This window comes from Calditrichota bacterium (genome assembly GCA_013152715.1).
Classification (GTDB): Bacteria; Zhuqueibacterota; Zhuqueibacteria; order Thermofontimicrobiales; family Thermofontimicrobiaceae; genus 4484-87.
On record JAADFU010000180.1, the window covers coordinates 1,594 to 59,264 of the forward strand.

General features: G+C 44.7%; 48 protein-coding genes (1 of these 48 running past the window's edge). 28 read left to right on the top strand and 20 right to left on the bottom strand.

The window, feature by feature from the left end:
• The coding region (locus GXO74_13435) for a VCBS repeat-containing protein (protein NOZ62668.1) at positions 1 to 1,332 on the top strand (1,332 nt) is incomplete at its 5' end.
• A 52-nt stretch (positions 1,333 to 1,384) separates the two neighbouring features.
• Here GXO74_13435 and GXO74_13440 read toward each other — a convergent pair.
• Positions 1,385 to 2,806 (bottom strand): acetyl-CoA hydrolase/transferase family protein, encoded by a 1,422-nt coding sequence (locus GXO74_13440; protein NOZ62669.1) that lies wholly within the window; start codon positions 2,804 to 2,806, stop codon positions 1,385 to 1,387.
• A 304-nt stretch (positions 2,807 to 3,110) separates the two neighbouring features.
• Here GXO74_13440 and GXO74_13445 point away from each other — a divergent pair, with 304 nt between their 5' ends.
• On the top strand, positions 3,111 to 4,934 hold the full coding sequence (locus GXO74_13445; GenBank protein NOZ62670.1) for a hypothetical protein: 1,824 nt from the start codon (positions 3,111 to 3,113) through the stop codon (positions 4,932 to 4,934).
• A 301-nt stretch (positions 4,935 to 5,235) separates the two neighbouring features.
• Here the strand turns inward: GXO74_13445 and GXO74_13450 are convergent, their stop codons facing one another.
• The 3 genes from GXO74_13450 to GXO74_13460 are packed head-to-tail and all read right to left on the bottom strand — an operon-like array spanning position 5,236 to position 7,926.
• Positions 5,236 to 6,360 (bottom strand): Tat pathway signal protein, encoded by a 1,125-nt coding sequence (locus GXO74_13450; protein NOZ62671.1) that lies wholly within the window; start codon positions 6,358 to 6,360, stop codon positions 5,236 to 5,238.
• A 4-nt stretch (positions 6,361 to 6,364) separates the two neighbouring features.
• Entirely contained in the window at positions 6,365 to 6,778 is a 414-nt protein-coding gene (locus tag GXO74_13455) for an acyl-CoA thioesterase (GenBank protein NOZ62672.1), read from the bottom strand.
• Between the two features lie 29 nt (positions 6,779 to 6,807).
• Positions 6,808 to 7,926, bottom strand: a complete 1,119-nt coding sequence (locus tag GXO74_13460; GenBank protein NOZ62673.1) for an exonuclease SbcCD subunit D — start codon at positions 7,924 to 7,926, stop codon at positions 6,808 to 6,810.
• A 384-nt stretch (positions 7,927 to 8,310) separates the two neighbouring features.
• Here GXO74_13460 and GXO74_13465 point away from each other — a divergent pair, with 384 nt between their 5' ends.
• From GXO74_13465 to GXO74_13500, 8 genes are all read left to right on the top strand, one after another.
• Complete coding sequence (locus tag GXO74_13465; protein NOZ62674.1) at positions 8,311 to 9,429, top strand: isocitrate/isopropylmalate dehydrogenase family protein; 1,119 nt, start codon at positions 8,311 to 8,313, stop codon at positions 9,427 to 9,429.
• Between the two features lie 251 nt (positions 9,430 to 9,680).
• Complete coding sequence (locus GXO74_13470) at positions 9,681 to 11,846, top strand: DUF1926 domain-containing protein (GenBank protein NOZ62675.1); 2,166 nt, start codon at positions 9,681 to 9,683, stop codon at positions 11,844 to 11,846.
• Between the two features lie 19 nt (positions 11,847 to 11,865).
• Positions 11,866 to 13,455, top strand: coding sequence for a S41 family peptidase (locus tag GXO74_13475; GenBank protein ID NOZ62676.1), 1,590 nt, complete (start codon positions 11,866 to 11,868; stop codon positions 13,453 to 13,455).
• A gap of 190 nt (positions 13,456 to 13,645) precedes the next feature.
• Positions 13,646 to 14,260, top strand: coding sequence for a MotA/TolQ/ExbB proton channel family protein (locus tag GXO74_13480; protein NOZ62677.1), 615 nt, complete (start codon positions 13,646 to 13,648; stop codon positions 14,258 to 14,260).
• 41 nt (positions 14,261 to 14,301) lie between these two features.
• Positions 14,302 to 14,703: a biopolymer transporter ExbD gene (locus GXO74_13485; GenBank protein ID NOZ62678.1), complete on the top strand. Its 402-nt coding sequence runs from the start codon at positions 14,302 to 14,304 to the stop codon at positions 14,701 to 14,703.
• Positions 14,704 to 14,760: 57 nt separating this feature from the next.
• A complete protein-coding gene (locus GXO74_13490) occupies positions 14,761 to 15,183 on the top strand; it encodes a biopolymer transporter ExbD (protein NOZ62679.1) in 423 nt (140 codons plus the stop codon).
• Between the two features lie 15 nt (positions 15,184 to 15,198).
• Positions 15,199 to 15,843 carry an energy transducer TonB gene (locus GXO74_13495; GenBank protein NOZ62680.1) on the top strand — a complete coding sequence of 215 codons (645 nt, stop codon included), beginning with the start codon at positions 15,199 to 15,201 and terminating at the stop codon, positions 15,841 to 15,843.
• A 75-nt stretch (positions 15,844 to 15,918) separates the two neighbouring features.
• On the top strand, positions 15,919 to 16,440 hold the full coding sequence (locus tag GXO74_13500; protein ID NOZ62681.1) for a hypothetical protein: 522 nt from the start codon (positions 15,919 to 15,921) through the stop codon (positions 16,438 to 16,440).
• A 253-nt stretch (positions 16,441 to 16,693) separates the two neighbouring features.
• Here the strand turns inward: GXO74_13500 and GXO74_13505 are convergent, their stop codons facing one another.
• From GXO74_13505 to GXO74_13540, 8 genes are all read right to left on the bottom strand, one after another.
• Positions 16,694 to 18,001 carry an energy transducer TonB gene (locus tag GXO74_13505; protein NOZ62682.1) on the bottom strand — a complete coding sequence of 436 codons (1,308 nt, stop codon included), beginning with the start codon at positions 17,999 to 18,001 and terminating at the stop codon, positions 16,694 to 16,696.
• A 117-nt stretch (positions 18,002 to 18,118) separates the two neighbouring features.
• The gene (locus tag GXO74_13510) at positions 18,119 to 18,643 is read right to left on the bottom strand and encodes a hypothetical protein (GenBank protein ID NOZ62683.1); all 525 of its coding nucleotides are present in this window, start codon (positions 18,641 to 18,643) and stop codon (positions 18,119 to 18,121) included.
• A 26-nt stretch (positions 18,644 to 18,669) separates the two neighbouring features.
• Positions 18,670 to 19,128, bottom strand: coding sequence for a hypothetical protein (locus tag GXO74_13515; GenBank protein NOZ62684.1), 459 nt, complete (start codon positions 19,126 to 19,128; stop codon positions 18,670 to 18,672).
• 2 nt (positions 19,129 to 19,130) lie between these two features.
• Entirely contained in the window at positions 19,131 to 19,769 is a 639-nt protein-coding gene (locus tag GXO74_13520) for a MotA/TolQ/ExbB proton channel family protein (protein NOZ62685.1), read from the bottom strand.
• A 59-nt stretch (positions 19,770 to 19,828) separates the two neighbouring features.
• Positions 19,829 to 20,230: a hypothetical protein gene (locus tag GXO74_13525; protein NOZ62686.1), complete on the bottom strand. Its 402-nt coding sequence runs from the start codon at positions 20,228 to 20,230 to the stop codon at positions 19,829 to 19,831.
• Positions 20,227 to 23,190 carry a tetratricopeptide repeat protein gene (locus tag GXO74_13530; GenBank protein ID NOZ62687.1) on the bottom strand — a complete coding sequence of 988 codons (2,964 nt, stop codon included), beginning with the start codon at positions 23,188 to 23,190 and terminating at the stop codon, positions 20,227 to 20,229. Before GXO74_13530 ends, GXO74_13525 begins: the two co-directional genes overlap by 4 nt.
• Positions 23,191 to 23,208: 18 nt before the next feature.
• A complete protein-coding gene (locus GXO74_13535; GenBank protein ID NOZ62688.1) occupies positions 23,209 to 24,600 on the bottom strand; it encodes a tetratricopeptide repeat protein in 1,392 nt (463 codons plus the stop codon).
• A gap of 18 nt (positions 24,601 to 24,618) precedes the next feature.
• On the bottom strand, positions 24,619 to 25,638 hold the full coding sequence (locus GXO74_13540; protein ID NOZ62689.1) for a hypothetical protein: 1,020 nt from the start codon (positions 25,636 to 25,638) through the stop codon (positions 24,619 to 24,621).
• Positions 25,639 to 26,360: 722 nt separating this feature from the next.
• Between GXO74_13540 and GXO74_13545 the strand changes: the two genes are divergently transcribed.
• The 4 genes from GXO74_13545 (at position 26,361) to GXO74_13560 (ending at position 30,333) form a co-directional block, all read left to right on the top strand.
• Positions 26,361 to 26,933 carry a sigma-70 family RNA polymerase sigma factor gene (locus tag GXO74_13545; GenBank protein ID NOZ62690.1) on the top strand — a complete coding sequence of 191 codons (573 nt, stop codon included), beginning with the start codon at positions 26,361 to 26,363 and terminating at the stop codon, positions 26,931 to 26,933.
• Between the two features lie 12 nt (positions 26,934 to 26,945).
• Positions 26,946 to 27,911: a hypothetical protein gene (locus GXO74_13550; protein NOZ62691.1), complete on the top strand. Its 966-nt coding sequence runs from the start codon at positions 26,946 to 26,948 to the stop codon at positions 27,909 to 27,911.
• Positions 27,912 to 27,919: 8 nt separating this feature from the next.
• Positions 27,920 to 29,233, top strand: coding sequence for a DUF4097 family beta strand repeat protein (locus GXO74_13555; protein ID NOZ62692.1), 1,314 nt, complete (start codon positions 27,920 to 27,922; stop codon positions 29,231 to 29,233).
• 173 nt (positions 29,234 to 29,406) lie between these two features.
• Complete coding sequence (locus GXO74_13560; GenBank protein NOZ62693.1) at positions 29,407 to 30,333, top strand: TIGR01777 family protein; 927 nt, start codon at positions 29,407 to 29,409, stop codon at positions 30,331 to 30,333.
• 267 nt (positions 30,334 to 30,600) lie between these two features.
• Here the strand turns inward: GXO74_13560 and GXO74_13565 are convergent, their stop codons facing one another.
• Entirely contained in the window at positions 30,601 to 31,638 is a 1,038-nt protein-coding gene (locus GXO74_13565) for a hypothetical protein (GenBank protein NOZ62694.1), read from the bottom strand.
• 148 nt (positions 31,639 to 31,786) lie between these two features.
• Positions 31,787 to 33,451 (bottom strand): asparagine synthase B, encoded by a 1,665-nt coding sequence (gene asnB / locus GXO74_13570; protein ID NOZ62695.1) that lies wholly within the window; start codon positions 33,449 to 33,451, stop codon positions 31,787 to 31,789.
• Between the two features lie 172 nt (positions 33,452 to 33,623).
• Between asnB and GXO74_13575 the strand changes: the two genes are divergently transcribed.
• From GXO74_13575 to GXO74_13585, 3 genes are all read left to right on the top strand, one after another.
• Positions 33,624 to 34,502, top strand: a complete 879-nt coding sequence (locus GXO74_13575) for a DUF1861 family protein (GenBank protein NOZ62696.1) — start codon at positions 33,624 to 33,626, stop codon at positions 34,500 to 34,502.
• Between the two features lie 76 nt (positions 34,503 to 34,578).
• Positions 34,579 to 36,759, top strand: a complete 2,181-nt coding sequence (locus GXO74_13580) for a carbohydrate binding family 9 domain-containing protein (GenBank protein ID NOZ62697.1) — start codon at positions 34,579 to 34,581, stop codon at positions 36,757 to 36,759.
• A gap of 219 nt (positions 36,760 to 36,978) precedes the next feature.
• Complete coding sequence (locus GXO74_13585) at positions 36,979 to 37,407, top strand: Hsp20/alpha crystallin family protein (GenBank protein NOZ62698.1); 429 nt, start codon at positions 36,979 to 36,981, stop codon at positions 37,405 to 37,407.
• Positions 37,408 to 37,494: 87 nt separating this feature from the next.
• Here the strand turns inward: GXO74_13585 and GXO74_13590 are convergent, their stop codons facing one another.
• From GXO74_13590 to GXO74_13615, 6 genes are all read right to left on the bottom strand, one after another.
• Positions 37,495 to 38,706 (bottom strand): PDZ domain-containing protein, encoded by a 1,212-nt coding sequence (locus GXO74_13590; protein NOZ62699.1) that lies wholly within the window; start codon positions 38,704 to 38,706, stop codon positions 37,495 to 37,497.
• Positions 38,707 to 38,788: 82 nt separating this feature from the next.
• Positions 38,789 to 39,388, bottom strand: a complete 600-nt coding sequence (locus GXO74_13595; GenBank protein NOZ62700.1) for a zf-HC2 domain-containing protein — start codon at positions 39,386 to 39,388, stop codon at positions 38,789 to 38,791.
• A gap of 84 nt (positions 39,389 to 39,472) precedes the next feature.
• Entirely contained in the window at positions 39,473 to 40,060 is a 588-nt protein-coding gene (locus GXO74_13600) for a sigma-70 family RNA polymerase sigma factor (protein NOZ62701.1), read from the bottom strand.
• Positions 40,061 to 40,174: 114 nt separating this feature from the next.
• Complete coding sequence (gene holA / locus GXO74_13605; protein ID NOZ62702.1) at positions 40,175 to 41,224, bottom strand: DNA polymerase III subunit delta; 1,050 nt, start codon at positions 41,222 to 41,224, stop codon at positions 40,175 to 40,177.
• A gap of 105 nt (positions 41,225 to 41,329) precedes the next feature.
• Positions 41,330 to 41,452 (bottom strand): methionine/alanine import family NSS transporter small subunit, encoded by a 123-nt coding sequence (locus tag GXO74_13610; protein ID NOZ62703.1) that lies wholly within the window; start codon positions 41,450 to 41,452, stop codon positions 41,330 to 41,332.
• A 3-nt stretch (positions 41,453 to 41,455) separates the two neighbouring features.
• Entirely contained in the window at positions 41,456 to 42,919 is a 1,464-nt protein-coding gene (locus GXO74_13615) for a sodium-dependent transporter (protein NOZ62704.1), read from the bottom strand.
• Positions 42,920 to 43,169: 250 nt separating this feature from the next.
• Here GXO74_13615 and uvrB point away from each other — a divergent pair, with 250 nt between their 5' ends.
• The 11 genes from uvrB to GXO74_13670 form a co-directional block, all read left to right on the top strand.
• Positions 43,170 to 45,176 (top strand): excinuclease ABC subunit UvrB, encoded by a 2,007-nt coding sequence (uvrB, locus tag GXO74_13620; GenBank protein ID NOZ62705.1) that lies wholly within the window; start codon positions 43,170 to 43,172, stop codon positions 45,174 to 45,176.
• 291 nt (positions 45,177 to 45,467) lie between these two features.
• Positions 45,468 to 46,163, top strand: a complete 696-nt coding sequence (locus GXO74_13625; protein NOZ62706.1) for a phosphodiester glycosidase family protein — start codon at positions 45,468 to 45,470, stop codon at positions 46,161 to 46,163.
• A gap of 138 nt (positions 46,164 to 46,301) precedes the next feature.
• Complete coding sequence (gene purD / locus GXO74_13630) at positions 46,302 to 47,564, top strand: phosphoribosylamine--glycine ligase (GenBank protein ID NOZ62707.1); 1,263 nt, start codon at positions 46,302 to 46,304, stop codon at positions 47,562 to 47,564.
• A 52-nt stretch (positions 47,565 to 47,616) separates the two neighbouring features.
• Entirely contained in the window at positions 47,617 to 48,543 is a 927-nt protein-coding gene (locus tag GXO74_13635; GenBank protein ID NOZ62708.1) for an NAD-dependent epimerase/dehydratase family protein, read from the top strand.
• Positions 48,544 to 48,613: 70 nt separating this feature from the next.
• Positions 48,614 to 49,807, top strand: a complete 1,194-nt coding sequence (locus GXO74_13640) for a sigma-54-dependent Fis family transcriptional regulator (protein ID NOZ62709.1) — start codon at positions 48,614 to 48,616, stop codon at positions 49,805 to 49,807.
• 69 nt (positions 49,808 to 49,876) lie between these two features.
• Positions 49,877 to 50,395, top strand: coding sequence for an LptE family protein (locus GXO74_13645; protein NOZ62710.1), 519 nt, complete (start codon positions 49,877 to 49,879; stop codon positions 50,393 to 50,395).
• Positions 50,396 to 50,944: 549 nt separating this feature from the next.
• On the top strand, positions 50,945 to 52,174 hold the full coding sequence (locus GXO74_13650) for a tetratricopeptide repeat protein (GenBank protein ID NOZ62711.1): 1,230 nt from the start codon (positions 50,945 to 50,947) through the stop codon (positions 52,172 to 52,174).
• 42 nt (positions 52,175 to 52,216) lie between these two features.
• Positions 52,217 to 52,678, top strand: a complete 462-nt coding sequence (locus GXO74_13655; protein ID NOZ62712.1) for a type II toxin-antitoxin system VapC family toxin — start codon at positions 52,217 to 52,219, stop codon at positions 52,676 to 52,678.
• The gene (locus GXO74_13660; GenBank protein ID NOZ62713.1) at positions 52,668 to 52,838 is read left to right on the top strand and encodes a hypothetical protein; all 171 of its coding nucleotides are present in this window, start codon (positions 52,668 to 52,670) and stop codon (positions 52,836 to 52,838) included. Before GXO74_13655 ends, GXO74_13660 begins: the two co-directional genes overlap by 11 nt.
• A 184-nt stretch (positions 52,839 to 53,022) precedes the next feature.
• On the top strand, positions 53,023 to 53,898 hold the full coding sequence (locus GXO74_13665) for a glycosyltransferase family 2 protein (GenBank protein NOZ62714.1): 876 nt from the start codon (positions 53,023 to 53,025) through the stop codon (positions 53,896 to 53,898).
• Positions 53,895 to 57,671: part of a S8 family serine peptidase coding region (locus GXO74_13670; GenBank protein NOZ62715.1), annotated on the top strand (this coding region is incomplete at its 3' end). 378 nt of the annotated region lie beyond the right edge of the window; the window shows 3,777 of its 4,155 annotated nt. The genes GXO74_13665 and GXO74_13670, both read left to right, overlap by 4 nt.

Sequence of the window (57,671 nt, forward strand, 5' to 3'; positions counted from 1 at the left end):
AGACAGGCTCCGCCGAGAATTCATATTTTGTGGCAAACTGCGGATGGCTTTTCCGATGAAAATGTGCAAACTTTTTTCCCGGACAAGAGAGCCATTCTGTGCGATTTCGGCGACATCGCCGGAGACAGCAAATTGGAATTTATCATGTTGACGCCGAGAGGCATCATTTATTACGCGCAAAATGATAGCAGATTTGAAATTCACCCCATAGAAGCGCTGAAAGTGACTTCCATTTTTCGCGTTAATGAAAAAAGCAAATTGCCCTACTGGGATTTCGTCAAAAATATCACTCCCGGCGGCAGAGACGAAATCATTATTCCGCAATTCAATCGCACGCTCATTTTCAGTCAGTCGGACAGCAGCAATTGGGAAAAGATCGGGACTCTGAATCTCTCCGCAAAAGCAAACATCAGTGCATTCAAAAGATTGGACATCAGTTATAAAACGAACAAAATTTACATTTCCGACTGCAATCGGGACGGTTTGCCGGATGTGCTGGCACAGGATAAAGATATTTTTTATCTCTTCTATCAAACTGAAAAAAATACTTTTCCCGCACAACCGAATCTCACCATCGACATGAAATTTACTCCGGATGAGCCCAAGCCGGGAGAAGAAACCAGCATCACCGCCATCAAAGACATCAACGGCGATGGCGTGCTGGATTTGCTGGCGAACAAACTCGCAGCCCGGGAGAGCATCCTCAATCCGCAGAGCCAGTTGCAAATTTATCTCGGCAAAAACGGGGCGCAGCGACTGTGGTCATTGACACCGGATCAAATCATCGTCTCCACCGGCGTGCAATTTGACGAACAAATGGTCGATCTGAACGGCGATGATAAACTCGACCTCGCCATTCCATCGGTGAAATTAGGCCTGATGCGCATCATCAAAATGCTGCTCACTAAAAGCGTGACCGTGGGCATGAGGATTTTTCAAATGAACGAAAACGGAAAATATCCCGAGCAGCCCAATGTAGTGAAAAATTTCACCATTAAATTCAATTTCAACATCGGCAACAATTCCGCAGGCGGAGGAGGCACATTGCCCGTGTTCGACGTCAAAGGAGACTTCAATGGCGACGATCTTCGCGATCTGGTGACGACCACAGACCAGCGCCATTTACAATTCTATTTTGGCAAAAAAAAATCAATTTTTTCCTCATCATCAAGCGCCAGCCTTCCTGTGCTACTACCTAAAAACGGCAATCGCCTGCAAATTTTTGAACTGAATCAGGACAAAAAATCGGATATTGTGATCACCTACCAGAAGCAGGATGATAAGTCGGGGGAGATGATGAAATTGGTGCGGGTGTTGGTGAACAAAAATTAAAGAAATTGTTTTCAAAGTGTACTCCATCTGCCAGGTGGAGCACACTTTTGCATTAATCGTCCTCTAATTTTACATCCCCGTCATAATAGGTCACGCTGCGATGCGGTTTCCCGACCTGATAGCCCTTGGGCTTGGTGAAATAGGGATCATCGACAATTTCTTTCATGAAATCATCGCGGAATTTCGGGTGGGCAATACTGGCGATCCCCAGCGCTTTCTCGCCGGCAGTAAGTCCGCGCAAGTCAGCGATGCCGAATTCGTTCACAATGACGACGCCGTCGTAAGCGGAGGCCGTTAAACTCACTCCCGGCGGATGGGTGCGCACGATTTTGGATTCGCCGTGGCGGGTGACGCTTTTGATGGCGATGATGGGCACGCCGTAAATCGGATCGTTCAAGGCGCGAATGAAATCCGGCTGCCCCCCGACGCCGCTGTAATAGTGGCGCGCGTCGATGAAATCGGCCCAGACATTGCCGTAAAAATCCACGCCGATGGCCGTATTCACAGAGATGAACGGCGAATTCTGCCGAATCGTCTCCGCCGCATTGGTGAAACCGCAAGGCCGCATTTGCACGCCGGCGCGCATGTGAACGTACTCGTAAAGTTCTTTGGAGCCCATGATGAGACTGGTGGTGCTGTAGCCTTTGTTGACTTTTTTCAGGCGATTGGTGACGATTTCCGCTTTTTGCAATTTCATCAAGCCGTCGCCGTACAGCTCGGTCTGAATACCAAGGTCTTTGAACTGCGCGTCGCAAATTGTGGCAATAACGGCGTCGGGAATTTTCCCGATGCCCACCTGAATCGTAGCGCCGTCGCGAATGAAATGTTTCGTGATCAATTCACCGATGCGGCGCTCCGCCGGAGACAAATTTTCAAAATCAGGAGACGGAATTTCGTAAATCGGCTTCACGCGTTCATCGACAATGAGGTAATCAATCGAAGTGGCGTCCACGATGCTCTGGCCCTGAGTGAACGGCATGGACGGATCAAGCTCGGCAATCACTAAATCCGCGTGGTCGATGGCTGTGTGCATTGCTTCCACAGAGAGACCCAGACTAAATTCTCCGGTTAAATCATGCTGCCGCACTTTGAACAGCGCCACGTCTGGCTCGTACTCCCGATATTTTCCGATCAGAGAATCAATATTTGCCAGAGTACAGGGAACATAAAAAGCTCGGCCCTCGTTCGCCGCTTTTCTCACTTCACCGCCGGAAAAAATGGAATAAGTCATCACTCTGTCCTGCAATCCTTCTTCGATGTAAGGGATCGGCCCCTGCATTAAAATATGCACCATATTCAAAAACGGAAGTTTCGGAGAATTTGTTTTGATAGCATCGGTAATAAATTCCAAAGAGGCAGTCGGAGAGGCTGCATTGGAACCGATGTAACAAGTAATCTGCTCTTTCCCTTTAAATTTCTCGGCGATCACATCTGCCACCTGATCCAAACGAATTTTCTGAGGCCCTGTTCTCATGGTCAATCCTCCGTTTGTTTTTCACATACGTTTTCAAGTCTAGCAATCATTCATCATTTGTGTCGAGAATATACTAATTTTGTCGGTTCAAATCAAGCACTATTCAAAGCTGGCGCTGAAATGCAGCGCGCGCCCATATTCTACTAAATGAACCCAATTCGATTCGGAACATAATCTCATTTTACCAGTTAACACAATAAAATTTCTTGCTTTTTTTCATTGTAATTACTATATTAGCAGTCATTTCAATTTGCTAAATTATCAATTTTTAATTTAAATTAATCACGGGATTGAGGGTTAGGTTATGGCAATCATGAACAAAATGCGTGAAAACACGCATATCATTTTATTCATCTTATTGGTGCTTTTCTTGTTGAGTATGACCATCGGCGGTCTGGTTGGCGGCGCTGATATTACGAGTATCATTTCCGGGCACAAACCGAATACTGTGGTTGCAGTGAATGGAGAGAATATTCCCTACGAGCAATATAATAATATTCGCCAGCAACAATTTGACGCTTACCGCAAAAAGAACGGGAAAGAGCCTACCGGATTCGAGTTGCAGCAGTTGGAAGATCAGATTTTCGAGTCGGTCGTGCGCGATGTGCTGATCAAACAGTTGACCGAAAAAATGAATATTCAGATCACGAAAAAGGAAATCGCTTTCAATATTTTTGAAAATCCGCCGCAATTTTTGCGCACCAATCCCACGTTTGCGGACAGCAATGGGAATTTCGACATGAACAAGTACAAAGCAGCGCTGGCGGACGAGAGAAATCTGCAATATTGGAGTGTGGTGCAAAATTACCTCGCCGGAACGCTTCCGTTTGAAAAAGTGCAGCAAGAAGTTTTGTCCACAGCGTTTGTCACTGACGATGAAGTGAAAGAAGATTTTATCAAACGGAATCAGAAAGTCAAGGTGAAATACATCTTTTTCAATCCCAATCTTCATCCGGTGAAAGCCGAAGACATCCCCAAGCCGGAAGTGGAAAAATACTACAAAGAGCACAAAGACGATTTCACCGACGAAGAACAGCGCCGTATCCGCTACGTGCTGTTTGAGCTGAAACCTACCGCCGACGACACAGCAGAGATCAAGTCGTTCGCGCTTTCATTGTTGGACAGCCTGAAGCAGGGCGCGGAATTTGCTGAATTGGCGAAAAATTACTCGGAAGACCCGGGGTCGGCGGTTAACGGCGGCGAATTAGGTTATTTTAGCAAAGGAATGATGGTGAAACCTTTCGAGGCTGCGGCTTTTTCCGCAAAGCCAGGCCAGGTTGTCGGCCCTATTCTTTCGCAACACGGTTTTCACATCATCAAAGTGGAAGACAAAAAAGTCGTGGACGGCAAAGAACAGGTCAAAGCCCGACACATTTTGCTGCGAATCACCGCCTCGCGCCGGACTTCGGAGTCCGTCAAAGACGACGCGGATTACTTTGCTGAACAGGCTGCGGACCAGGGCTTCGAAAAAGCGGTGCAAGCGGAAAACGTAAAAGTCGATACTACCGATTATTTCAACGAAAGCGGGTTCATTCCCGGATTGGGCGTGCAAAAGCGAATGGCGCAGAAAATTTTCAACAGCAAGATCGGCAAGCCGAGTCGGTTGCGCTACCTCGAAGATAAGGGCTATCTGATTTACGAATTAATCGACGTCAAAAAGGCGCGTTTGCAGCCGCTGGAAGAAGTAGAAAAAATCATTCGCAATACGCTGCGTCAGGATAAGCAGAAGGAATTAGCCGGAGAGGCGTGCCGAAAATTCAGAGAGAGAATCCAATCGCCGGAAGATTTCGAAAAATTAGCGGCAGAAGATTCGCTCGTCGTCAAAGAGACGGTATTTTTCCCCATGAGTGGTTTCGTCCGCGGCGTGGGCAAAGATCCCAATTTCATCGGCACGGCATTCGGACTGGAAATTGGCGAAATCTCCGGCCCTGTGAAGGGCTTGCGCGGATACTACCTGCTCAAAATGCTCGAAAAACAGGACTTCAACGAGTCGCTGTACAGTTTGCAGAAGAATAATCTGAAATACGATATGGCGCAAAACGAGCAACGCGCGATTTACAACGAGTGGTACAAACAATTGAAATCCAAAGCCAAAATCGAAGATTATCGGTACAAATTTTATAATTGATTTTGCTTTGAAAATTAGAAATTTTTATGAAAAAGTGAGCGGAGAGTTTTTCGCTCACTTTTTTCTTTTTCAACGTGGCGTCATTTTCCTGCGCTTATTTCGCACAAACGCGAGAACTTTTTGCAAGTTGGCACATTTAAATCCGCTTTTAATTGTCTCACGCCCTCCACAATTAATAAGCGGGAAACATTCCTAAAATTGTCTGTTTTAGGCTATTTTTTGGCGCCACTGGTAAGGACACAACGGTGATAATGCCGGGAAAATGTTGTCAAATTTCATTAAAAATTTTGAAGTGAGAAGATCACTGGCGGGAGCTTTCAGAAAGAATTTCCCAGTGGGATTCAGACATTGAAAATCCCGTAAATAACGAGATTCCGCGTGCGCCATTATTCAGTGAGATTTGCAGCGCTTGTTTCAATGCATCAGGTTTCAATGATTTTGCAAATAGTCCGCTGAACAATTTTTGTCCTGATTTCAGAAAAGACATTTCTTTTTCGATCTGCTCGCCGATCCAAAAAATATCTTCATTGTAAAATTTATGATAAAGCATGGGGAAAAAATAATCCAGATTCCAGCGGCGCCACTCCTGTCTTACGTTCCGCCAGTTGGGGAACACCGCCGCTGATGTCTTTTTCCCAAATTTTTTGGCGATGGGGACGACGATTTCGTTCACAATGTGGGAGATGCTGTCGTAACGGAACTGATTCCATTTCGCGTGATTTGCCGGGTCTTCGATTTCCAGCGGGTCGATTCCGGCTTGTTGTTTGAATTTTCTGCGGCAGGTCTCGCAGTAGCAGTAATCGAATTGCGGGAATTCTTTGTCTTGAATAATATCATATTTGGACTGCAAGGCAATCGGCAAAATGACGTCGGGATAGCGAATATAATCGAGGTGAATGCCGTCCAAAAGCTCGATTTGTGCGAGTTCCGTAACTATTTTTTGAATGTGTTCCTGGGTCTCCGGGCGATTGGGGCAGAGGAATTTGTAATATTTGACGTAAGCCGGCTTTGTCCGCGCTGATTCGCCGAGACGATTGACGACGAAAGCTTCGGGAAATCTGGTTGCGAATTGTTCGTCGTTGTTGGGCATTGTCCACATCCAACCGTGTACTTCAAACTCGAATTCTTTGGCAAGAGGAAGGATCTGTTCCAGCGCGGCTTTTTGGACGTTCAAATATTTGCTACGGTAAAATGCTTTCTTGCTGTTGTAAATATTTGGCAGAAGCCCGGAAACGGAGTGATCGCGCCAGAACTGAAAAGTCTTTTCCCATTCATTCAGTGTCTTTTTTTTGCTTAAATTAAACCAAACCCAATTCATCATTTTCCTCTTTTTGTCGGAACGGAAAATCCCCGGCGGGCGGAAAAAAGGGAAAAAGTTCGCCGTGCTGGAATAAGTAACTAATTTCAAAAACTCTCTTCGTTTCATCTCATCAATTATCTGCTGTCTTGCCGATTAAAAGCTGGCGAAATTTTTCATCCATGGGAATGGGCCTGCCCTGTTTGTTGATGAAAACGCCGCGCATTGTTGCGGAGAAAACTTTTTTCCCGGAAGCGGTGTTGAAAATTTCCTGTTTCAGCGTCATACTGGAGCGCTTCAGTTCGACTGTTTCCAGCGTCACATCCAATTCGTCACCCAAAAATGCCGGTGAAATGTATTTGGCGTGCACTTCGGCGATGACGATATATTTCCCCTGATTCATAAAATAGCTGAATGGTAAATTGGCTTGTTCCATAAATTCCACGCGGCAATATTCGCAGTAATTCAAATAAACGGCGTAATTGACATGTCCCTGGGAATCCAATTCGTAGGATCGTACTTTTAACCTGAGTGAAAATTTCTGCATCAATCTGTCTCCTTCAGCTTCAACATTTATCAGAATTCATCGATTTTCAAATATGACACGCCCAGTTCTCTGAGTCGATTTTTGTCCAATTCGTGAACATCAGCATTGTCGATGTAACGTTCAAACTCCGCCGGCAAAGAGCCCATGGTGATAGTGTTTGATTTGTCTGATGTTGATGTTATCAGTTGCGTGATGGTTTTAGGGAGCGAAAAAACTTGTGGAAAAATGTTGTCAATTTCCCGGATGTCCAATTGAATCAGCGTTTCTTTCCTCAAATTGAGCAAGCTGATGGAAACCAGCGCTTGTCCCAGTTTGTCGTTGGAAATTTTCTCCAGCTCCGCATAAATTTCAGCAAGCGTCAGATCTTCGCAGTGAATCGGCGCTAATTTCAGCATGTTTCTGGTTTTGATTTCGCGGTAGTCGGTCTCATTTTTTTCGAGATCGACAACGACGAAGCCGGTGGGATTGCCTGCTTCGTTGAAAGAAGTTCTTTCGGTGGAGCCGGAATAGAGCACGTGAGGTTTAATTTCCAAATATTTGTGATAGTGTCCCAGGGCGATGTAGTCGAACTTTTTTTTCAGCGCCTTTTCGGGATCGGGAATGTGTTGCTCATTGAATTCGCCCATGGAAAAAGATTTGTCCCCTGCCCAGGCGCCGTGGCTGACGAGAATATTGAATTTGGTTTTCGGGCTAAACTTAATCTCGCTAAAAGCCCGTTCCAATTCTTCTGTCAAAGAACAATGGGGAACGCAGTGAATGAGACAATCGCCGATGTGGAATTGTTCATAGTGACTTTGAAAGGCGGCGTAAACATTGGGCATGAGCGAGAGCGATTCAAAAATAGAACCTGTCGCACGGATTTTCGGCGTGGAATGATTCCCGGAAATTGCCACGAACGGAATGCCGCTGTCGGTGATTTTTTGAATGCCTTCCATGGCGACGGCAATGGCGCGGTTGGTGGGACGGCTGGTGTGAAATAAATCCCCGGCGTGAATGACAAAATCCGGTTTGATTTGCAAAATTTCAGTGACGACCTGATTCCAGGCGTTGTAAAAATCCTGCTCCCGCTGGTTAATTCCGGTCTGTGGATCGATTTTGTAATAATCGGAATAGCCGAGATGGGTGTCAGAAAAATGGACAAATTTCATTTTTTCTCCTGAAATGTGAAATTTGCGGGCAGCGTCAGCCAAATAATTTATTTTCCGAAATATGAATTTAAGAAATGAAAATGAATTTAACAACAAAAAAATATTTTGATCTCTTTCTGTCGGCGAGGATTTGCCAGCGACTCGGTTCAGTACCGCGGGATAATTTTCAATTTTGAAATGACAAAAAATTATTAACTTATCAAAAAATTAGAGCAGTTTTTTCTTGATTATTAGGCGAGAAAAGTTTATATTTACAGTTTATTAAAAATGATGATTGAATTTCAAGCTTCGGGTTCTTTGTTTGTTTAAAAAACCGCTTTTGGATTTTCATTTTTCAGGAGAAGCTCGAAACAATGCACTGCAAACCATAGAAGGAGAGACTGCATGGCTCAATATCGAATCGCGTGGCTGCCCGGCGACGGCGTTGGAAAAGATGTGATGGAAGCGGCGAAAATTGTGTTGGACGCTTTTAAATTTGACGCTGAATATGTGCACGGCGACATTGGCTGGGAATTTTGGCGTGCGGAAGGCGATCCGCTGCCCAAACGGACGATTAAGATGTTGAAAACTACGGATTGCGCGCTTTTCGGTGCGATTACTTCCAAACCCAAAGAGGAAGCGGCGAAAGAATTGGCGCCGGAATTGCAGGGAAAGGGCTATGTCTATTCCAGTCCGATCGTGCGTTTGCGGCAGGAATTCGATTTGCGGACGAATTTACGCCCTTGCAGGGCTTATCCGGGCAATCCGTTGAATTACCGCGACGATATTGACATTACTGTTTTTCGTGAAAATACAGAAGATTTGTATTCGGGCGTGGAATTTCACCCTGTGCCTCGGGAAGTTATGGACGTGCTGAATTCTCACCATCCGAAAATGAAGCGTTTCGCAGAGCAGTCTCTCGACGACGTGGCAATTTCTCTGCGAATCATTACCCGGCGCGCGGCACAAAACATCATTCGCGATGCGTTTGAGTTCGCTAAACAACACGGTAAAAAAAATGTAACCATTGTGGAAAAGCCGAACGTGATCCGTGAGACCAGCGGCTTGATGGTGCGCGAGGCGAGGAAAATCGCGCGGGAATACCCGGGAATTGAATTGTGGGAGACGAACATTGACGCGCAGTGCATGTGGCTGATTAAAAATCCGCAAATTTACGATGTGCTGGTTACGTCCAACATGTTCGGTGACATCATTTCCGATTTGTCCGCACAATTGGTCGGCGGACTCGGTTTTGCGTGCAGCGGAAATATCGGCGATGATTATGCCGTTTTTGAGCCCACGCACGGATCTGCTCCCAAATATGCGGGCCAGTACAAAGTGAATCCCATCGCCATGCTGCTGTCCGTGCGGCTGATGTTTGACTATTTGGGCAAAGCAGAATATCGCGACAAATTGGAAAGCGCCATCGCCAAAGTAATTCGCGAAGGCAAGGTTCGCACCTATGACATGGGCGGAAATTCCAGCACCCTGGAAATGGCAGAGGAAGTTGCGAGGAATCTTTGATTCGCCGCAGAGGCACAAAGGACACAGAGAAAGATTTTGAATATCAAATAATTTTTTTTCGTAAGCTTTGGCGCCATAAAAAGCTGCATAGATTTCGTCCGTCCGGCATCTAAAATTAAAGGTTTAAAGCTGCGATCCGGTTTTTTTTACTATTCAATCGCAGCAATTTTTTAGCAATTAATGAGGATGAAAGATTCGAAACAAGCAACTCGAAACTCGAAATACATAACTTGAAACTCTCAGGAAAAGCATTGAAAAAAATAAAGCTTGCATTAGGTATCCATAATCATCAACCAGTCGGAAATTTTGATTTTGTTTTTGAAGATGCGTATCAACGGGCATATTCGCCTTTTTTGCAAATTTTAGAAAAACACCCAAAGATCAAATTGGCGCAACACTACACCGGCGTTTTGTTCGAATGGCTGCTCAATCGCGACGCGGATTTCGGAAAAATGCTGCGTCAGATGGTGGCGCGTGGTCAGATTGAAATGATGAGCGGCGGATTTTACGAGCCGATTTTGGTGAATATTCCGGATGAAGACAAGCTCGGACAAATCGACAAACTCAACCGCTTCGTCAAAGAGCACACGGGTTATGATGCGAAAGGTCTGTGGCTGGCGGAGAGAATCTGGGAGCCGCAGTTGCCAAAAATTTTGGCGCAGACCGGCGCCCGCTACGTGGTGATTGATGATTCCCATTTCAAAACCGCGGGTCTGGAGGAAAAAGATCTGTACGGTTATTATTTGACCGAAGAAACGGGGTCTGTGATCAATATTTTTCCCATCAGCGAGCGGCTACGGTACACAATTCCTTTTGCGGATCCGCAAGAGACGATTGATTTTTTGGCGTCAATCGCAACCGAGGAAGGCGACAAATTAGTGGTTTTTGCCGATGACGGGGAAAAGTTTGGCATTTGGCCGAATACCTACAAGCATTGTTACGAGGACGGCTGGCTGGAAAAGTTTTTCATGGCGCTGGAAGAAAATAGCGAGTGGATCGAATTGGTTCATTTTTCCGAGGCACTGGAAACGTTACTCCCGCTGGGACGCGTTTATTTGCCTACGGCTTCTTACCGCGAGATGATGGAATGGGCGCTGCCGTCGCAAGCAATTTTGCGCTACGGGGAATTTGAGCAGCAACTGAAAGAAGCTGGCATTTTTGATAAATACAAAATGTTCGTGCGCGGTGGGTTCTGGCGTAATTTTTTGGCGAAATATCCGGAGTCCAACAATTTGCACAAGAAATCTCTGCGTGTCAGCCGGAAGATTCAAGCGGCGAAGCAGATGAAAAAAATCGATTCACAATTGCTGGAAAAAGCGCAGGATCATTTGTGGGCGGGTCAGACTAATTGTCCGTATTGGCACGGCATTTTCGGCGGTCTTTATTTGAACAATTTGCGCTATGCTGTTTACAAAAATATGATTCAGGCGGAAGGAATTTTGGATCGGCTGACTCATTCTGACGCTGATTTTCGCAAAGGTTGGGTGTCTGTCGAGAATTGCGACATTGATGCTGACGGCCGTGATGAAATCCTCGTCGAATCAAAAATTTACAATTTGTATTTTTCGCCGCATTCCGGCGGGACGTTGTTTGAGATGGATTTTAAGCCGAAAGCTGTCAATCTGCTGGATACAATGACGCGCCGGTACGAGGCTTATCATCAACGACTGTTGGATTTGGCGAAACAGAAAAAGAATGGAAATGGCAGCGCGACAAAAAGTATTCATGAAATTGTAACAGTCAAAGAGCCCGGGCTGGAAAAAAGACTCAAATATGATTGGTATCGCCGGACAAGCTTCATCGATCATTTTCTCGGAGAAGATTCACAGCTTACCGACGTTGCCAATTGTGAATATGATGAAGTTGGCGATTTCGTCGCCGGTGAGTACGCGGCAAAAGTACAACAAAAAAGCGGCAGTGTCCGCGTTTCGCTCGCCCGTTCCGGGCAGGTGCGGAAAAATGGGCAGTTTTTTCCCGTCCGTATTGCCAAGCATATTGACATCCCGGCGGGCGAATCAGAATTGAGAATTTTGTATGAGCTTACAAATCAAACAACGGAATGGCTGGAGTTGTGGTTTGCGGTGGAAATGAATTTCGCTTTATTGGCGGGGAATGCACCTGATCGATACTATTATTTTGATCAGAAAATTGACGGCGACACTCATTTAGCGAGTCAGGGAATTGTGCCGCGGGTGCGAAAAATGGGGCTGAAAGACGAATGGATGAAAATCGACGCGCAAATAAAATTTGATTCCGCGACTGACGTGTGGCGGTTTCCGATAGAGACCATTTCGCAATCCGAAGGCGGATTCGAGCGCGTGTATCAGAGTTCGGTTGTTTTGCCCAACTGGAAAATAAAATTGGCAGAAAATAAAAAATGGCAGATTGCCATGACAATAAAAATTGTAACATTATAAAAAGGATGGGTTTTTCGAAATGCGAGGTATTAGACGTTCGACATTTGTGCTCGGAGTTTTTGTTTTAATCAGCATCGGCTTGATTATCAGCGTGACTCAAGGCTATCTTTTTTCTGCGGACAACACCTACAAACAGCTTTCCCGATTCATGGACGTGCTGAAAATTATCCGTTCCTATTACGTGGAAGATGTGAGTACGGAAAAGCTAATCACCGGCGCTATCGAGGGGATGTTAGAGAAATTAGATCCGCATTCCATTTACATCGAGCCGAAGAAACTGAAGGAGATCACCGAGCAATTTCAGGGGAGCTATCAAGGGATCGGAATTGAGTTTATCATTCAGAACAAAGTGCTGACGGTTGTCGCGCCGATTGCCGGTTCGCCTTCCGAAGCTCTGGGAATCAGGCCAGGCGATCAAATTGTCAAAATTGAAGGGGAGAGTGCCTACGGCATTACCGAAGCCGAAGTGCAGAGAAAGCTCAAAGGCCCCAAAGGAACAAAAGTGACCGTAACGATTCGTCGTCCCGGCATGGAAGATCCGTTCAACCTGACAATTACCCGCGACCGAATTCCCATTTACAGCGTGATGGCGCATTTTATGGTGGACGACAAAATCGGCTATATTTATGTCGGCCGATTTGCCCAGACGACCGTGGACGAGTTTGACAAAGCGTATCGCGATTTGCAGGCGCAAGGCATGAGCGCGTTGCTACTGGATCTGCGCGGTAACACTGGCGGTTATCTGGATCAAGCGTTTAAGATGGCGGATCGATTTATTGACGGCGGGAAGAAAATAGTTTTCACCAAAGGGCGGATTCCCGAATCGAATACGGAATTTTTGTCCACGGATCGCGCGACGATTCCCAAAATCCCGTTGATCATTTTAATTGACAAAGGTTCCGCCAGCGCCTCTGAGATCGTTTCCGGTGCAATTCAGGACTGGGATCGCGGTTTGATCGTTGGCGAGACCAGTTTTGGCAAGGGGCTTGTTCAGACGCAAATTCCGCTGAGCGACGGTTCGGCGGTACGTATCACCACGGCGCGCTATTACACGCCGAGCGGACGACTCATTCAGCGATCTTATGAACATGGATTGATGGATTATTACACGTCGGGATACGATGAGACAGTCAAAAATGAAAACAACAAAAATAATCATCGCCCCGTATTTTACACCCATGCCGGACGCAAAGTCTACGGCGGCGGCGGCATTACTCCGGACGTGAAAATAAAGAATAAAACGATTACAAAATTTACAACGGAGCTGATTTTCAAGAGATTATTTTTTGAATTTGGTTCCAAGTATGCGGCAAAACATCAGCGATTGAAAGCAGATTTTCCGCAGTTCAAGAAGAATTTTGTCATAGATAAGACGCTGTTGACGGAATTTAGGGCATTTGTTGAAAGAAAAGGCCTGAAATTTAAAGAAGATGATTTTAAGCAAGATTTGCAGTACATAAAATTGATGATCAAATCTGATATTGCGCGCAATTTGTGGGGATCAAAGCAATATTATGAAATTCGCATACTGGGAGACGATCAAGTACAGGAAGCGCTAAACCATTTTCCGGAAGCGGCTCGCATCGCAAAAATTAGCGGTTGGAACTAATCGACCGGCATAAAAAATATGAATTACAACGGTTAATCGTACGATTACATCAATTTTTGCATTATCACTTTTCGGCAATTAAAAAAAGTATTGACTTTTACTAAAAAATTAATTATAATATTCTTTAAGTTTAATATCTAAATTCGAATATCAATTCAATTCAATGAACTAATCAAGGAGGTTTAAGAGGATGATTGAGCTTTTTGTCAAAGGCGGATTAATGATGTGGCCGATTTTGTTCTTCTTTGTGTTAGGTTTGGTCATTAGCCTGGAGCGATTCTGGTCATTAACGCGCGCATCGGTGAATACGCGCAAGTTTATGACGAAAATTCAAACCGCGCTGTCAGAAGGCGGTGTGGAAGCAGCGAAAGAAGTCTGTGAAAACACGCGCGGGCCTCTGGCGTCAATTTTTCATGCGGGACTTTCCCGGGCAGATCAAGGTATTGAACAAGTGGAAAAGGCGATTATGAATGCCGGCTCCATTGAAATGGCTTTTCTGGAAAAAGGTCTCATTTGGTTGTCCACGGTAGTGAGCGTCGCCCCGATGTTAGGATTCACCGGAACGGTTTGGGGAATGATTATGGCCTTTAACGACATCGCAAAGGCAAATGATATTTCTCCGACAATCGTTGCGACTGGTATTTCTGTCGCGTTGTTGACAACGCTGTTCGGATTGATTGTGGCGATCATCATTCAATTTTTTCACAACTATTTCGTTTCGCGCATCGACAAATTAATTATTGATATGGAAGAGGGATCCGTGGAATTGGTTGACACATTGGTAAATTTAAACAAAGCGAAATAAGCTGAAGGATTTCCCCCCTCTATATCAAGGAGAATGTAACAATGATGGTAGAAAAGAGAAAGAAGAAACCCACAGAGATTCCTTCTTCATCGTTGGCGGATATAGCATTTCTTTTGCTAATTTTCTTCCTGGTGACCACCACCATCGATGTGGACAAAGGGATTGGTCTGGTTCTGCCGCCGAAAGGAGAAACAAAAGAGGTAAGCAAGAAAAACATCATCAGCCTGCTGGTGAATGCCGAGGGAAAAGTTATGCTCGGCGATCAGGTTGTGGATATTCCCATGATCAAAAGCATTATTCGGCGAAAACTGGCGGAGAATGATAAGTTGATCGTTTCGGTGAAAACGGACGCGAACACTAAATATCGCTATTACATCCAAGTACTGGATCAATTAAAACAGGCAAACGCAACGCGTATCTCAATAGCGGAACCAGAGCAGTAAGTTTCTGGTTTAATAATTGAAGGAAGCTTTCAAAAAGCAATATTAGGAGATAAGGCCTTGAAGTTCAATAAAAAAAGTAAAGCGGAAGCTGGGATACCAACAGCCTCAATGCCTGATATTATCTTTATGCTCCTCATCTTTTTCATGGTAACCACGGTATTCAAAGAGTTTCGTGGAATACCGGTTCGCTTGCCGGCGGCGCGGAAAATAGAAAAGCTGCCTGGCAAACGAAATGTCGCTTACATCTATGCAGACGATCGCGATCGGGTATCTATTGATGACAAATTTGTAGAAATTAGAGAAATTTCGCGCTTGATGTACGACAAGATGAGGGATGAGATTGCCCCTCTTCGTGTTGTTTCCATGAAAATTGATGAGCGTGCGAATATGGGGTTTGTAACAAAAATCCAAGAGGAGCTAAGGAAGGCAGGCGGCACCGCTCTTAATGTAAATTATTCAACAAAAACAGCAAGTAAGTAAAAGAGGTGAATTGTCATGGCGTTTCATAAAAATCCCGCAGTGGATCTTAAGTTAAAATACAAAAGAACCATTGAATTCACCACGGTAATTTCCCTGCTGCTGTGCATTTTGATTTTTCAAGCGTTCAAAAAGTTTGAGCAGAAAAAGGTCATCAAAAATATCGAAATTCAGAAAATCGAAGTTGACCAGATTCCTCAGACAAAGCAGGAAAAATTGCCACCGCCGCCGTCACGTCCAGCGATTCCGATTGAGAGTGAGAGCGAGGATATTCCGGATGATGCAACCATCGACCAAACCGATATCAATTTTGACGAAGTTCCTCCGCCTCCGCCCGCGCCTCCGACAGATGATGATCAAATCGTCTTTGTTCCCTATGACGAAGCGCCGTCGCCAATTGGAGGGTTCGGGGCAATTCAGCGCAATCTGGAGTATCCTGAGATTGCCCGAAAAGCTGGAATTGAAGGCACGGTTATCGTTTACGCGCAAATTGACAGAACCGGCAAGGTAATCAGAACAAAAGTGGTCAAACCGCTGGGAAATAGCGGCTGTAACGAAGCTGCTGTAAAGGCGATTAAAGCAGTGAAATGGAAACCCGCTAAACAGCGCGACAAAGCGGTAACTGTCTGGGTGAGTGTACCGGTGAAATTCAAATTGAAATAAGAAGTATTTCTTGTTGGTAAAGTTTTGGGAGCGGTATATTTTCGAATGTACCGCTCTTTTCATTTGTGGCTTGCTATGAAAAAAATAAGCATTTACATTTTGTCGCTCGGTATTTTGTCTTTGTTGATGGGCTTTTGCGTCAATCCCTTTGCCCCCAAATTGGAAAAATCCGACCAGCAAGGCTTAATCATTACAGAGCAAAAAACGCCCGACGAAGTCCTGCAAAATTTCAAATACGCCTACGTTTTCAAAGATTCGGTGCTTTACGCGGATTTGCTGGATAGCTCTTTTGTTTTCATCTTTTTTGACCCTGAAGAACAATCCTCCGGCAGTTTCATGAGTTGGGGCAGAGATGTGGATTTGACGACAACAGGCCGTTTGTTCCGCAATTTCGATGTCATTGATTTAATCTGGAACTCCACAGTTTATTCCATCCTCGAAGAAGACAGGGCGGAAATGTCCAAGAGCTTTCACCTCACGCTGAGCAAGGATAACGAATCAATCTCCGTCAGCGGCGACGCCATTTTCCTATTTGCCAAAAACCAATTCGACGGGAAATGGCGCATTTTGCAGTGGAAAGACGAGTCAGATCTCTAATTTTTTCGCTTTACCATCGTTTGCCTGGCGGCAGCGTAAGGCACAAAAAGCACACAACAAATAAAAAAATATTTTAGCCTCATCTGTGCGAAATTTCGTTTTATTCAATCCTTTGTATTTGCCTCATATTTTTGCTAATTTTACTTTGAGCCTCGGGGATTGAAAAAAGCCGACAAAAAAAGGCCAGCCAAAAATTTTCCGGCTGACCTTTTTTAGAATGTCCTTCCGGACAAATATGAAAACCACATTCCCCTTAATTCAACTTCGCAAACTGAAACGGAAAAACAAAAGTCACATTTCCCGAGGCAATGGGTTTGAATTTGAGGCGTTTTACCAGAGAAAGAATCTCGCGCTCCATGGGCGCATAGTTCAGTGTCGATTCGATCACGCGGGCGGATATCACATGTCCGTTCGCGGCGATGGTGAATTCGATGGAGACTTTGCCGCGCAGCGTCGGTTTGATTTTCAAATATTTGTTGTAAATGTAAGTAATTTGCCCCTGCCGCGCATTGACGGTCTGGAACACGGATTCTTCAGAACGGTAGCCGAGTGCTTCGGCGCTTCCCTTCGTGGCGGTGGGCTTAACCAGATCGACGACAGTTCTCTTTTTCAATTTTAGATTGGGCATGGCCACCGTCTCGTCCATGGAGGACAGAATGTCATCGATGCCGCCAGTGCCGCCGGTACCGATTAATTGATCTAATGGGTCTTCAGCATCTTTGGTGTTGTTTTTGCCCACTTTCAAATTTGTGCCGCCGCCAAGTATGTTATTCAAATCAGCTACCAGACCCTTGTCGACTAAGGCGTCGATGATAGAACTCGATTTGCTTGCCGCGCCGGAACTGGTACTTCCGATGACTCCCAGCAAGCCTTTGGATGCCACGCGATTCCCGCGGCCTGAAGATCGTCTGTTTGATTTCCGTCCGCTTGCTTTGTTAGATTTATCGGATTTGCTGTCCTTGGATTTATCCTTGCTCTCAGAAGCCCCGGCGCCGGAGGCGCTATTGGCTGTTCCCTGATTTAAAATTTCTTCCGGCGGTTTAGGAATGAAGCGCGCCAGGCGTTCCGGTACTTTTTCAATGTCGATTTCTTTTTTGGGCGCCACCTGGTAATCTTTCAAAGCGTACATGACAAGAATGTTCAGCGTTAATAAAAATAAAAATATCGACTTAAATAAAAGGTCGGAACCCAGAGTATTGAGCGTCGCGCGCGTCCACGAGAAAACGGGCGATTTGAGCGGCATTGTTTGTCTTGGCTGGACATATTGAAAAGAAAATTCAATTTTAGTGTCGCCAACCGTCACGTAGCCCTGCTTTTGCGGCGTTAATTTGATCAAATAGGAATCGCCGTGACGCGGCAAAATATCGTGGCGAATTAACTCGGTAATGTTCAACGAGGAGCTATTCAGCGAAATTTCGCCTTTGACGAACGGTTTGACGTTCAAAATGTAATAGCCGTTTTGCTGGTCAAACAATACATGTTGTTTAGGATATTCAGTGCCGTAGAGAATCAAATTGTTAGCGCCGCTCTGACCGACAGAGAATTGTTTACCTTTGGACAAGACATATTGCCTGGTCTGGTTGGAACGACTTATGTTTAAAACGAGATATTTATTTTTTCCTGCCATTGAGTTCGAGTATTCGTTTTGAGTTTGATTGTTGTCTGCCTTTTGATCGTGTCACTCCGGCTTATTAACCGCTAGCATGATGTCATTGAAGCCGATTCTGCCGCACGTGTACATGATTTTTTTAATAATCAAATACGGCAATTCCTTATCGGCCTGAATGGAGATTTTTCCGGTGAAGCCGATATCCGTGTGTATTTCGCCAATTTTCTCGCTGATGTGTCGTTTCATTTTCAGGTCATTGAGCAAAGCGGGAATGAGCAATTGATTCGATCGCATCACATCAGCCACTTTAGCAATGGACCGTCCGTCTAATAAAATCATTTCATTGGTGACAACAATGATGGACGTTGTTTCCGGCGTTTTCTGCGCAGTGGAATTGGGCAGTTTCAAGTCCGGAGCGACAGACATGATCTGGCCTTCCGCAGAATAGCTTTTCAGTAGGAAAACCAGCAGAATGGTGAACATGTCGATCATCGACGTCAATTTTAAAGCAAAACTTGTTTGCCGTTTTTTGCGACGGCTGCTCACGACGTGAAATGTAAAATCGTTTGGCGTTTGTGGGAAACTTTTCATCATTTTTTATGACCATTCAAAATATTATTTTAACCTGAAAGAGAGACGTTCGGGAAGCCGGATTCGCGACAGCGATCCATGACCTGAACGATAATATCATATTTTACTCGCGCCGCCGGCGCAATGATGATGTCTTCGGCGTAAGAATATTTACTTTTGATTTGTTTGAGTTGTTGAACCAATGGGGCATAATTATATTTATTTCCCACCCGGTTCACCGGATCAAATTTAAACCCCGGGCTTTTCAATTGAAAACCGGTTTCCTTGATCGCTAAAATAACAAGCACTAATTTTTTATTCTGCTGTACCTGTATTGTACGGTTCTTGCTCAGTGTCGGCAAAGAGAGCTCGATGACCGCAATCCTCACAAATGCCGCCGTCAACAACAAGAAAGGAATCAATAGCAAAAAAATATTCATCACCGGGATAATGTTGACGTCTGAGTCTTCAGCGGTTCGATCTCTCCCCAGGGATCTTTTCAGATTCATGTTTATTTGCCTTTGCTATTATTTTTCAGTAAAATCAACTTGCTGTAAACGCGCGCCACGTTTTGATTGATTTCGTCGATCAGTTCGTTTGTTTTTTCCTGAATGACCGAATAGGCAATCATGCACGGGATGGCTGAAATTAACCCGAAAGCGGTGGTATTCATTGCCTGGGAGATACCGCCGGACAACAGAGTCGCTTTCATGGAAGCGTCTGCGGTTGCCACGGCTTCGAACGAGGTGATGAGACCGAAAATTGTACCTAACAATCCCAATAGCGTGGAGACGTTAGCGATTGTCGCCAAGTACGGCGTGCGTTTTTCCAGCTTGGGAATTTCCGCCAGCGCTGCTAATTCCAGCGCATTTTGAATTTCCGCGGGACTTTTTCCGGCTTCCTCAAGTCCGGCGCGGAGTACTTTGGGCAGCGCCGCGTTGGAAATACTGCAAAATTCCACGGCGCTTCTGATGTTTTTTTGATGAATGAAATCGAGCAAGCGGTGCATGAATGCCGCCGTATCGATGCGATTTCTTCCCAGAATAAAAATGGTGCGTTCAACCATAATGGCGATACCCGTAATCAATACCAGCAGAATAACGTACATGAACGGGCCACCGGATCTGAAGGAACTAATGATGAAATCCAATTCCGAAACCTCCTGTTAGAAATTTACCAACTCCTGTTACGACTCAGATGGAAGTCTTTTTACCACTGAATGTAATCTTTATTTTTAAGCGCTGATTTTTTTCGCTGCTTCAGATTAGCCTTTTCCACATTGCGAAAAATCAAATCAAAAAACTGGCGGTCGATTTTTAATCCGTCGACTTTAGGGTCGCTACCAGGTACGATGAAGACAGCTTGTGGCTTGGCAATTGAGCCGTAAATAGTGAGCTGCTTCTGGATGAATTTTTTTACCTGCGTGCTGGTGATGGTGTTGCTGCCTTTTTTGTGATCCTGATTTTGCGTTTGAGGGTTGTGAGCAGCAAACTTTGCGCCAGATTTCGGTTTGCTCTTTGCCAATGTTGACGTGAAAATCCCTGAAAAGATGATGGCAATTACAATTGCGAAACAAAATGCTCTGAGAATAATCCGCTTTTGCATTTTCATTGATCATTCCTCTTGATCTGGTTCGTTGGCACGATTCTTTTTTGGTTCGACTGTTGTGAAAGCGCGGAACTTTTGGCCATGCCTAAAACGAGCGAAAGCTGCTCTATTCGCTGTTTGGTCTTTTTGACCCACTCGTTTTGAATGTTGTTTCTCGATGCGTTTGTCAAATTCGCTTTGTAAATATCCAGCGCCTTTTGTCTCGCGGCGGCGACTTGCTTATTGATGGCCTGGAGATAGACTTCCTTTTCCTGATCCCGGTACTCTTCGGGGACAGGGGCGCTCTCAATTGCCTGGGCTAATTCCTCAAAAGTCATGCCGGTTTTGAACAGGGACGCCGTGGTCCATTCAGCGATTTGATATTTGCCGGCGTCCACATAATTTTTTAATACGGTTTGCAAAAGTGCGGTTTTGCGTTTCATGGTGATGTCGAGCGGCGGCGCAATTTTTATTTGTTTATATTTCCCAAAATTAATTTCACCGATTAAAAATTGTGCCTTTGCTGGTAAATAATCTTCCACGCTTTTCCGCCGTCGTTTGAATTCCTGAAATTTTTCGATGGTTGCCTGAAATTCGTTCAATGCGTTTGAGAAATCATTTTGATTGTATGAAATTTCACCAATCTTGTACAACGCTTCTATTATTTGATCCGGATTGGCATCGGGAAAACGACTGACAAATTGCCGATACGTATTTTTGGCCTTGAACCATAATTCCAATTGTTCATAGCAATTAGCTGCGGCTAACAGGGCGCGAGACGCAAATTGCGAAGTCGGACATTCGTCCACAACGCGCATGTATTTGTCCGCAGCGTGGACCCAATCCTGCTTTTTTTCGTAGAGCAGCGCCGCTTTCATCAGCAGTTCGTCTTTGAAACTCACGTTTGGCTGTTCTTCAAGCATGCGCTCATAGGCGCGAACTGCTTTTTGTATGTCTTCCGCTTGTTCAAATTGACCGCCGGCTTCAAAAATTGCAGCTTTGGCAATTTGCTCGTCTTTTTCGCTGAACGCTAATCTCAAAAATTCAACCGCAGCCCTGGTCGGCTTTCCTTGTTTTTTTAGATTCTCCGCGTGTTTGAATTTGGCTGACGCTACCAATTTTTTGGATTTTTTCACAAAATTTGCAGAGTCCGGAAACGCGTCGGCCAGATTGTTGAACCATTTCTCAGATTTTTTATAGTCTCCCATTTTTAGGTAGCATTGAGCGACCATCTTGATGCATTGCCCATAATAAGGAGAAGAACGATATTTGGGATCGACTGTTTTTTTGTACAGCTTGACTGCCAAATCCCAGCGATCTAAATTGTATAGCGTCTCTGCAAATTTGATCAGTACGTCCAGCAAGTGTTCGCTTTGCGGTTGTTGCCGCACAAAATCGTTGCAGGCGCGAATCAGGTTAAATTGCGTCTCGGAGGCGACCTTAATGGGAATAATTGACTCCGTGCCGCCGCCGACAAAATCTTCAATGTACAATGTGATGCTATCCGAACTGGCGGTTTGACGACTCAAAATTTCGTAATAGGCCAAAATCCGGTTAAAAGCGGCAGTTTCGCGAAATTCATTTTCGCCGTAAATTGTCATTACTTTGTAATATTCATCCGCGGCTTTGTCAAATTCCTGGATCGCGTAATAACATTCCGCCAGATAAAAATTTACGCGTGACGCGCGTTTGTTCGTGCGGAATTTTTTCAGGTACTCCTCGTATTTGTCAATGGCTTTGCGGTATTCGCTGGCTTGATTTTTTTTCTGCGCTTTTGACTGAAACTCCGCGCCGAGAGAGTACAACATCTCCTCGGACATGTTTACGGCGTTTTCTCTGACTTTAGTCCCTTGATGTTTTTTGAGCCACTCGCTGTCGGGACCATATTTTTCGACAAAGACATTTTTTGCCTCTGTCGCCTGATCTTCGTTCAAGTCGGCTTCGTAGCATTGGATGATCTCATTTTGAATGCTCGGCGCGTCCGGATAGAATGGGTACAAATTGAGCAATGTCTGATAAACGTGGATAGCGTCCTGATAAAAATTTCGCTGTTTGTAAATTTCTCCCATTTTGAGCAACACGTCCACGGCGTAGCTTTGTGTGTCATCTCTACTCAAAATTTCTTCCAACGATTGTGGGCCGCGGTATTCTGTGAGAGAATGTGCGATGTACTCGATAGCTTCATTGCGAACGTCGGCTTTGGTTTTGCCCAACAGTTTCGTGTTTAACTTTTCCAGCAGCGAAATATCGCTGATGAGATAGACGAACGAGCTGATGGCGCTGGTGAAATCATTAATATTGTAGTATGACCAACCTAATTTGTACAAAGAATAGTTAAAATATGGATCGTCCCACCGATCCAAAAGGCGTTTGTATTCGTCGATTGCTTTTCGAAATTGTCTTTTGCTGAAATAATATTCGCCGAGACGGAAATGCGCCTCTGAAATGCGCGGGCTTTCCGGCGTTTCAAACACCAATTTTTGCAAATAATCTTTGGCTTTTTCCTGATTCCCCTCGTCGAGGTGGGAAATTGCCAATCTGTACAGTATTTTGTCTTTGTAAGGCAGATTGGGGTATTTTTCTAATAATTGATAACACAGGTCAATCGTTTTTTGCAAATTAACGCGCGGCAATATGGGCTCGGCAAAAATTTTCCCCTTTTCAAATTTCACAATGTCTTCGTCATATTTTTTCATTTTTAGCCTGAAATCGTACTGAGCTTTGCTGGCGTACAATTCGGCCAATTCAAACATCAGATAGGGGATAAACGGCTGATTCGGATATTTGGCAATCATTTGTTCGTGGTGCAAAATTGTCGCCTTAACACTATTGATATCAATGCTGTTCGTGGTGTCCGAGGCCACATATTTTATCGGGAGCTGATCAATATTGTCCGGGTTAAATTTGCTCTGCGCAATAGCAAAATGCGAAATGAAAACGGTTGCTATGGCTAAAAATGTGATGATATATAATTTGCCCTTCATGGCTATTTCCCGCTTGTGTTATTTTCCTCTGCTTGTCCCTAATTCCTTTAAAAACAAAGCCCGTGAGACCCCGTATTCTGCATATCCCCGCCAGTCTTTTCTTCTTTCACGGCGCTCCACGATTTTACTCATGTCAGCAATTTGCTCTTGCATGTAAACGAGCTGATCTTTTTCCGCTCGCAAATTTTCGATCATTTTTTCGCGCACTTCCTTTAAGCGCTTTTTTTCAGCGAGCAGATAGTCCGGGATTTTCTGCCCACGGCCGTTCAAAGGAATAGCGTCAAGCAACTTTGTTTCTTCAATGAGTATTTTTACTTTTAAATCCTCGATGTGCCCCTGCTGATTTTTTAAATGATAGTTGACCTTTTGTACGAGAACCGGTAGGTCTTGACGCTCCGGAAAAATTTCAAAGATGCGCCTGTAAGAAGCAATAGCTTCATCGTACCGGCCGAGTGCGATGTAAGATTGACCTAATAGGAAATAGGATTCTTCCGCATTCTCGCTGTCGGGGTATTTTTTGATTAACTTATTCAAAATATGAATCACTTTCTCGTATTCATTCAATTTTAAATAGGCCCAGCCAAGTCCTAATAACGCATCCTGATAATTTTCATGGTCCTCTGCGACTGCCGACAGTTGACCCGTCGCCGCGTCGTATGCCTGCAGTTCGTAGTAAATGAGACCGAGGGTCAATCTGGCGTTATCCACAATTTCGCGGCGCTCCGGGCTGATTATCGGCAGTGATGTGATCTTGCGAAAATAATCCACCGAAGTAGCGACGTTCGATTTTTTCAAATAACACAACGCGGCAGTATAGAGCGCGCTGGCGTAATATTCGCTGCGGCCATCTATTTTTTTGAGCACGCCGATGGCCATGTTGTAATTTTTAAGATAGTAATGGCATTGCCCCGCGAGATAGCTGGCTTCATTTAAAATTTTTCGATCGCGGGTTTTTTTAATCAACGCGTAATATACCCGCAACGCTTGTTTGTATTTACTTTGAGAATAATAATTATTTTCCAATCCCAACAGCGCTTCGGCGATCATCGGACTTCGGGGATACTTTTTAATCAGATAGCCGTACAGTCTGGTCGATCCGGCGAATAATTCTTCCTGAAACAAGCATTTGCCCAGATAAGTTATCACGCGATCCAGCTTGTTGAATTGCGGGTAAAAATCCATGATGATGACCAATTCCTGCGCGGCTCTCCAATATTCGCCTTGCTTGTACAGTTTGACGCCGTTGCGGAAAGTTTTATTCGCGGCGCGTTCCATTTCTTTGTCGTTGCCGTTTTGTGGAAAAGAGCTCTGGGCAGCGTTTCCCTCAGCGAGAATAGCCGGCGAACGGGTCACAGCAAAGATGACCGAGCTAAAAATAATGAGCAATAGTATTTTTGAAGGCTGTTTCATAAGCTAAAATTGATCGGTTTACTTTTTCTTTTTCTTGGCGCCGCCCTTTTCTTCGAGCGATTTTTTCATTCTTTCCAGGTCTTGTTTGACTTTCTGGCGTTTCTTCTTAATCGCTTCAAGCTTTCGCCGTTCTTCTTCCTCTTTCATGCGTTGAAACTTTGCGGATTTGTCAAAATATTTATAAACGGAAAAGCGATGAGTAATTCCCACGCGCACTTTCCATCGGTAGTATTCTTTGTGAAAAATATCCGTGTTTTTCAGAGAGTCGTATTGAGTCAATGCGATGTCGAAATTGACGTCGATGACATTGTTCCACGGGCCTAAAAATCGGAGTCCCTGCGTTATGCGAGAGGAGTTTTGATTGTATGGCAAATCTGGATTGTTGAAAAAGACTTCACTGCTATATTCGGTGAAAAATTGGAGCGAACGAATGGAAAATTTCAGACCGGCGCCAACGAACATTTGGTCGATCTGAGACGTGAAATAAGTGTCTGTCACGTCGTGATCCATGTAGCCGACATTCAAATTGATTTTTATCGGATGCCGCGGCATTACTTTGAGAAAATCAAAAGTCAGCAGCCCGGTGACTGTCCACGCTGCTTTGCCCGTGGAAAATGATTCGAAAGGAACATTGGGCGTGCCCGCAGTCGGAATTTTGAATGTTCCCGCCAGACCGAATCTGAAGAAATTTGTCCGTAAGGGAGTCAAATATTTGATTCCGATTTGGGTGTCGCCGCGCATTCCCCACAAATGTTCTTGATCGTCCTGATAGGGAATCACGTTGAGATAGGCTTCCAGATAATGCGCCAGGCCGACAGTGACATTAAGGTTGGAGCGATAGTATTTTGCGAGGACTGTTTTGCTCGCCTGTTTCATGTAAGTGGAAATATTCCACTGAACGATAATGTCAGCGGGTTTGATCGGGTCCGCCGATAGCACCCGCAGCATTCCTTTCCCCCCGGTGAGACCGATCTGGCTATGAACGGCAGAATTGAATCCGAGAAACAAAATCAGTAACAGCAGAGAGATTTTTCTCATTGCGGAACCACCTTTAGATTGTAATTTCATGCGATAACGTGTATTTTTCTCAACGGGTTAATTTTCAAAATGAAATAATTAAATTTAAGATATTGGTCACAAAATGTCAAGTAACTTATTGTTAATTTTCAAAATTTAAAGAAGATAATAATTTTTAAGTAATTAGTCACTTTTATTCATGTAATTATCTGATGAATAAAAAGTTGAAACTAATAATGAATAAAATGTCGCTTTGGTTTAAGTTTATTAAATTAAGTGAGTTGCAACCGCTTTGCCTTGCAGCAGGCAAAAAAGAGTGACAAAATAACATCAATTATTATGCCAAAAAATTAATAAATATTGAAAAGCGCTCAACAGCCTAACTAGTTGATTATTAATCGAATAAGAAGTGGATAACTATAATGATATTAAGCATATAAAAATTGAACTTATTATAATTGAATGAAAATTATGCAATAAGACCAATATTCTCCTTGAGGTGGTCAAAAAGTGACCACCGTCACATTCATGAGCGATGCAATTGAGATATATTTTATGAAAACTTGTATCTTTTTGTAACAAATGGGTTCGTACAAAATTGTAACCATGCTTATTACAAATTTATTAAACAAAGCATTCATTCAAAAAGTTGCATTCTTAAAAATATAATGAATAGTTTAAAATGTGCAAACCTTTTGTTTAAGAAATTGTCTAATTAGTTGTGAATGAATCAAGGAATGAGTATGGATCAAAATGAAGTGTTGTTGATTCACCGCGCTCAGGAAGGTCACGTCCCATCTTTTGAACAACTGGTGCGGCTGTATGACGAAAATATTATGCAATTGCTTTGTCATTTGCTCAATGATATCGAGGATGCAAAGGATGTGTATCAGGATGTTTTTTTTAAAGTGTACAAATCCATAAATTCATTTCGGTTTCGCAGCGAGTTTTACACCTGGCTCTATCGCATTGCCGTAAATACGGCGATAAATTTTCGGAATAAACGAAAGAAGATTTGGCAAATGGAAAGTGCGGAATATCTGGCAGCGAATGATTCGGGGTTTTCCGAACCCGAGGATTCCGGCGCCAATCCGGAAAGCCATTTATTAAATTCGGAACTGTCATTGAAAATCGCTGAAGCCATTGACAAGCTTTCGCCGAAACAGCGCGCTGTGTTCATTTTGCGTCATTATCAAGGAATGAAATTGGCGGAAATTGCCAATGTTTTAGAATCAAGCGAAGGAACGATAAAAAATTATCTATTTCGAGCCATGCAAAAGATGAAGCGAAATTTGCAAAAATATGAAGCCCAATAATCAGGAGAAAAAATGGGTTGCGACAAAAAGTACAAAAAATGGATCTGGTTATCATTATACGATGAACTGGAAGCCAGAGAGCAAGATGATTTGCAGAAGCACATCGATTCCTGTGACGAGTGTCGGCGCGAGAGAGAACTTGCCAGACAATTTTGCGAACAATTGAGCGGCAAAGAAGTGATTCGCGTTTCAGATGAGTTATTGCGCCAGAGCCGCGACGCGCTGTTTCATCGCGTTCGTATGGCGGCGCGCTATGGCGCCAGGCGCGAGTGGCTGGAACGATTGCGTCACATTGTGGTTTTGGATTTTCGCCCACAATGGCAAATGGCAATTGCGCTGGGATTGTTGGGCGTTGGAATTTTGCTTGGCGCGAAATTTTTTCGGCATCCGGCGCGTTTAAACCCGGCGCTACTGGAGCAAATTGCCCGGCAGGGGGAAGCGGTTCAACAAATTGAAAACGTGTCTTTTGACCAGCGGAAAAACCAGGTCGTGGTTCGCTATCAGACCGTTCAACGTCACAGCCTTCAGGGCAATCCGAACGATCCGCAGATTCAACGGCTACTTATCCAAACGTTGATTTCTGATTCCCGCCCCAATTTGCGGCTGAGGTCTGTCAACGCTTTGCAGGATACGAAATCATTTGATCAGCGTGTTTTGGACGCCCTGATCGAAGTGTTGGAGAATGACGACAATTCCGGCGTTCGTTTGAAAGCGATCAAAATACTAAATTCAATTCCCTGGAGCGAATCGGTGCAAGTGGCGCTCACAAGAGTTTTCATCAAGGTTTTGTTGCAGGAAAAGAATTCCGCCGTGCGCATTCAAGCAATCGACGGATTGGAGCGGATTCGACACAAAGACGCCGTGTCCGTTCTTCACAAGGCCGCGGAGAAGGACAGCAACGATTATGTGCGCAACAAGGCGGCTGTTTTGTTGGAAAGAATAAAAAATCCTGAAATCAGCGAATCAAACAATCAATAGGAGGCGACATGTTAAAAGCGAAAAGGTATGCAGCGCTCACGGTAATTTTCATCATTTTTCTGCTGATGTCAACCATGGCCTGGGCTCAGCAATTGCGGAAGCAAGGTCGTTATTACGTGGCTGACATTGAAAAAGAATTCAAAGTCAAGCCCGGCGGCTCACTGGAAATTAAAAACGTTCGCGGCGATGTGCAGATCACCAGTTGGAGCAAAAATGTGGTTTACATCCATGAGCGCCGAAAAATGGATGTTTTCACCAAAGCGGAAGCGGAAGCTGTGCTCAAAGACCTCAAATCTCAGTACCAGCAAGTCGGCGATAAAATCATTGTCGGCATGGAGGGCAGCTACCGTTCCTACATGAGCAGCTACTTTGACGTCAAATTACCGCAAAAATTTAACGCGCAGGTCAGTACTGCGGGAGGCGACCTTTCCGTTTCCGATTTGATCGGAGATGTCAAATTAGCGACTTCCGGCGGTGACATTGACGTTACGGGCATCGACGGCATCGTAAACGCGACGACCTCCGGGGGCGATATTTCAGCAAAAAGAATAGGCCAACAGGTAACGCTCGCGACTTCCGGTGGTGATATCGATCTGGAAGAAATCAAGGGGGACGTCAAGGCGGCTACTTCTGGCGGAGATCTCTCACTACGGGAGATTGACGGAAACGTGCGGGCATCTACGTCGGGCGGGGACATCATTGTGGAAAAAAATACTGCCAATGTTTCGGTGCAAACGTCGGGCGGAGACATTGAACTGTACGACATCGGCGCGGAAGTCAGAGCGTCAACTTCTGGCGGAGATATCGTTGTTCGCCGCAGCAATGGCACAGTAAAAGTTTCTACCTCTGGCGGAGATATCGAGTTGACTGACATCAGAGGAAAAATAACCGCTACCACATCGGGCGGGGACATTAAAGCGACGACAGTCATGGACGGCATCAAAGTCTCCACTTCCGGTGGCGATGTGGATTTGTTTGATATTCGCGGATTCATCGACGCTTCGACGTCCGGCGGCGACATGCGCGCAGAAATGACGCTCAAAGATTTTAGCAAAGATCATCATATCAGCATGAAAACTTCCGGCGGAGAAATAGAGCTGAAAATTCCGGAGAAGTTACCGGCGACAATTAAAGCCCGCTTGAAAATCACGCCGCGCGCGCGCGATGATTACGGCATCATTTCGGATTTTCCCATTTCCATCAAAAAGGAAAAAGAAGGAAGAAACGAGATTATTACAGCGACCGGAGAAATCAACGGCGGCGGCGACGTAATTGAATTGAAGACAACTAACGGAAATATTTCGATTTTGAAATTGAAATAAAAAAAATCGGAAATCGCACAAAATTTGAGCCCGTTCGCGGGCTCTTTTTTTGTCATCGGAAAAATTTTGTATCAAATGCCCGCCGAATTTATCTAATTAATTGGATTTCCAATTTAAAGTTATTTAAAAAAACAGGTAGTGATTTATTGTAATTTCAGAAAAAGGGAGCTGTGATGCCCCAAAAAATTGTCATCACCGGTGGTAGCGGATTTATAGGCAGAAATTTAATCCCGTCCTTGAAGGCAAGAAAATATGAAATTATCGTTCTCACCAGAAATCCGCAGCGAACGTCAGAAATTTTCAAGGGCGCAGTTCGGGCAGTTTACTGGGATGGTAAAACAGTTGGCGACTGGCAGCAGGAGTTAGACGGCGCCGATGCGATCGTTAACCTCGCCGGCGAGACGGTGCGGGCGTTGCGTTGGACGCAGAAGAAAAAGGCGCGCATCATTCAGAGCAGAGTAGATGCCGGAAAGGCGATTTATCAGGCAATTGCTAATGTGAAAAATAAACCAGGGGTGCTGATTCAACCGTCCGGAATTGGATTTTATGGTGATCGCGGGGATGAAATTTTAGATGAAAATTCGACTCGCGGAACAGGCTTCATGGCGGAAGTAGCGCAATTGTGGGAACAAAGCGTTAATCAAGTAAAAGATTTAGGGGTGCCGCTTGCAACTCTGCGCATCGGCCTGGTACTGGGCAAAGATGGCGGATTTCTTTCTCAAGTTTCGTTGCCGTTCAAATTTTTTTTCGGCGGCGTCATCGGTTCGGGAAAGCCGTATATGTCCTGGATTCACGTCGAAGATTTGTGCGCTGTCATTTTGTTTCTGCTGGAGGACAAATCCCGATCAGGTATTTTCAATTTAACTGCTCCCAATCCGATTCCCGGAAGTGAATTTTATCGAACTGTAGCGCAGGTTTTACAACGGCCTTGTTGGCTTCATGTGGCAGCCTGGCAAATTCGAGTTTTGCTCGGCGAAATGGGAAAGGAACTGATTTTGTCGGGTCAGCACGTAATTCCGAAAAGGCTGTTGGATTTAGGGTTTAAATTTAAGTTTGTTGAGCTTGAGAGTGCGTTAGAGGGTATTTTTGAGAAAGATTAAAATGTCCCATAAACTTTATTGGGAATTTTATCTCAATAAAAAACAAAGTCCCTGCGGGACTCAGTAAATGTGTATTAGGTTGTTTCTACAAATATTTCGTCGCTATCGCGGCTTTTGATTAATTCTAATGACAAACTAATTTCAAAAGTGAAAAATGCTCGTAATTCGAAATCAACAGTACCATCAGGCACGAGATATTTATAGCCGTTAACGGCAATGTTTAATTCCAAGTCTCGCGAGGGACGGAATATACACAGGCAACTTTACTTATTTTGATTTAATAAATAATATTCCATCTTGTTCTAAGTCCACTTTACATTTATTGAAAAGTATTTCAGCTTCTTCATGTACCGCATCATCAGAACTCAATTGAATAATTTCTTCACCAATATAAGACAGCCAAATACCGTAGAATCGAAAATAGTTCTTTAGAAATTTAGAATCTTTATCAAGATCTTCATCAGTTAGAAGGGGATCCTCGTAATTCGGATCGACAACAAAGCTATATTCTATGTCGTTTAAAATAAATTTGTTATCATCTGATTTTTTTAAAACTATTGGTCCCGTTTCCTGACGCGTCAAATTATCTTCTGTAAGGGAAGTCTCAAGATCTGAAAGTAATCTTCGTTCTCCATTACCAATAGAATAATCCAATTGAGATATTTTAGAAAATGCACCTGGGATTACAGTAAATTTAAACTCTCCGTTTACCCAAATTTGCCCAGCTAATGACATATATTGTGTCAAATCAATCCAAGAGTGAGGTGGCAACGAAGCTATTTTCCATAATGTTGTGTATCCAACATAGCCTTGCCCGGATGCTTGTATCTTTAATGCTTCTGCGAATAATTTCGCCCGCCATTCCTCGTGTCTTTTATTCATTAACTCACAAAATTTATCCCACCAGGCTTCTTCATTATAAAAAGCTTTCTCCTTTTTTCGAGAGCCGCCTTTCCAATTAAAACTTGGTTTAGTAATGTTTTTAACAAATTCTATAAACACCGGATTTTGAAGGTACTTCAAAGTCTCAGTCAGGATTTTTTCTTCAGTCTGAAGATTGTTTATTTCTGCAATTTTTAACTCATTTATTTTGGCAATTGAATTTGACAAAAATTCAATTTGTTTATCCTTCAAAGCAGCGATTAATTTTTTTTTATAAGTTATCCTTCCCCAAGGGTCAATCTTAAATCTAACATAATCATAAATAGAAGATAAGGCGTTGGAAAATGTTTTTTGAGTTGTATTGTTAAGTGCCTTTTCAATTTCCAACGATGAAACAATTTTTGAAAATGATATTGGGTCCATTTTTAGCTTAACTCAGTTTTAAATTATAATTACGTATGATTATTGTTTAAAAGAATTTTAAAAAGATTTAGCTTTGTGTCAAGAAAAAATTTGTTTTTGAGGCAAGTTTTAAAATTGTAGATATTTAGCATCTCTTGCCAAAATGCTATCAATAACTATCTTTATGCACATTTTTCACAGCTCTGCCTGATGGATCAATCATTTCGTTGAGATTTTTATCCCATTTGAGAGCATCCGGCGTGCTGCAAGCAACTGAAGGTCCCGCTGGCACACAGCGAGCCGCATCGTCTGACGGGAAATATTTTTCGAAAATGGTTCGGTAGTAATAACCTTCTTTTGTCATTGGTGTATTTATTGGGAAACGATAATTCGCTTCTTCCATCATTTTATCGGTTATTTCTTGTTTGGCAATTTTTTTCAGCGTATCGATCCACTTGTAGCCAACGCCATCGGAAAATTGTTCTTTTTGCCTGTGGCGAATAGTTGGCGGCAGATAGTTGCGAAAAGTATCACGCAAAATTTGTTTTTCCATGCGTCCGTTTTTTACTAGTTTGCTTTCCGGATTGATGGTCATAGCGACATCTAAAAGTTCGCGATCCAGAAACGGCACGCGTGCTTCGACGCCCCAGGAAGCCATGGATTTATTCGCACGAAGACAATCAAATTTATGAAGCTGAAAAATTTTGCGCACAGTTTCTTCATGGAGTGCCCGAGCATGCGGCGCCTTGTGAAAATAGAGGTAGCCGCCAAAAATTTCATCAGCTCCTTCACCGGAAAGCACCATTTTAACGCCCATTGATTTAATTTTCCGGGCTATTAAGTACATGGGCGTCGAAGCTCTGATTGTTGTAATGTCGTATGTTTCGATGTGATAAATGACGTCGTTTAGCGCATCCAGGCCTTCCTGAATTGTGTAGTGAAATTCATGATGAATTGAACCGATGAAATCCGCCGCTTTTTTTGCCGCGATTAAATCAGGCGATCCTTCCAGCCCAATCGCAAACGAATGCAGTTGAGGCCACCAGGCATCTTGCAAATCGTTGGTTTCAATGCGTCGCTGGGCAAATTTTTTGGCAATGGCGGCAATTATTGTTGAATCGAGCCCGCCGGATAATAAAACGCCGTAAGGAACATCTGACATCAATTGGCGGTGTACCGCGTCTTCGAGTGACTGTTTTAGCAGCTTGGTGTCGGTCGCATTGTCTTTTGTGTGCTCATACTTTTGCCACAGCGGATCATAATAGCGAACAAATTTTCCTTCTTTGCTGTGATAGTAATGCCCCGGCGGAAATTCTTGAATTTTTCGGCAAACATTAATAATTGCCTTCATTTCCGATGCTACATAAAAGTTTCCTCGCTCATCATAGCCATAGTAAAGCGGAACGATTCCAATATGATCCCTGGCGATTAAATAGCTTTTTTCTGTATTATCGTACAAAATGAAAGCGAAAATACCATTTAGATCATTCAAAAAGTTGACGCCCTTTTCACGATACAGCGCATTGATCACCTCGCAATCTGATCGCGTTTGAAATGCATACGGAATTGTTAATTTCTCTTCTAATTCTTTGTGATTGTAAATTTCGCCATTCACCGCCAGCGCTAAATTTCCATTTTCACTCAGAATAGGTTGGGAACCACTTTCCACATCCACGATTGCCAACCTTTCGTGCGCCAAAATTGCGTTGTCGTTCACATAGACGCCCGACCAGTCAGGACCGCGATGCCGCTGCAATTTTGAAAGTTCAATTGCCAGTCCGCGCAATTCATTGGCGTTTGATTTAATGTCCAGAATGCCGAGGATTGAGCACATGACCTTACCTTTTGTTTCAATAATGTTAAATGATTTTCAAAATATAAAAAATTAAAAAACTATATGCAATGAAAATAATTAAATTGAAGAATCTTTTATTTCATTTTCCGATACTGATGTAACATTTTTCGGACTAATACGTTTACAAAGAGAAATATTGAGGAGAAGAAAAATGCCCAACGGAGAACTTTTGCAATTCAATTCCCGGAAAGTATTAGGCAAAGATGTTTACAATCCCACCGCTCCGTTTGAAGATCGCGGGAAAATTTATCTTGCCGCGCGCGTGGAATCCCGCGATAGTGAGACAGACAGTCAGGTGATGTTCTTTCTCGAACAGAACGGAATCTGGAAGCGCGATCCGGAGACGCCCGTGTTTGCTCTGCAAGATCCGTTTGTTTCCAAAATTCAGGGAGAGCTTGTTTTCGGCGGCGTCAAATTTCCGGTGGAAAATAATAGCTGGCGCACCGAGTTTTATCGCGGAAAAGATTTGCTGCATTTGAAAAAAATTACCGAAGGGCCTTTGGCAATGAAGGACATCCGGCTGGTTGAATTGGCTGATGGCAGAGTCGGAGTTTTCACACGCCCCATGGGTGAAATCGGCGGCAGAGGAAAAATCGGATTTATGATTTTGAATTCACCGGACGAATTAGCTATTGCTGATTTGTGGGATGCTGAAATTTTGGAAGGTCAATTTTCCGAAGAACAATGGGGCGGCGTGAATGCTGCCTATTTTTTGAGCCATGAAAAAATTGGAGTGTTGGGCCATTTTGCCTATTTTTCTACTCTCCCAAATGGCGAACAAATCAAGCACTATCATGCTATTGCTTTTATTTTCGATTATCAAAGATGGGAATGGACGCCGTTTCAGATAATTGCCAGACGGCGCGATTTTTCTGCCTGCGACGCCAAGCGCTCGCCGGAATTGGACGACGTTGTGCTGCCTGGCGGAATTCAATTTCTGGGAGATGGAATGGCGGAGCTGTACGCCGGATTGTCTGACGTCGCCTGCGGGAAATTGGAATTGAAAGATCCGTTTGTCAAACTTTGTTAGATATTTTTCGGCTGAAAAAACCATGAGGATGGACGAATTAGCTGAAAAATTGAAATGAACGCTGAAAAGGAGCGGGATGATGAAGAAGGTTTTTCTTGTTTTGTTTGCGCTGATAACAGTCACTTTTGCCCAAATTCACCCACCGAAAAAGATGATCCTTCACAAAACTAACGAAATGATCAAAGTTGACGGAAAAATTGAATCAGCCTGGAATGCAGCAGATTCGGCATCTGATTTCATTCAGTTTCAGCCTTATCACGGGAAAGACCCTTCAGTGAGAACCACTGTGCGTGTGCTGGCTACTGAAGATGCCCTTTTTTGCCTTTTTGAGTGCCAGCAAAAGCCGGAAGAAATTCAGCGCATCACCGGCGTGCTGGACAATTCCTCCGGCGACGCGGTTTCTCTCATCCTGGATACGTTTGGCAATCGCCGCACGGCGTACAAATTCAGCATTTCCGCCGGCGGCGTTCGCAGCGATTGTTTGCTGTTGGACGATGCTCGTGACCGCGACTATTCCTGGGACGGAATCTGGTTTGCGCGTACGAAAATTTACGACTGGGGCTATGTCGTGGAAATGAAAATTCCTTTCAAATCCATCCAATTCACGCAGGGGCTGACTGATTGGGGGCTTGATTTTGATCGTTGGGTGTCGTCGCGGAAGGAAGATATTTATTGGTGTTTTTACGAAGAGAATGAAGGGCAGCGAATTTCCAAATTTGGCAGGCTGATTTTTGACAATTTTCAGATCACGCAAAAAAGCGCTCATCTGGAGATTTATCCCCTGGGAATCACCAAGGTCAACTATTTGTCTCAAAAAAAGTACGAAGTGAATCCTGATTTTGGTCTGGATGTTTTGTACAATCCATCGGAAAAAATAAATTTTCAATTTACTGCGAATCCGGATTTTGCGCAAATCGAGGCCGATCCTTACACCTTCAACATTTCCCGCTACGAGACCTATTTTGAAGAACGCCGGCCGTTTTTCATTGAAGGAAATGAAATCTTCAAGGCTGCAGGCAGGCAGAGAAATTCTGGTTTTTACAGGCCGCTGGAATTGTTCTATTCCCGGCGCATCGGAGAAAAACTTCCCGATGGCACAGAAGTGCCACTGCTGTTTGGCGCAAAAGCATCGGGACGAATGGCGCCGTACGAGTATGGCGCATTTCTCGCGCTGACCGGTGAGACAAAATACAAATCCGGCGACGAGACGATGATCGAAGACCGCGCTGCCTTTGGCTCGGTGCGTCTCAAGCGGCAAATTTTGAACAATTCTTCCGTGGGCTTGCTGTTTGTCAACAAATCAACGCCTCAGGAAAATAACGGTGTCATCGACGTGGACGGCGCGTTTCGGGGAGCAAGTTGGCAATTGGCGTATCAATTGGCTCGATCTTACAAAAATAGCTCCGGCGATTTTGCTGCCTCGGCTGGTTTTACGCGTTTGTCAAAAAGATGGCTCGCGCTGATGCGCACGCGTTACATCGGAGAAAATTTTGATGTGGACGGCGTGGGATTTGTGCCCTGGCGCGGAACCGGTGAGTTAATTGCTGTTGTGGGACCTCGTTGGTATTTTCCGAAGGGAAAAATTAGCAGCATTCTTCTTTACATGGGCGGATTATTGAATTACGAAAGGGTTGATGCCTTCACCGACCGCGGCGGCGTTTTGGGTTTTAATCTGCAATTTCGCAATAATTGGGGCGGTGAATTGACCTATGTCTTCGCTGAATCAAAAGATCAGGGCGTGCGCTACAAATATTATCAGGTGCACACCAATGCCTGGCTGGGCATTTCGCCCGATTGGCATGCGAGTTTTTGGGCGAACTATTCCAAAACTTACAATTTTTACCGCGATTATCTGGCATTTTTTGTCAACGGCGGGGCTTATTTTTACTGGAATGTGATGGACCAATTGAGAATCGGGACGTCCGCCAATTTTTTTGTGGAAGGTAATCCTGACAATGAGGTCAATGAAGTTGTTTTCAACTCAAGACCTTTTTTGTCGCTCACGCCGGTGAACAATTTGAACATCCGCATCTATTTTGATAATTTGGGTTTTCGATCAACGAAGCAATTGGAGCAGACAATTTTCGGCTTTTTATTTTCCTATAATTTTTCTCCCAAAAGCTGGGTTTATCTGGCAATTAATGAACTCCGCGACCGCAGCGACGAATATGATGCCCTGGGTGCGCTTTTGCCGTCGAAACTGCATGTCACGGATCGCGCGGGCGTGCTGAAGATCAAATATTTGTACTATTTTTAGTGAGCACTGCCAAATTGGCAGGGGAGAATGAATAAATTTCGCAAAAATGCCAAATCGGCAGACTTGCTGCTGCGTCGGAAGGAAGAAGTGAAAGTCATTTAAGTATTGTAAAAATAAGAAGTTAAAATATTTGGTTAAATCTGGCACGCGCTTTGCTCATCCCTTTAGCGAAATTGGGAATAACAAATAACAATAAACCAAGTGAAGGAGGGATGAGTTATGTCTCTGATTCGTTGGCAACCAAGAAGTGAGTGGATGGATTTACCGAGAGATTTAGACCGATTTTTCAGCGATTTTGGTCTGGACTTGTGGAAATCCGATTCCGTGTGGCAGCCCGCTGTGGACATTGTCGAAACAAAAGATAATTTTGAAGTGAAAGCGGACCTGCCGGGTTTGAAAAAAGATGACATTAAAATTCAGTTTGAAGATGGCGTGCTGACTTTGACCGGCGAACGCAAAAGCGAGAAAGAAGATAAGGACAAAAATTTCTATCGCGTTGAGCGAAGATACGGAAAATTTCAGCGTAGCTTCAGTTTGCCGCGGAATGTGAAAGGTGATGAAATCAAAGCGAGCTACAAAGACGGTATCTTGATTGTAAACATTCCCAAAGCGGAAGAAGCAAAAGCCAAAGAAATTGAAATTCACTAATTTGCACAACATTGACTCGATTGCAAGGCCTCTGTTTGAAAAAGCAGAGGCCTTTTTTTTAATATCGGCAGAAGGATGCAAAAATCATCATTCCTGTGCTGTTTTCATTTTCGCCTTGAGCATCTTTACTTCGTTCTGCAATTGGTAAATCTGCGCATTCAAACGCTCAAAATACTCGCGCGAAATAGTCATCGCTTCGATGGAGCGGTCGATTTTGAAGTTGTCCGGCAAGACGCCTTTTAGCGGTGGTTTCTTGAGATTGAAATGAATGGGTCTGCGGACGCCGATTTGCGGGAAGACTTTCAGATGGCGATTTTGACGAATGAAATCGATGGAAACCGTTGTGCCCGGTTTTGTATTTTCTATCAAAGATGCAAATTGATCGAGGGACGTGAAAAATGAATCGTTGTACTTGAGCAGCCTGTCCCCTTTTTTGAGGCCTGAGCGGTCTGCCGGCGAGCCAGGGACAACGCTACTGATGATTATTTTCCCCTTTGCCAGAGAATCAACTTCGATGTCAATTCCCAGCCATCCTTTTTGTTCGTGCTGCATTTTCAAAATATTGCCGATGATCCGCTTCACCTGATTGCTCGCCAACGCCACACCGGCGGACTGGTAAGCGGAATTTACGGTTGTCCCCGTTGTTGGCGTCAATTGCGCGGAGACGACACCCACTAATTCGCCGTTCAAATTAAAGACGCCGGCGCCGTTGTTTCCGGGATTTATCTGCGCGGAAATGATGAGCATGTCCGGCGCTTTGATGCCATTGATTAAGCCAAAACTGGCGAAGGGAGCGATGCCGAGAGAATTTCCCAGGATGACCACCGGCGAATAGATGGGCTGCTGACGAGAATCGCCGAACTGCACCGGGAACAAACTGTCCGCTTCGATTTTTATGAGCGAGAGTCCGGTAAATTCGTCAGTCCCAATGTAAGTTGCCGCATATTGTTTCTGGTTGCAAAGCGTGACTTTGATCTCTTCGAAATTTGCCAGATTGCTGCTTTTGGTGACAATGTAGCCGTCGCTGTTGTAGATGACGCCGGAACCGACAATGGTGATTTCGCCCTTTTTCTCTTCGACATTATTCCAGAACCAGGAAATAATGCCTTCTCCTTTGTCGATGAGATAGGAATGGGTAGATTTGGCAGAGACGGTGACGATAGAATGTTTGATATGATTAATAAGCTGCGGGATATCTGTCTGAAAAGAATTCAGAGATATCGCGTATTGCGCCTGACTTGGATTCATAAAAAACAAGCTGACACAAAAAGCAAAAATGACCGAGGCTGTTCGTTTCATGGTATTTCACTAATAAAATTTAAACTGGAATCTAACTTTCGTCGTCCTACGGCAATTCTGGCAATGGCGAACCCGCTTTCCCTCAGAAGGTTGTTTGATAAAAACGAGCCTGTGTTCGCGTGATCGGATACGTTTGCGGCGATAATTTCAAGGTGTCCGACTCCGCGGCTCTCGTCGTTGCGTTTTGCCATTGATCAGCGTGTTCTCTGCCCATCACTCTATTGACGCTTGTCCGGTCAATGGGATAAATCGTTACCAGGCCGGAAGCTGGCTGGGTCTCACTATTTTCGATAACCGCCAGATTGGTCGCTTCTGTCGGCAATCCCCGGCGCGTCTGCGTTATCTTTGAAAACACCAGCACCAATGCGATGAGAATAACAGCAAAGGATAAGGCATAAGCCGGCAGCCGGAACGGCTCGCTTGACATCAGTCTGCCGGAAAGAGTCTTTCGCTTTCGATTTTCCAATCGGATTCTGGCACGGAGCAGACTGTCAAAATCAGAGGAAACCTTCACCCTCGGTAACGCGATGAGTATTTGGCGCAGTCCATTGATGTCGCCGATTTTCTGAGCGCACACAGAGCACTGCCGCATGTGGCCTTCCAACGTTTGCTTGTGATCGCGACTGATTTCTCCTTCGATGTACTCGGAAAAAAGTTCTTCGTAACGATGACAGGTATTCATTTTCCTCCTATCAAATAGAGATGTGAACACGTTTCATACGATTTTTCAAAATAACTTTGGGAAAAAAAGCATTCCATTAAAACCTTATTTGTCAAGCAGTGGTTTTAATTTTTCCTGCAATTTCAGCCGGCCACGATTAACTCGCGATTTCACCGTGCCCAGCGGTATATTTACAATTTCACTGATTTCTTCGTAAGAAAGCTGCTGCACATCTCTCAAAATAATCACTTCCCGAAACTTGGGCGACAATTCCATTATTTTCTCGTGAATCATCGTCTCTTTGATTCGCCCGTCTACGTCACGCTCGGGATTGTAATTTTCATCGGAAATATCATAATCCTTGTCATTATAGCCCAATTCCGATATTGAAAAAAATCGCCTCCTTTTCCTTTTTCTCAATTCTGTCTTTGCTAAATTCCCGGCAATCGTGTAAATCCATGTCGAAAATTTTGCCACCTTCTGATACGCTTTGCGGTTGCGATAGACCCTCAGAAAGGTTTCCTGCACCAAATCTTCGGCTTCTTCGGTGTTGCCCAAAAATCTATAAATAAAATTCAACAACTGATTTTTATAACGCTTGACAATCAAATCAAACGCATAAACATCGCCGTTTTGAAATCTCTCGATTAAATCCTCGTCGCTGGGACGGGGAGCTTTTTTTTCCTTAGCCATTCAACGTTCCTGACAAAAATTTTAACCTAACGTGGTTCTCAAAAGTTCCCAATTTTTTCTTAACTCAACTCACAGAAGTTTAGATGAAAAACAATGGCAAATGATTTACTTCCTTCAAATAAACGCTGGCGCATCATTTTCTTTATTAATCAAATTGTACAATAATATCTCTAAAACCATTTTTTTGGTGAGATAGTTTGATTTCAATTGATAATCCGCATTGGCTAAATGCGAGAAAGCCAGACGAATTTGACGGCCCTCAAATTGATTCACCTGATTTTTCATCTTATTGATAAAAAACGGATGCAACTTCGTCAGCTTTTGGATCTCCTGATTGGAGAACACTTTTTTTCGATAACACTCTTTTATTTTCAATAAAACAATAAAATGACGCGCCAACTGCGCCACAATCACAGATTCCCTGACGCCCTGATTCAATAAATTGTGCAAAATCGACAGCGCTTCGGACATCTTTTTTGCGCCCACCGCGTTCGCGAGATCGAAAACCGTGTTTTGTCTGCTCATGCTGGCGATCTGTCGCACGTCGTCAAGAATAATTTTCTTTCTCGGCGCAATGTTAATTTCGATTTTGTTGATTTCGTTCACTAAATTCATCAGCGAACTGCCAACCAAATGATACAATTCCTGCACTGCCAGAGGCTCGATTTCCATCCGCCGCGAGCGGACATTGCTGCGAATCCAGTCCATGGTTTCGTTATCGTACAACTCCCGGCAGTTGATTCCCACCGCCGACTTGAGTATCTCTCTTGCCCATTTTTGCGTCAAAGTTTTCACCGGAAAGGAGAGAATCAAACAAGTCGTTGTCATCGGGTTTTTCGCGTAGGCAGCCAGGCGATTCAAAGCGCCGATTTTGAAATTTTGTAGATCGCGCACAATCACCAGCCTCCGCTGCGCCATCATGGGATAAGACCGGGCGATACCAACGATAGCGTCCGCATCGCTTCCTTCGGCGTAAAATAAATTGAAATTGAAATCCGCCGTCGCCGGGTCCACCAATTTTTTTCGCGCCCAATGAATGAACTCATCGTGCAAAAAACGTTCTTCGCCGTAAACGAAATAAATCGCCCCCGGCGCGCCGTTTTCGATTTCTCGAATGGCCTCAAGATAGGTCAGAACGTTTTGTTTTTTTGATTTTACCGCCATAGGCATTTTCTATTATTTTAAGACGAAATTTAAGGCAATTTTGTTTAATTTTTACAAAATTTGCTCATTCTTCGATCAATTGCTATTTTTTGCCGCCAAACAGCCTCATCTTTGCAGATCAGACATTTTCTTTCTTTCTTTTTTTAAAGCCAAAGTCAGCGAAAAGGCAAATCCCCCCCAGATCAATCCGATGAGCAAAATCATCATCAAAATAGCAGTCGCTTCCATTTTTCACTCCACAGGAAAAATCTTTTGATTTAATTTTTTATTGAGCAGCCCAAAAGCGAGAAACACCAGCGCCCATTGAAACAAACATGTCCCTAACGAATAGGTCTCGAACGGATTCCACCAATTTTCAGACCAGGAAACGGACTGCCAGAACCACCAACCCAAAAGCAGCACAAATTCCACCGGAATTACATATTTTATCAAAATATCGAACCAGGGGCCGATGCGAATGTCGTTTCCGACAGTGTTGATTAATAATTCCCGAAATTTTTTGGGATTAAAAATTATCACTGCCAGCGAAAATAAAAATCCGCTCACCATCAAACCCACGCCCCAGGCCCAGTCCTGATTGCCGAAAAAATTCAAATTGACAGCCGAGGGAATTCCCAACAAAAAACCGACAGCCCACACAATTGAAATTGCGCGCCAGCGTCGCATTCCCATGTCCATCAAAATTCTCGTGACCATTTCGATCATCGCCAGCAGCGAAGACAGCGCCGCAAATGCCAACGCCAGAAAAAAGATCGCCGTGAAAAATTGGCCACCGCCTAATTTGGAAAACAACGCCGGAATCCAGATGAACGCCATGCCCGTGTTTGCGGGTCCCACTTCTGCCAGAACGGTTTCCGGAACCAGACCCAACTGCGGTGCCAGCGCAAAAACCGCCGGGAAAATCATCATGCCCACCAACAACGACGCAGAATTGTTGCCAAAACCAGTCACAAAAGAATTGAGCACAATGTCTTCTTTTTCTTTGATGTAAACGCCGTACGTGAGCAACAAGCCCCAGCCAGCGCCGGTTGACCACGCCGATTGCGTGAGCGCATTGAGCCAGACTTTGTGGTTCAACAGCAACTTCCATTGCGGGTTAAAAAAGAAACTCAGTCCTTCCGTAGCGCCGGGCAGAGTCAGCGCGCGAATTGTGCCCAGAATAATGAGAAAAAACAGCGACGGAATGAGAATTTTGTTCGCCCGCTCCAGACCGCGAACAACGCCGCGCAACAAAATCAACGCGGCAATGGAAATGGAAATAAAATGAAACAAAATCGGCTGAAATGTCGAAGCGGAAAAACCATTCCAGTAATCGTAACCGCTGACACCTGCCAGATCGCCGGAAATCGCCGCGACAAAATATTTCACGCACCAGCCCATGACCACGGAATAGTAAAACATGATCGCCATGGTGCAAAACGCGACAAACGCGCCCAAAAAAGTGTATTTTTTGCCGATTAATTTCCCAAACGCGCCGACCACGCCCATGCGCGTCGATTTTCCGATTGCCAGTTCCGTAATGAGTAACGGAATAGACCACAAAAACAGAAAAATGATCCAGGGGATGAGAAACGTAGCGCCGCCATTCTGCGCTGCAATGCGCGGAAACCGCCAGATATTTCCGGTCCCGATCGCCATGCCCAGCGCTGCCAAAAGCAATCCCCAGCGAGAAGTGAAATATTCCTTTTTCTTCATCACGCGCCCCGAATATCCCGATTTATTCGCCCAGAATTGTTGAAAATATTTAATCCTTAATATAGGATTTTTAAGTAAATATTGCAAGGAAAAACTGGGGGTTTTTGAAATAGTAGGGTATTAAAAAGAAAAGGCAACACACTTTGAGTATGCCTGGCTATCGAAAATAATTTTTCTAATTTCTACCATTATTATCTTGACATTTTGTCAGAACTATGCTATATTTACAGAGAAAAAAAGCGGTTTCACTATGGCAAAATTTGAATTAATATCAGAATACAAACCTACCGGCGATCAGCCGCAGGCAATCAAAGAGCTGACCGAAAGCATTTTACGCGGCGAAAAGTATCAAACTCTGCTTGGCGTGACCGGCAGCGGGAAAACTTACACCATGGCCAATGTCATCGCCAATGTGGGCAAACCGGCGCTGGTGCTTTCGCACAACAAAACGCTGGCGGCGCAATTGTACGGCGAATTCAAAAGTTATTTTCCCAATAATGCTGTGGAATATTTTATCAGTTACTACGATTACTACCAGCCCGAAGCCTATCTTCCGGCGACGGACACTTACATCGCCAAAGACACTTCCATCAACGATGAAATTGACAGATTGCGACTGAAGGCGACCAGTTCGCTGGTCACGCGCGATGATGTGATCATTGTAGCGTCTGTTTCCTGCATTTACGGACTGGGTTCGCCCGAAGATTATCGGGATATTTTTCTTGTGCTTCAGCAAGGCGACAGGATTCCGCGCAATAAAATTCTCGAAAAATTAGTGGATTTGCACTACACACGCAATGATTTTGATTTTACGCGCGGCACGTTTCGCGTGCGCGGCGACGTCATCGAAGTGATTCCTGCCTACGAAGAAGAAGGCTTCCGCATTGAAATGTTCGGTGACGAAATCGAGTCCATCTCCAGAGTAGACACGCTCACTGGCAAAACCCTTGGCCAGCAAAATACGATTTCCATTTTTGCGGCGAAACATTACATCACTTCACCGGACAAATTGCAGCGCGCGATTGTCTCCATTCGTGAAGAATTGCAGGAACGGCTGGATTGGCTTCGTTCGCACAACAAACTGCTCGAAGCGCAGCGGTTGGAAATGCGCACCAATTACGATCTGGAAATGATGGTGGAAATTGGCTTTTGTTCGGGGATTGAAAATTATTCGCGTCATTTGACGGGCAGAAAATCCGGAGAAAGACCTTACACGCTGCTCGACTTTTTTCCCGAGGAATTTCTGATGTTCATCGACGAATCACACGTGACCATTCCCCAGGTGCGCGCCATGTACCACGGAGATCGTTCGCGGAAAGAAACGCTGGTGGAAAACGGTTTTCGTCTGCCGTCGGCGCTGGACAACAGGCCACTCAATTTCGAGGAATTCGAATCCATTCTCAAGCAGGTCGTTTTTGTCTCTGCCACGCCGAGCGATTATGAATTGGAAAAATGCGACGGTGTGGTCGTCGAGCAGATCATTCGCCCCACCGGTTTGATGGATCCGGAAATTGAAGTCAGACCGATCAAGGGACAAATCGACGACTTGATCAATGAAATCCGTACCCGCGCTGTAAAAGGCGAACGCGTTTTGGTGACCACGCTGACCAAACGGATGGCTGAAGATTTAACTGATTATTTGAGTGAAATGAAACTCCGCGTGCGTTATTTGCATTCGGAAATTGATGTGCTGGATCGCGTGCAGATTTTGCGTGATTTGCGGTTAGCGGAATTTGACGTACTCGTCGGCATCAATTTGCTGCGCGAGGGTCTGGATTTGCCGGAAGTCTCGTTAGTGGCGGTGCTGGATGCGGACAAAGAGGGGTTTTTGCGCTCGGAAACTTCTCTCATGCAGACCGCCGGCCGTGCCGCCCGCAACGTGTCCGGAAAAGTCATTTTTTACGCGGACAACATCACCCAGTCCATGAAAAAAACCATCGATGAAACGAATCGTCGCCGCAAAATTCAAAAAGAGTACAACGAAAAACACGGCATCACACCGACGACAATTTACAAATCTGTGGAAGACGTGCTGCGTTCCACAAGAGTTGCCGATGAAAAAGTTGAAGGCTATCAGTCGTCGCGCAAAGGAACGCGTCATTCTCTGGCGGAATCTCTCTCTGATATTGAACAAAATGAATTGATTCGGCACCTGGAAGAAGAAATGTTAGCCGCGTCCAAAAAATTGGATTTCGAGCGCGCGGCTGAACTTCGGGACGAAATTGATTTTTTGAAAAAACGTGAGAAAAAAGGGTGATTTGGTAAGTGGTGAGTGGTAAGTAGCAATTGTCAAATATTTGGCACTGAATGAAATACAAACCACCACTCCCAACTATAAACTACAAAATGCGAATGACCAGTTAAAATTGAAGATAAGACGCTAATCGATTGTTTTTAAAAGGCTGACGCCTTAACTCCAATCCAATTTCGGAATTTTCGGAATTAAGCCGTAAGGCTTTTATTGTTTTTTATTGCTATTTTACTTAAAAATTTTCAACTGGTCATTCATATTACAAACTATAAAACAAACTTTAAACAAAAAACCAAAATGACAAAACCTATCCTTCCGACAACAATCAAAGATCACAATGGTGTGCAAGTTTCCCTATTTGCCGAAGCAAAAACAACAATCGTCAGCTTCAGCAAGCCGTTCGATTTTATTTTCATTCCAAAGGATGCGCCGCCGATGGCGCAATTTGGCGAGAGAAGCGAATACAATTTTCTCATGAACGGCTCGTTTTTCGATGGCACGCGGCTCGACGCGCAACATGCCGGTTGGCTGAAAATTTTAGGGAAAGAAATCGCTCCGCTTAAACCGGACGCGCAACTGACACATGTGGTGGTTTATTCTTCGCGCAATAGGAAAATGGAATTTATCGAATTCGATAAATTTCTACCCGATGCAAGCGATGACACTATTGAGTTTCAGGCCGGGCCAGTCCTCATTTCCGAAAATCAAATTACCAACAGTTTCATGCAAAATTCCATCAACGGCATGAGGGAACACATTCGCACGTTAATTGGTTATAGTAACGATCTAATGACGCATTTCATCATTGTTCGGCGAAAAATAACGCTACTGACGGCTGCGGAAAAATTGTTGCAACTTTCGCTTTTCAACGACAAATCTATTTCCGTCATCAATCTTGACGGCGAACCGTCGACGGCGCTCTGGGCAAGGACTTTCCCTGAATTCAACTACAACGAGCAGGAGCGGCTGCCGCTGCTGTTGGGCGTCAAATGAAAGTGCTCCATTTTATGAAATAAATTTCACAACAAAAAGACGAAGACGCTTACGCAAACAGGCGTTGTGATTCATATTATTACTATCACAAAGCATTAATTTGAAATCTAAAAGGAAGTTGCAGAGAAAATGAAAAACATGAAAGTGTTGGTCATTGGAGGCGGTGGACGAGAACATACTCTGGTCTGGAAAATTAACCAAAGTCCGCTGGTCGAAAAAATTTACTGTGCGCCGGGAAACGCGGGTATTAGTCAATTGGCTGAATGCGTTTCGATCAAAGCGGATGACATGAGCGGGTTAATTAAATTTGCCAGCAACAAACGAATTGATTTGACTGTTGTGGGGCCCGAAGTGCCGCTGGCGCTGGGAATTGTGGACGCTTTTCAGGAGCAGGGGCTTAAAATTTTTGGTCCCAGTCAGAAGGCAGCGGAAATCGAAAGCAGCAAAGTTTTTTCCAAATATTTAATGGAAAAATATCACATTCCTACGGCGAAATATGAATCATTTGATGTTTTTGATCGAGCGGAAGAATATGTGAATAACGCTAACGGCGCTGTTGTCGTGAAAGCGGACGGACTGGCAGCCGGAAAAGGCGCTATTGTGTGTCAGACAAAAGAAGAAGCACGTGACGCACTGAAAAAATTGATGCTGGAAAAAGTTTTCGGCGATGCCGGCAGACGCGTAGTCATTGAAGAATATCTGCGCGGCGAGGAAGTTTCCGTGCTGGCTTTTACAGACGGCACCAACATCAAAACCCTGATTCCGGCGCAGGATCACAAACCGATTTTGGACGGGGACAAAGGGCCAAATACCGGCGGCATGGGCGCTTACGCGCCGGCAGTGTTTGTGAACGATGATTTGCTGCAAACAATTGAAAATACAATTTTAGCGCCGGCAATTAAAGGCATGGCGCTGGAAAGTCGGCCTTACCGGGGCGTTCTTTATGCCGGACTGATGATGACAAAAGCGGGACCTAAAGTGATCGAATTCAATTGCCGCTTCGGCGATCCGGAAACACAGGCGATTTTGCCGCTCGTCAAAAGCGACATTGTTCCCGTCATGAACAGTTGCATTGACGGAAATTTGGAAAAAGTTTCACTGGAGAAATCGGATAAATTCGCCGTGTGCGTCATCATGGCTTCTGGCGGTTATCCGGGGAAGTATGAGAAAGGAAAAAAAATCATCGGACTGGACAGAAATTTCGGAAAAGATGTGATTATTTTCCACGCTGGCACGAGTTTGCGTGGTAATGAAATCATCACCTCCGGCGGCAGAGCGCTTGGCGTCACCGCGTTGGATTCAACCATCAAAGGCGCCATTCGCCGCGCCTACGCTGCCGTGGGAAAAATCACTTTTGACGGCGCGTACTATCGAAAAGACATTGCTTTTAAAGCTCTTTGAATAAAAAAATTGAACTGGCTCACTTTGATCGGCAACAGGAGGAATGTGAATTATGAAAATTTTAGTCACCGGAGGCGCGGGTTTCATCGGCTCGCACGTGACAGATGCGTACGTGAATTTGGGACACGAAGTTGTGGTCGTAGACAATTTACGGACCGGCTTCAGGGAAAATGTGAATCCCAAAGCGAAATTTGTGGAGATGGATATTCAGGACAAAGAAATTTTCGATTTGTTTGCGCAGGAAAAATTTGATCTGATCAATCACCACGCAGCGCAAATGGACATTCGCTTGTCCGTGAAAGATCCGACTTTTGACGCGAGGAACAACATCGTCGGTACGATTAATCTGCTGGAAGCTGCCGTGCGCACCGGCGTCAAGCGGGCCATTTTCATCTCCAGTGGCGGCGCAGTTTACGGGGAGCAGGATTATTTTCCAGCGAACGAAGAACATCCGACGCGTCCGTTGTCGCCCTACGGCATCGCCAAATTGACAGGAGAAAAATATTTGTACTATTATCATAAAACATACGGTTTGCAATACACGGCGCTGCGCTACGCCAATATTTATGGTCCGCGGCAGAATCCGCATGGCGAAGCCGGCGTCATCGCCATTTTTGCGTCAAAATTGCTGCAAAATGAGCAGCCGATCATTAACGGCGATGGCAAGCAGACCCGGGATTACGTGTTTGTCTCCGATGTGGTTGCGGCAAATGTGAGGGCGCTGGATTTCCAAGGCTGCGAAGCTATCAACATCGGCACCGGCATCGAGACCGACGTGAATGAACTTTTTCAGCGGCTGAATCGCTTAACCAGCGCGAATATGGAAGAAAAACACGGTCAAGCAAAACCGGGCGAGCAATTGCGCAGCGTTTTGAACAATGAAAAAGCGAAACGTTTGCTGGGTTGGTCGCCGCAAGTGAATCTCGAAGAAGGTTTGAATCAAACAGTGGAATTTTTCCGAAGTCAGCTTGCTGCGTAATCGAAAGTAATTGTTTTGTTAAGTCTGCTCTATTTAGCAGTCAGCAAAAAAACAAAATGAACGGTGATTTATGAATCAAAGCGAAAAATTGCCGGATAGATTCCAGAAATTTCAGGAAGAATCCGGATTGATTGGCAATTCTCCGGCGATTTTGCAAATTTTCGAGACAATCGAACAGGTCGCTCCCAGCGATATTTCCGTGCTCATCGATGGCGAGAGCGGTACCGGGAAGGAACTTGTCGCCAGAGCCATCCATCAGCGGAGCCACCGCGCTGAAAAGCCCATGGTCATCGTCAACTGCGGCGCGATTCCCGAAGGCCTGATCGAGTCGGAACTTTTCGGCCACGAAAAAGGCGCATTCACCGGAGCTGTGGGCACGCGAAAAGGGTTTTTTGAAACAGCGCACGGCGGGACGGTTTTCCTCGATGAGATCGGCGAAATGCCTTTGAGCGCGCAAGTCAAATTATTGCGCGTGCTGGAGGGGCATGAATTTTCTCGAGTGGGCGGCTCAACGTCACAGAAAACTGACGTGCGCATCATCGCTGCGACGAACCGATCGCTGGACAGGGAAGTTCGAGAAGGTAATTTTCGTCAGGATTTGTATTTTCGGTTGCGAGCGGTGACTATCGAAATTCCCCCGCTGCGGGCGCGGCGCGAGGACATTCCTTTGCTGGCGCAGACTTTCGCTTCCCGATTTGCAAAAGAGAACCACATTAATTTTGCCGGATTTGATCCATCCGCTTTTCAGGCGCTGGAAAATTATGCTTGGCCCGGCAATGTCCGCGAGTTGAAAAATCTCATTGAGTCAATGATTATTTTAGAAAAAGGCGCGGCCATTACCAGCGATATCGTTCGCAAGCACCTCGGCCACCACGAAACGCAACAGACGCGCCAATTGCCCATGCCGCTCAATAAGCCCACTGAACAAGTAGAACGGGAATTTATTTATCGCGCGTTAATCGATCTGAAAAGTGAAATTTTTCAACTCCGCGAACTCATTCTCACGCGGCTGTTTCCGCCGAAACGATTGAAAAGTTGGGATAATGATTATCAGATTGTTCACCCGCACGAAGAAATTGAAACAATTGATCCGATTAGTGGCGAAGAAATTCACGTGCTGCCATCGCTGCCGGATATAGAGAAGAAATTGATCGAAGAGACGCTGGCGCATTTCAATGGCAACAAACGCAAAGCCGCCACCAGTTTGCGCATCAGCGAGCGCACGCTTTATCGGAAAATCAAGGAATATAATTTGAAATACTAAATTTGTCATTGGGCATCGGCAAATAGTAGTTTTATTTTAGGCATAGTTTTTTATTTTAGGGAATTTCTTATGAGTCGTCAAGCAGGAGTTTTTTTAATTTTCTTATTATTTTTGATCGTTCTGATTTCTGACTGTGGATATTATTCCTTTTCCGGGTCCACATTGCCGGGACATATTAAGACTATTTCTGTACCGACGTTTGGCAATCGGACGAGCGAATTCGGCGTGCCGGAAGATTTGACGGACGCGCTGATTGCGGAATTCACCAAAGACAACACACTAAAAGTTACTGACCGCCGCACTGCCGATAGCATGATTCGCGGGGAGATCACTAACATTCGGGATCAGGCAGGCGCTTACAATCAAAACGAGCAGGTCAGTGAAATTAAGGTTTATGTGACTGTTAATGTCGCATTTGAAGATTTGAAAAAAAATCAAACTTTCTGGGAAGAACAAATTACGCAATGGGGAACTTACAATCCGGATGTCGCGGCAGGTCAGGGCAGCAGCACGCGGCAAGAGGCAATTCAAGAAGCGTTGGACAAAATTGTCACCGACATTTTTAACAAAACCGTCTCCAATTGGTAGAATCTGACGGAAACTTTTGATTGCAGATTTAGGTAACTTCAGATCCAGCTATCCTGGGCGAAACAATTTGTAATGAATAATGCGGATAATTTGACCTAATTCGTTTTGCCGGTTGTCGTTGTGATATTTGAATGGTAATTATTCAACCTCGAAGTCCCCAAAACTCAAAGGGCAAAAAAAAGAACCGATATATTTTCATCGACAAAGAAAAATTTTCAGCAAAAAAATTGTTGGTACTTCGACACGCATAAAAATTTCGGTACTGACTTGCTTAAAAAAATATATGAAGTCTGTTTTTGTTAAAAATTGCACACACGAGAACTCAACCACAAAAAACAAGCAAATATGATAACGTCATTTTTAAATGAGGGCTGCGCAAAGATTTTAATTAAAGTTTGGCGGCTGAATAGTTACTTCGAATGATTACCATTTTTTTGGCAATCAATGAAAAAATTATTGATTTAATCGAAAAAAAATGCTATTTTTAACAAGGCTCACGTGAATTGTGCAGTTAACAGTCAGGTTGTCATGTCAAACAGGAGTCTAATCATGCAAAAATCACTAAAAGATGAAATAAAACATCTGGAAAAAATGTTAATCGAGAAACCCAACTCGATTTTATTTGCCCGATTGGCCGACTGTTACATGCAAATGGGGCGGCTCGACGAAGCGATTGAATTGTGCGAACACGGCGTTCGTGTACATCCCAATTACATCAGCGGCCATTTTGTGCTCGGCAAAAGCTATTTTCGGAAAAAGCTGTTTGATCTGGCGGAAAAAGAATTAAAACGAGTCGTTGTGCTCGACGCAAAATTTATCGCCGCCTATCGTGAGCTCGGGGAATTAATGGCGCAAAACGGCTGGCAGAATGCGTGCGAGACAAATTTCGAGGAAATTCTGCGCATTGATCCGCTGAACGAGAGAGCGAAACAGCGCCTCGCCATGCTGAAGCAGCAGTTTGCGCTTAATGAAAAAATGCAGACTCCAACTGAAGATGTTGCATTTCAGCCAGAAAAAGGAGACAAATCAATTTTGAACGAATCGGTTCTCTCCGAAGAACACGACACGCTGTTTGATCTGGAAGAAACAGAACCACCGCCACAGAAAACCGCTGAACCCGCAGAACCGCCGGTGACTGCTTTTAATGAAAGCGATGAGAAAGAGCTTGGCTTGCTGGAAGACATTTTCAGCGATGAAAACGTCTCCGATCTGGATACGGAACCGCCCTTTCAGTTGGCTGAAGATCAGGAACCTTCGCCGTTTGAAGAGACGCGAACTGAGCCGACCGCTCCCCAGGCTGAACCGCCGCAAAAAGCGTCAGCGCCCCGAATTACAGAGCCGGAAAAGACTTCGGGAGAACCCGTAGTTGAACAAACTGATGAATTTCAACCTGAGTACGATCCGTTCTACGAATTGCAGAAACAGCGGGAACTTGAATCGAAAGAAATCGAAGATTCTCTTTTTCCGTTTGATTCCAAGCAGCCAAAAACGCCCGCGCCAGGTCAGAAAAAAACAAAACCAGCATCTGAATCCGAACTCTCGCAGCCGATGCCAGCACGCGAAGAGAGGCCGCCTGTGAGCGAGCCGGAAAAGCCTCGTCCGTCCACGAAGGGCTCCCTGGCAACTCCCACGCTCGGTGAAATTTACGCAGCGCAACGCCAATACACGAAAGCCATCGGCGTTTATGAGCAGTTGTTGAGAAAAGACCCGAATAATGACCTGTACCAGCAAAAAATAGCCATGCTGCGAAAGAAGATGGAAGAAGAGGCAAGTCAGTAAATTAGGCTTTTTGTTAGCGGAACAGAATGGAAACATGAAAAAATGGAATTGACAAGAATTTATGTTGATACATCAGTTTTCGGAGGCGTATTTGATCCTGAATTTCAAAATGCAAGCCAACTATTTTTTAATCAAGTTTTAGAAAAAAAGTTTAGTTTAGTTACATCAGCAGTTGTAAGAGAAGAAGTGGCATATGCTCCTCTTGAGGTTCAAGAATTTTTTGATAAATATTTACCCTATGCAGAAATAATGGATATAACCAAAGAAGTTTTGGACTTACGAGAAGCCTATTTAAAAGCAGGTATTGTCACAGAAAAATATAGAAATGACGCCCTGCATGTCGCGATTGCTACAATTACTAATTGTTCAATCATTATTAGTTGGAATTTTAAGCACATCGTTCACTTTAAAAAAATCCCTCTGTATAATGCAGTAAATATTTTGCAAGGATATAATCAAATATCAATTTACTCACCATTAGAGGTGATTCATTATGAAGAATAAATTTGATTGCGTTGAGATGAAACATAAAAGCGCCGAAAAAATACGTGAAAAAATTAAAGTTGCCACATTGGAAGAAGAATTAAAGTTCTGGCAAAAGCGGTCAGTCGCTCTTAAAAGTCGGCAGAAAGCAATGATAAAAAATAAGAAAATTTTAGCATAAGAGAACATATTAACAATAAAATTCAATTTTCTCTTACTATTTTATCATTTTGTAAAATAATCCAGAAAGAGGTGATTTCCGACACCTCTTTTTTATTTATCAATACTTCGGAAACCGAAGTTACTAATTTTTCGTTTAAATTTCAATTGACACGCTAGAATCAAATACCAGCTTGGAAAATTTGATGAAAATTTCCGTCATCATTGTCACTTACAACCATGAAGGTGAAATTGTGCACTGCCTGCAATCATTGCAGGAGTCGCCTCTCAGTTCGGCCATGCAAATTCTTCTCATCGACAATCGATCGCGAGACAGGACGCTGGATGTCATTACTTCTTTCAGTAAAAATTTCGCTGAATTTGAAATCATTAAAAACAAGGAGAACTTTGGCTTCACGCGCGCGGTTAATCAGGGTCTGCGGATTGCCGGTGGCGATTTTGTCTTGCTGCTCAATCCAGATACAATTATTCCTGAAAAAACCATTCCCCGGCTCATTGAACATTTGACGCAAAATTCGGCAGTTGGCGCGGTCTCTCCGCAGTTTAGAAATCCCGACGGTTCGATTCAGCCATCCTGCCGTCGATTTCCGCGGCGACGCGATGTGGGTTACAATGCTCTGGGTTTAAATTTGCTTTTTTCCAAAAGTAAAGAATTCAACTACTGGAAAATGGGCGATTTCGACCATCAGCAACTCCGCAAAGTGGAACAGCCCCAGGGAGCGTTTCTGCTTTTTCGCAGAGAGATTTTCGACAAAATTGGTTTTTTTGACGAACAATTTTTCATGTTTTTCAGCGATGTGGACTGGTGTCGCCGCATCATCAAAGCCGGCTGGAAAATTCACTTTTTTTCGGATGTGCATATTGTTCATGCCAGAGGAAGTTCCGTGCACCGCCATCAGGTAAAAATGATCAAAACCAGTCATTTGAGTTTTTACCGCTATTTTCAAAAATACTATCGCGGAATAATCAACCAAGCGCTAAATTACGGGATTGGCGTTTTTTTGCTATTCCTGATGATTGTCCGAATTATTTCTTATTATTTGCGGCCCAAAAAAGCATGAAAAAAGCGATATCAAATAAAATCATTTTTTTTCTTCTTTTTATCGGGAATCTTCAACTTCTGGCAACGGAAAAATCGCAGCCCCAGGAAATCATCGTCAAAATTAATAGCTCAACAAAAAAAGAAGCGCTTGCTGATTTTGTGCGGCAGCCTGGTTTGAGTTCGTTCTCCACTGCGGCACTGAAGCCACTTTTTTCTCCGATGAAAAATTTCCGCCGCGCTTTTGAAAATTCACCGCTGAGGCGCTATTTTAAAATTCAAGTTAGCGATGGTGAGCAACTGCAAAGGGCACTGGCAAATCTACAGGGCTCATCGCTCGTTGAGTCTGCGGAATTGAATCGAACTTTTCACGTGCTCGACGTTCCCAATGATCCGCGCTATGGCGAGCAGTGGTATTTGCAAAAAATTCAGATCGAAAAAGCGTGGGCGATTACAACCGGGGACAGTAGCGTGATTGTCGGCGTAATTGACACTGGCGTCGATTATTGGCACGAAGATTTGCGCGCTAATTTGTGGATTAACCCGGGCGAAGATTTGAACCAAAATGGCGTTGCCGATTCGAGTGATTTTAACGGCATCGACGATGATGAAAACGGATTCACGGATGACATCCGCGGCTGGGACTTCACCGATGCGCCGCATTTTCCGGACGGCGGCGACTATCGGACTCCGGACAACGATCCGGCTGACGAACACGGCCACGGAACTTCGGTTGCCGGAATTATCGCAGCGACTGCCAACAACAGAAAGGGCATTGCCGGAATTGCTCCGGCGTGTCGCGTCATGGCACTGCGCGCCGGCACTGCTCAGGGCTATCTTGAAGAAGACGACGTGGCAGCCGCGATCATTTACGCCATTGACAACGGCGCGAAAATTATCAACATGAGTTTCGGGGACGTGGCGACCTCTCCCTTGTTCCGCGATGTGATGGAATTTGCCCGGCAAAACAATATTGTGCTCATCGCTTCCGCCGGGAATACTTCGTCCGCAGAAATCAATTATCCCGCTGCTTTACCGCAGGTAATTTCCGTTGGTGCGTTGAATTCTTCGGACGCGCTGGCAGGATTTTCCAGTTACGGCGCAACAATTGACATCGTTGCGCCGGGCGTGCAGTTACTCACGACGGCGAAGAATGATTCCTATTTGCTTTTTTCCGGCACTTCGGCTGCCGCACCGGTTGTGTCAGGAGTTGCCGCACTGATTTGGAGTCACTCGCCGGATTTTTCCAATTCCGCGGTGCGAAATGTGCTCGTTTCTGCTGCCACAGACCTGGGCCCGCCCGGCTGGGACAATAAATTTGGCGCTGGCAGAGTCGATGCATTTCGTGCATTGCAAGTCGATCTGGCAACAGTCGCTCACATCAGTTTTCCGAAATTTGACCAGGGATTTGCCGGGTCTGAAATTCCGATTATCGGGACGGCCGCCGGCGCTTTCATGGAAAAGTACGACATTTTTTTTGGCATCGGCGATAATCCGACACAATGGTTTCCGGTGGCATCAGTGGACAAACGTCAGATAATTTCCGACACCCTAACTCTCTGGTCACCGGAAAATTTACCTGACACTTCAGTGGTATTGCGCTTGCGCGCGCAGAATTTTGACGCCAGCGTTGCGGAACATCGTGTGCGCATCTGGATCGATCGCACGCCGCCAGTTTTAAAAGAAATTTCCCAACTCGAAATGCTGGATGGCGCCAATCACAGCCAGCTCATTCAATTTAAAACCGATGATGTGACACAAGCCAAATTATTTTATCGGCGCGCAGGTAGTTCAGAAACATTTCGGGAAATCGATTTGCATTATGAAGTTCAGGAACATTGCTACAACTTTGATCTGCCCGGAGAGTTTGAGTTTTATGTGCAACTAAAAAATCGATCAGGATTAACGACTGTCGCTGATAACAACCGTCAGTTTTTCCGCATTTCCCTTACTGCTCCCTCCATTGATGTCAATCGTTTCAGTCAATGGGACCAACAATTAGCCCCGCTCTATTTGTTGAATGAAACAGTAGATTTCGACAATGACGGAAATCAGGAATTTATCGCTGCGCCTTACTCACCTGAATCAGGCTACGGACATTTTTCGCTGTTTGAATTTGAGGGCGGCAAATTTCAAACTACGGAAATTTTGCCGCAAGTTCTCATTCCGCGCGCTATAGGAGACATTAATCACGATGGATCCCCGGAAATTTTAGGCGGTGCCGGACCGAAATCAATGATTTTGTCCGGTAATGGGCGCGATCCGATTCCGCGGGAAATTGTCTGGGCAGATTCCGGCGATTGCTGGGCGAGCCGATTTGTCGATGTAAATAACGACGGAAATCTGGAATTGATCGTACGAAAATCTGGGGAATATCGCATTTACGAAATAGATGACGACTTTCAAACTAAGCAAATGGCTGAATTGCCAAATCCGACTTCCGGTACAAACTACACCGGAGTGCCGCACACAGAAGCCGGCGATTTTGACAATGACGGTAAGACGGAAATTTTGTTCGGAGACGGAGACGGGGATATTTACTTGTACGAGTACGCTGGCAACGGCCAGTTTGTCGCCACCTGGCAGCAAAAACTGCCGCTGGAAGATGCGACCAATTTTCTCGCCAGCGGCGATTTTGACGGCGACGGAATTCCGGAATTCGCCGCTGGCTGTCATTCGTCGTCCGATTTGGACCTGGAGCACGAATATGACGGCAGGTACTGGCTGGTGCGAATTTTCGACGCTGCCGGAGACGATTCATTTAAAGTCGTCTGGGAGCAGCGATTTTTCGGTTTTGCCGATCCGGCGGATTTTGCCAGCAGCTTCTCCAGCGGCGACATTGACAATGACGGCGACGACGAACTGCTGCTCAATCTTTTCCCTGATTTTTACGTCATCGATTTTGATTCGACAGGAGCCGGCTACCACGCAATTGGTTATTTCACGCCTTCGCGCAGCCACGCTAATCTCATCGCTGATCTGGACGGCAATGGCGAGAATGAATTTTTGTTGAATACAGGCGAAGCGACGCTGATTTTTCAGGATCGTTACGCTTCACAAACCTTGCCGCCGACAGGCCCTGCCGGATTTGACGCTTTTCCGCTGGATCAAAGTCACGTTTTTCTGCAGTGGCTGCCGGACTCAGCGGCAGACGGCTATCGCATTTATCGCGGAAATTCCGCCTCAAATTTACAACTTCTTTCTGAAACTCAGCTCAATTATTTCACTGATACTAACGTTTCCGCAGGAGTCAAGTATTTTTACACAGTCGCCAGTTTGTTTTTGCAAGGAAATTTTTCAGAAAGCCAACTCTCACCGCTCATCTCCGTGACGCCCGGCAATCGTCCCTGGATCAAATCCGCCAATTTCGTACCGCCGAATCAATTGCGCGTATCTTTTAACGAAAAGATGGATGCACTGATTTCCGATGTCGCAAATTATCGTTTACTGGAAACCGGGGAGCATCCTCGCTCCGCGATTCGCGATAAAAATTTCCGCGCAGCACTGTTGACTTTTTCGGCGGATACTTTGCCTCAGGGAAATTATTACCTGTTGGTCACCAACGTCCGCGACGCAGACCGAACGCCGATTGATACGACCAAAAATATGACAAATTTCCTCGTGCCGCAATTGACAGAAAAATTTTACATCCAAAATGGAGAATTTCAATCAAACGGCGCTATCGCTGTCCGTTTTAATCTTCCCGTGGATGAAAATTCAGCGTTACAAAAGAGAAATTATTCTTTCGACCCACCGCTTGCTTTGAAGTCGATTTCTGTCAATCAGAACGCTCCG

Bases quoted from the DNA above. Each gene is read 5' to 3' on its own strand.
- GXO74_13455 (NOZ62672.1), bottom strand. From the start codon at position 6,778: ATGCAGAAATTTTCACTCAGGTTAAAAGTACGATCCTACGAATTGGAT.
- GXO74_13555 (NOZ62692.1), top strand. From the start codon at position 27,920: ATGTTAAAAGCGAAAAGGTATGCAGCGCTCACGGTAATTTTCATCATT.
- GXO74_13525 (NOZ62686.1), bottom strand. From the start codon at position 20,230: ATGAAAATGCAAAAGCGGATTATTCTCAGAGCATTTTGTTTCGCAATT.
- GXO74_13585 (NOZ62698.1), top strand. From the start codon at position 36,979: ATGTCTCTGATTCGTTGGCAACCAAGAAGTGAGTGGATGGATTTACCG.
- GXO74_13645 (NOZ62710.1), top strand. From the start codon at position 49,877: ATGAGTCGTCAAGCAGGAGTTTTTTTAATTTTCTTATTATTTTTGATC.
- GXO74_13580 (NOZ62697.1), top strand. From the start codon at position 34,579: ATGATGAAGAAGGTTTTTCTTGTTTTGTTTGCGCTGATAACAGTCACT.
- GXO74_13545 (NOZ62690.1), top strand. From the start codon at position 26,361: ATGGATCAAAATGAAGTGTTGTTGATTCACCGCGCTCAGGAAGGTCAC.
- GXO74_13460 (NOZ62673.1), bottom strand. From the start codon at position 7,926: ATGAAATTTGTCCATTTTTCTGACACCCATCTCGGCTATTCCGATTAT.
- GXO74_13535 (NOZ62688.1), bottom strand. From the start codon at position 24,600: ATGAAACAGCCTTCAAAAATACTATTGCTCATTATTTTTAGCTCGGTC.
- GXO74_13635 (NOZ62708.1), top strand. From the start codon at position 47,617: ATGAAAATTTTAGTCACCGGAGGCGCGGGTTTCATCGGCTCGCACGTG.
- GXO74_13655 (NOZ62712.1), top strand. From the start codon at position 52,217: ATGGAATTGACAAGAATTTATGTTGATACATCAGTTTTCGGAGGCGTA.
- GXO74_13540 (NOZ62689.1), bottom strand. From the start codon at position 25,638: ATGAGAAAAATCTCTCTGCTGTTACTGATTTTGTTTCTCGGATTCAAT.
- purD (NOZ62707.1), top strand. From the start codon at position 46,302: ATGAAAGTGTTGGTCATTGGAGGCGGTGGACGAGAACATACTCTGGTC.
- GXO74_13610 (NOZ62703.1), bottom strand. From the start codon at position 41,452: ATGGAAGCGACTGCTATTTTGATGATGATTTTGCTCATCGGATTGATC.
- GXO74_13600 (NOZ62701.1), bottom strand. From the start codon at position 40,060: ATGGCTAAGGAAAAAAAAGCTCCCCGTCCCAGCGACGAGGATTTAATC.
- GXO74_13615 (NOZ62704.1), bottom strand. From the start codon at position 42,919: ATGAAGAAAAAGGAATATTTCACTTCTCGCTGGGGATTGCTTTTGGCA.
- GXO74_13440 (NOZ62669.1), bottom strand. From the start codon at position 2,806: ATGAGAACAGGGCCTCAGAAAATTCGTTTGGATCAGGTGGCAGATGTG.
- GXO74_13565 (NOZ62694.1), bottom strand. From the start codon at position 31,638: ATGGACCCAATATCATTTTCAAAAATTGTTTCATCGTTGGAAATTGAA.
- GXO74_13530 (NOZ62687.1), bottom strand. From the start codon at position 23,190: ATGAAGGGCAAATTATATATCATCACATTTTTAGCCATAGCAACCGTT.
- GXO74_13550 (NOZ62691.1), top strand. From the start codon at position 26,946: ATGGGTTGCGACAAAAAGTACAAAAAATGGATCTGGTTATCATTATAC.
- GXO74_13625 (NOZ62706.1), top strand. From the start codon at position 45,468: ATGACAAAACCTATCCTTCCGACAACAATCAAAGATCACAATGGTGTG.
- GXO74_13650 (NOZ62711.1), top strand. From the start codon at position 50,945: ATGCAAAAATCACTAAAAGATGAAATAAAACATCTGGAAAAAATGTTA.
- uvrB (NOZ62705.1), top strand. From the start codon at position 43,170: ATGGCAAAATTTGAATTAATATCAGAATACAAACCTACCGGCGATCAG.
- GXO74_13575 (NOZ62696.1), top strand. From the start codon at position 33,624: ATGCCCAACGGAGAACTTTTGCAATTCAATTCCCGGAAAGTATTAGGC.
- holA (NOZ62702.1), bottom strand. From the start codon at position 41,224: ATGGCGGTAAAATCAAAAAAACAAAACGTTCTGACCTATCTTGAGGCC.
- asnB (NOZ62695.1), bottom strand. From the start codon at position 33,451: ATGTGCTCAATCCTCGGCATTCTGGACATTAAATCAAACGCCAATGAA.
- GXO74_13480 (NOZ62677.1), top strand. From the start codon at position 13,646: ATGATTGAGCTTTTTGTCAAAGGCGGATTAATGATGTGGCCGATTTTG.
- GXO74_13595 (NOZ62700.1), bottom strand. From the start codon at position 39,388: ATGAATACCTGTCATCGTTACGAAGAACTTTTTTCCGAGTACATCGAA.
- GXO74_13450 (NOZ62671.1), bottom strand. From the start codon at position 6,360: ATGAAACGAAGAGAGTTTTTGAAATTAGTTACTTATTCCAGCACGGCG.
- GXO74_13590 (NOZ62699.1), bottom strand. From the start codon at position 38,706: ATGAAACGAACAGCCTCGGTCATTTTTGCTTTTTGTGTCAGCTTGTTT.
- GXO74_13485 (NOZ62678.1), top strand. From the start codon at position 14,302: ATGATGGTAGAAAAGAGAAAGAAGAAACCCACAGAGATTCCTTCTTCA.
- GXO74_13560 (NOZ62693.1), top strand. From the start codon at position 29,407: ATGCCCCAAAAAATTGTCATCACCGGTGGTAGCGGATTTATAGGCAGA.
- GXO74_13660 (NOZ62713.1), top strand. From the start codon at position 52,668: ATGAAGAATAAATTTGATTGCGTTGAGATGAAACATAAAAGCGCCGAA.
- GXO74_13465 (NOZ62674.1), top strand. From the start codon at position 8,311: ATGGCTCAATATCGAATCGCGTGGCTGCCCGGCGACGGCGTTGGAAAA.
- GXO74_13640 (NOZ62709.1), top strand. From the start codon at position 48,614: ATGAATCAAAGCGAAAAATTGCCGGATAGATTCCAGAAATTTCAGGAA.
- GXO74_13475 (NOZ62676.1), top strand. From the start codon at position 11,866: ATGCGAGGTATTAGACGTTCGACATTTGTGCTCGGAGTTTTTGTTTTA.
- GXO74_13445 (NOZ62670.1), top strand. From the start codon at position 3,111: ATGGCAATCATGAACAAAATGCGTGAAAACACGCATATCATTTTATTC.
- GXO74_13510 (NOZ62683.1), bottom strand. From the start codon at position 18,643: ATGATGAAAAGTTTCCCACAAACGCCAAACGATTTTACATTTCACGTC.
- GXO74_13495 (NOZ62680.1), top strand. From the start codon at position 15,199: ATGGCGTTTCATAAAAATCCCGCAGTGGATCTTAAGTTAAAATACAAA.
- GXO74_13665 (NOZ62714.1), top strand. From the start codon at position 53,023: ATGAAAATTTCCGTCATCATTGTCACTTACAACCATGAAGGTGAAATT.
- GXO74_13515 (NOZ62684.1), bottom strand. From the start codon at position 19,128: ATGAATCTGAAAAGATCCCTGGGGAGAGATCGAACCGCTGAAGACTCA.
- GXO74_13500 (NOZ62681.1), top strand. From the start codon at position 15,919: ATGAAAAAAATAAGCATTTACATTTTGTCGCTCGGTATTTTGTCTTTG.